This is a genomic window from Prochlorococcus marinus XMU1408, assembly GCF_003208055.1.
GTDB lineage: Bacteria > Cyanobacteriota > Cyanobacteriia > PCC-6307 > Cyanobiaceae > Prochlorococcus_B > Prochlorococcus_B marinus_A.
The window spans coordinates 1-57671 of record NZ_QJUE01000007.1; the positions used below are offsets into that span (position 1 = coordinate 1).

54 protein-coding genes and 2 tRNA genes (1 of these 56 running past the window's edge) are annotated in these 57671 nt (G+C 34.9%); 28 read left to right on the forward strand and 28 right to left on the reverse strand.

The features are described 5' to 3' along the window. The coding region (locus tag DNJ73_RS10095) for a tetratricopeptide repeat protein (RefSeq protein ID WP_187152643.1) at positions 1-1020 on the forward strand (1020 nt) is incomplete at its 5' end. A 41-nt stretch (positions 1021-1061) separates the two neighbouring features. Here the strand turns inward: DNJ73_RS10095 and DNJ73_RS09155 are convergent. The 8 genes from DNJ73_RS09155 to psbZ all read right to left on the reverse strand — a co-directional run bounded on the left by DNJ73_RS09155 (position 1062) and on the right by psbZ (position 7384). Further along, positions 1062-1907 (reverse strand): shikimate dehydrogenase family protein, encoded by an 846-nt coding sequence (locus tag DNJ73_RS09155; protein WP_158467412.1) that lies wholly within the window; start codon positions 1905-1907, stop codon positions 1062-1064. 14 nt (positions 1908-1921) lie between these two features. After that, complete coding sequence (gene aroF, locus DNJ73_RS09160; RefSeq protein ID WP_158467413.1) at positions 1922-2815, reverse strand: 3-deoxy-7-phosphoheptulonate synthase; 894 nt, start codon at positions 2813-2815, stop codon at positions 1922-1924. Next, the gene (locus DNJ73_RS09165; RefSeq protein ID WP_158467414.1) at positions 2815-3867 is read right to left on the reverse strand and encodes a Gfo/Idh/MocA family protein; all 1053 of its coding nucleotides are present in this window, start codon (positions 3865-3867) and stop codon (positions 2815-2817) included. Before DNJ73_RS09165 ends, aroF begins: the two co-directional genes overlap by 1 nt. A 24-nt stretch (positions 3868-3891) precedes the next feature. Beyond that, on the reverse strand, positions 3892-5238 hold the full coding sequence (locus DNJ73_RS09170) for a glycosyltransferase family 2 protein (RefSeq protein WP_158467415.1): 1347 nt from the start codon (positions 5236-5238) through the stop codon (positions 3892-3894). 158 nt (positions 5239-5396) lie between these two features. Continuing rightward, positions 5397-6185, reverse strand: coding sequence for an acylneuraminate cytidylyltransferase family protein (locus tag DNJ73_RS09175; RefSeq protein ID WP_158467416.1), 789 nt, complete (start codon positions 6183-6185; stop codon positions 5397-5399). Positions 6186-6405: 220 nt separating this feature from the next. Further along, positions 6406-6477, reverse strand: a tRNA-Gly gene (locus DNJ73_RS09180). 84 nt (positions 6478-6561) lie between these two features. Continuing rightward, positions 6562-7038, reverse strand: a complete 477-nt coding sequence (gene ribH / locus DNJ73_RS09185) for a 6,7-dimethyl-8-ribityllumazine synthase (protein WP_158467417.1) — start codon at positions 7036-7038, stop codon at positions 6562-6564. Between the two features lie 103 nt (positions 7039-7141). Then, positions 7142-7384, reverse strand: coding sequence for a photosystem II reaction center protein PsbZ (psbZ, locus tag DNJ73_RS09190; protein WP_257473447.1), 243 nt, complete (start codon positions 7382-7384; stop codon positions 7142-7144). Positions 7385-7507: 123 nt separating this feature from the next. Here psbZ and mutS point away from each other — a divergent pair, with 123 nt between their 5' ends. Next, entirely contained in the window at positions 7508-10288 is a 2781-nt protein-coding gene (gene mutS, locus DNJ73_RS09195) for a DNA mismatch repair protein MutS (RefSeq protein WP_158467418.1), read from the forward strand. 21 nt (positions 10289-10309) lie between these two features. Here the strand turns inward: mutS and DNJ73_RS09200 are convergent, their stop codons facing one another. Further along, positions 10310-10942 carry a precorrin-8X methylmutase gene (locus DNJ73_RS09200; RefSeq protein WP_158467419.1) on the reverse strand — a complete coding sequence of 211 codons (633 nt, stop codon included), beginning with the start codon at positions 10940-10942 and terminating at the stop codon, positions 10310-10312. A 58-nt stretch (positions 10943-11000) separates the two neighbouring features. On the opposite strand from DNJ73_RS09200, the gene holA reads away from it, so the two are divergent. Both holA and DNJ73_RS09210 read left to right on the forward strand, forming a co-directional pair. Then, positions 11001-12029, forward strand: a complete 1029-nt coding sequence (holA, locus tag DNJ73_RS09205; RefSeq protein ID WP_158467420.1) for a DNA polymerase III subunit delta — start codon at positions 11001-11003, stop codon at positions 12027-12029. Between the two features lie 27 nt (positions 12030-12056). Beyond that, a complete protein-coding gene (locus DNJ73_RS09210) occupies positions 12057-13823 on the forward strand; it encodes an aspartate kinase (RefSeq protein ID WP_158467421.1) in 1767 nt (588 codons plus the stop codon). Between the two features lie 7 nt (positions 13824-13830). Here the strand turns inward: DNJ73_RS09210 and uvrB are convergent, their stop codons facing one another. Together uvrB and DNJ73_RS09220 are read right to left on the reverse strand one after the other, a co-directional pair. Beyond that, positions 13831-15867: an excinuclease ABC subunit UvrB gene (uvrB, locus tag DNJ73_RS09215; protein WP_158467422.1), complete on the reverse strand. Its 2037-nt coding sequence runs from the start codon at positions 15865-15867 to the stop codon at positions 13831-13833. A gap of 90 nt (positions 15868-15957) precedes the next feature. Beyond that, on the reverse strand, positions 15958-16737 hold the full coding sequence (locus tag DNJ73_RS09220) for a DUF561 domain-containing protein (protein WP_158467423.1): 780 nt from the start codon (positions 16735-16737) through the stop codon (positions 15958-15960). Between the two features lie 130 nt (positions 16738-16867). On the opposite strand from DNJ73_RS09220, the gene tilS reads away from it, so the two are divergent. Beyond that, positions 16868-17848, forward strand: coding sequence for a tRNA lysidine(34) synthetase TilS (gene tilS, locus DNJ73_RS09225; RefSeq protein WP_158467496.1), 981 nt, complete (start codon positions 16868-16870; stop codon positions 17846-17848). A 15-nt stretch (positions 17849-17863) separates the two neighbouring features. Here tilS and DNJ73_RS09230 read toward each other — a convergent pair whose 3' ends face one another. The 3 genes from DNJ73_RS09230 to DNJ73_RS09240 all read right to left on the reverse strand — a co-directional run bounded on the left by DNJ73_RS09230 (position 17864) and on the right by DNJ73_RS09240 (position 21822). Then, positions 17864-19813, reverse strand: a complete 1950-nt coding sequence (locus DNJ73_RS09230; RefSeq protein ID WP_158467424.1) for a ribonuclease J — start codon at positions 19811-19813, stop codon at positions 17864-17866. A 70-nt stretch (positions 19814-19883) separates the two neighbouring features. Further along, a complete protein-coding gene (gene dapA / locus DNJ73_RS09235) occupies positions 19884-20792 on the reverse strand; it encodes a 4-hydroxy-tetrahydrodipicolinate synthase (RefSeq protein ID WP_158467425.1) in 909 nt (302 codons plus the stop codon). Continuing rightward, positions 20785-21822 carry an aspartate-semialdehyde dehydrogenase gene (locus DNJ73_RS09240; protein ID WP_158467426.1) on the reverse strand — a complete coding sequence of 346 codons (1038 nt, stop codon included), beginning with the start codon at positions 21820-21822 and terminating at the stop codon, positions 20785-20787. Before DNJ73_RS09240 ends, dapA begins: the two co-directional genes overlap by 8 nt. Before the next feature lie 153 nt (positions 21823-21975). Between DNJ73_RS09240 and tig the strand changes: the two genes are divergently transcribed. The 4 genes from tig to DNJ73_RS09260 all read left to right on the forward strand — a co-directional run bounded on the left by tig (position 21976) and on the right by DNJ73_RS09260 (position 27417). Then, positions 21976-23394, forward strand: coding sequence for a trigger factor (gene tig, locus DNJ73_RS09245; RefSeq protein ID WP_158467427.1), 1419 nt, complete (start codon positions 21976-21978; stop codon positions 23392-23394). A gap of 44 nt (positions 23395-23438) precedes the next feature. Then, positions 23439-24095: an ATP-dependent Clp endopeptidase proteolytic subunit ClpP gene (gene clpP, locus DNJ73_RS09250; protein ID WP_158467428.1), complete on the forward strand. Its 657-nt coding sequence runs from the start codon at positions 23439-23441 to the stop codon at positions 24093-24095. A gap of 107 nt (positions 24096-24202) precedes the next feature. Continuing rightward, positions 24203-25561 (forward strand): ATP-dependent Clp protease ATP-binding subunit ClpX, encoded by a 1359-nt coding sequence (clpX, locus tag DNJ73_RS09255; RefSeq protein WP_158467429.1) that lies wholly within the window; start codon positions 24203-24205, stop codon positions 25559-25561. Between the two features lie 152 nt (positions 25562-25713). Beyond that, on the forward strand, positions 25714-27417 hold the full coding sequence (locus tag DNJ73_RS09260) for a DNA polymerase III subunit gamma/tau (protein ID WP_158467430.1): 1704 nt from the start codon (positions 25714-25716) through the stop codon (positions 27415-27417). A gap of 13 nt (positions 27418-27430) precedes the next feature. Here DNJ73_RS09260 and DNJ73_RS09265 read toward each other — a convergent pair whose 3' ends face one another. Then, positions 27431-28747, reverse strand: a complete 1317-nt coding sequence (locus tag DNJ73_RS09265; protein WP_158467431.1) for a glycosyltransferase — start codon at positions 28745-28747, stop codon at positions 27431-27433. 45 nt (positions 28748-28792) lie between these two features. Continuing rightward, the gene (locus DNJ73_RS09270; RefSeq protein WP_158467432.1) at positions 28793-30346 is read right to left on the reverse strand and encodes a SpoIID/LytB domain-containing protein; all 1554 of its coding nucleotides are present in this window, start codon (positions 30344-30346) and stop codon (positions 28793-28795) included. A gap of 93 nt (positions 30347-30439) precedes the next feature. Between DNJ73_RS09270 and rpmI the strand changes: the two genes are divergently transcribed. The 7 genes from rpmI to DNJ73_RS09305 all read left to right on the forward strand — a co-directional run bounded on the left by rpmI (position 30440) and on the right by DNJ73_RS09305 (position 35240). After that, positions 30440-30637 (forward strand): 50S ribosomal protein L35, encoded by a 198-nt coding sequence (rpmI, locus tag DNJ73_RS09275; RefSeq protein ID WP_038654742.1) that lies wholly within the window; start codon positions 30440-30442, stop codon positions 30635-30637. A 55-nt stretch (positions 30638-30692) separates the two neighbouring features. After that, entirely contained in the window at positions 30693-31040 is a 348-nt protein-coding gene (gene rplT, locus DNJ73_RS09280) for a 50S ribosomal protein L20 (protein ID WP_158467433.1), read from the forward strand. Positions 31041-31185: 145 nt separating this feature from the next. After that, positions 31186-31743 (forward strand): tetratricopeptide repeat protein, encoded by a 558-nt coding sequence (locus DNJ73_RS09285; RefSeq protein WP_158467434.1) that lies wholly within the window; start codon positions 31186-31188, stop codon positions 31741-31743. 29 nt (positions 31744-31772) lie between these two features. Continuing rightward, the gene (locus DNJ73_RS09290; protein WP_158467435.1) at positions 31773-32579 is read left to right on the forward strand and encodes a thiazole synthase; all 807 of its coding nucleotides are present in this window, start codon (positions 31773-31775) and stop codon (positions 32577-32579) included. Between the two features lie 49 nt (positions 32580-32628). Further along, positions 32629-32796: a high light inducible protein gene (locus DNJ73_RS09295; RefSeq protein WP_158467436.1), complete on the forward strand. Its 168-nt coding sequence runs from the start codon at positions 32629-32631 to the stop codon at positions 32794-32796. A gap of 56 nt (positions 32797-32852) precedes the next feature. Continuing rightward, complete coding sequence (locus DNJ73_RS09300; RefSeq protein ID WP_158467437.1) at positions 32853-34046, forward strand: NAD-dependent epimerase/dehydratase family protein; 1194 nt, start codon at positions 32853-32855, stop codon at positions 34044-34046. 45 nt (positions 34047-34091) lie between these two features. Further along, entirely contained in the window at positions 34092-35240 is a 1149-nt protein-coding gene (locus DNJ73_RS09305; protein ID WP_158467438.1) for a glycosyltransferase family 4 protein, read from the forward strand. 3 nt (positions 35241-35243) lie between these two features. Here the strand turns inward: DNJ73_RS09305 and DNJ73_RS09310 are convergent, their stop codons facing one another. From DNJ73_RS09310 to DNJ73_RS09330, 5 genes are all read right to left on the reverse strand, one after another. Next, entirely contained in the window at positions 35244-35504 is a 261-nt protein-coding gene (locus DNJ73_RS09310) for a hypothetical protein (RefSeq protein WP_158467439.1), read from the reverse strand. A 126-nt stretch (positions 35505-35630) separates the two neighbouring features. After that, a complete protein-coding gene (gene gcvP / locus DNJ73_RS09315; protein ID WP_158467440.1) occupies positions 35631-38537 on the reverse strand; it encodes an aminomethyl-transferring glycine dehydrogenase in 2907 nt (968 codons plus the stop codon). Positions 38538-38637: 100 nt separating this feature from the next. Next, positions 38638-39024, reverse strand: coding sequence for a glycine cleavage system protein GcvH (gene gcvH, locus DNJ73_RS09320; RefSeq protein WP_158467441.1), 387 nt, complete (start codon positions 39022-39024; stop codon positions 38638-38640). A gap of 20 nt (positions 39025-39044) precedes the next feature. Then, complete coding sequence (locus DNJ73_RS09325; RefSeq protein ID WP_187152644.1) at positions 39045-40307, reverse strand: aminotransferase class I/II-fold pyridoxal phosphate-dependent enzyme; 1263 nt, start codon at positions 40305-40307, stop codon at positions 39045-39047. Positions 40308-40347: 40 nt separating this feature from the next. Next, positions 40348-41082 carry a hypothetical protein gene (locus DNJ73_RS09330; RefSeq protein ID WP_158467443.1) on the reverse strand — a complete coding sequence of 245 codons (735 nt, stop codon included), beginning with the start codon at positions 41080-41082 and terminating at the stop codon, positions 40348-40350. Between the two features lie 79 nt (positions 41083-41161). On the opposite strand from DNJ73_RS09330, the gene DNJ73_RS09335 reads away from it, so the two are divergent. Genes DNJ73_RS09335 through DNJ73_RS09355 form a run of 5 tightly spaced genes read left to right on the forward strand, consistent with a single transcriptional unit; the run spans position 41162 to position 46651 of the window. Continuing rightward, positions 41162-42091 carry an acyl-CoA desaturase gene (locus tag DNJ73_RS09335; protein WP_158467444.1) on the forward strand — a complete coding sequence of 310 codons (930 nt, stop codon included), beginning with the start codon at positions 41162-41164 and terminating at the stop codon, positions 42089-42091. 42 nt (positions 42092-42133) lie between these two features. Then, positions 42134-42592 carry a 50S ribosomal protein L9 gene (rplI, locus tag DNJ73_RS09340; protein ID WP_158467445.1) on the forward strand — a complete coding sequence of 153 codons (459 nt, stop codon included), beginning with the start codon at positions 42134-42136 and terminating at the stop codon, positions 42590-42592. Positions 42593-42649: 57 nt separating this feature from the next. Then, the gene (gene dnaB / locus DNJ73_RS09345) at positions 42650-44068 is read left to right on the forward strand and encodes a replicative DNA helicase (protein ID WP_158467446.1); all 1419 of its coding nucleotides are present in this window, start codon (positions 42650-42652) and stop codon (positions 44066-44068) included. A 19-nt stretch (positions 44069-44087) separates the two neighbouring features. Then, a complete protein-coding gene (mnmG, locus tag DNJ73_RS09350) occupies positions 44088-46058 on the forward strand; it encodes a tRNA uridine-5-carboxymethylaminomethyl(34) synthesis enzyme MnmG (protein ID WP_158467447.1) in 1971 nt (656 codons plus the stop codon). Positions 46059-46063: 5 nt separating this feature from the next. Further along, the gene (locus DNJ73_RS09355) at positions 46064-46651 is read left to right on the forward strand and encodes a chorismate lyase (RefSeq protein ID WP_158467448.1); all 588 of its coding nucleotides are present in this window, start codon (positions 46064-46066) and stop codon (positions 46649-46651) included. Positions 46652-46655: 4 nt separating this feature from the next. Here DNJ73_RS09355 and DNJ73_RS09360 read toward each other — a convergent pair whose 3' ends face one another. Both DNJ73_RS09360 and DNJ73_RS09365 read right to left on the reverse strand, forming a co-directional pair. Further along, positions 46656-47186: an RNA helicase gene (locus DNJ73_RS09360; RefSeq protein WP_158467449.1), complete on the reverse strand. Its 531-nt coding sequence runs from the start codon at positions 47184-47186 to the stop codon at positions 46656-46658. 95 nt (positions 47187-47281) lie between these two features. Next, complete coding sequence (locus tag DNJ73_RS09365; RefSeq protein WP_257473449.1) at positions 47282-47830, reverse strand: SprT family zinc-dependent metalloprotease; 549 nt, start codon at positions 47828-47830, stop codon at positions 47282-47284. 117 nt (positions 47831-47947) lie between these two features. Here DNJ73_RS09365 and DNJ73_RS09370 point away from each other — a divergent pair, with 117 nt between their 5' ends. The 3 genes from DNJ73_RS09370 to DNJ73_RS10100 are packed head-to-tail and all read left to right on the forward strand — an operon-like array spanning position 47948 to position 50637. Beyond that, on the forward strand, positions 47948-48370 hold the full coding sequence (locus DNJ73_RS09370) for a hypothetical protein (RefSeq protein WP_158467451.1): 423 nt from the start codon (positions 47948-47950) through the stop codon (positions 48368-48370). Between the two features lie 16 nt (positions 48371-48386). Then, the gene (gene ligA, locus DNJ73_RS09375) at positions 48387-50465 is read left to right on the forward strand and encodes an NAD-dependent DNA ligase LigA (RefSeq protein WP_158467452.1); all 2079 of its coding nucleotides are present in this window, start codon (positions 48387-48389) and stop codon (positions 50463-50465) included. Between the two features lie 13 nt (positions 50466-50478). Further along, the gene (locus DNJ73_RS10100; RefSeq protein WP_187152645.1) at positions 50479-50637 is read left to right on the forward strand and encodes a hypothetical protein; all 159 of its coding nucleotides are present in this window, start codon (positions 50479-50481) and stop codon (positions 50635-50637) included. 8 nt (positions 50638-50645) lie between these two features. Here DNJ73_RS10100 and DNJ73_RS09380 read toward each other — a convergent pair whose 3' ends face one another. The 3 genes from DNJ73_RS09380 to DNJ73_RS09390 all read right to left on the reverse strand — a co-directional run bounded on the left by DNJ73_RS09380 (position 50646) and on the right by DNJ73_RS09390 (position 54600). Beyond that, positions 50646-51257, reverse strand: coding sequence for a TVP38/TMEM64 family protein (locus DNJ73_RS09380; RefSeq protein ID WP_158467453.1), 612 nt, complete (start codon positions 51255-51257; stop codon positions 50646-50648). A gap of 12 nt (positions 51258-51269) precedes the next feature. Then, positions 51270-54071: a valine--tRNA ligase gene (locus DNJ73_RS09385; RefSeq protein WP_158467454.1), complete on the reverse strand. Its 2802-nt coding sequence runs from the start codon at positions 54069-54071 to the stop codon at positions 51270-51272. Between the two features lie 73 nt (positions 54072-54144). Then, the gene (locus tag DNJ73_RS09390; RefSeq protein WP_158467455.1) at positions 54145-54600 is read right to left on the reverse strand and encodes a protein phosphatase; all 456 of its coding nucleotides are present in this window, start codon (positions 54598-54600) and stop codon (positions 54145-54147) included. 63 nt (positions 54601-54663) lie between these two features. Between DNJ73_RS09390 and DNJ73_RS09395 the strand changes: the two genes are divergently transcribed. Next, a complete protein-coding gene (locus DNJ73_RS09395) occupies positions 54664-54915 on the forward strand; it encodes a hypothetical protein (RefSeq protein WP_158467456.1) in 252 nt (83 codons plus the stop codon). A 27-nt stretch (positions 54916-54942) separates the two neighbouring features. On the opposite strand, the gene DNJ73_RS09400 is transcribed toward DNJ73_RS09395, so the two are convergent. Further along, positions 54943-55293: an AIR synthase gene (locus DNJ73_RS09400; protein WP_158467457.1), complete on the reverse strand. Its 351-nt coding sequence runs from the start codon at positions 55291-55293 to the stop codon at positions 54943-54945. Positions 55294-55313: 20 nt separating this feature from the next. Further along, positions 55314-55385, reverse strand: a tRNA-Val gene (locus DNJ73_RS09405). A 141-nt stretch (positions 55386-55526) separates the two neighbouring features. Between DNJ73_RS09405 and mazG the strand changes: the two genes are divergently transcribed. The 3 genes in view from mazG to speB are tightly spaced (at most 10 nt apart) and all read left to right on the forward strand, a layout consistent with a single transcriptional unit that may run on beyond the window. After that, positions 55527-56339, forward strand: a complete 813-nt coding sequence (gene mazG, locus DNJ73_RS09410) for a nucleoside triphosphate pyrophosphohydrolase (protein WP_158467458.1) — start codon at positions 55527-55529, stop codon at positions 56337-56339. A 10-nt stretch (positions 56340-56349) separates the two neighbouring features. Beyond that, positions 56350-57216, forward strand: coding sequence for a polyamine aminopropyltransferase (gene speE / locus DNJ73_RS09415; protein WP_158467459.1), 867 nt, complete (start codon positions 56350-56352; stop codon positions 57214-57216). Further along, positions 57213-57671, forward strand: the 5' portion of a protein-coding gene (speB, locus tag DNJ73_RS09420; protein WP_158467460.1) for an agmatinase. 435 nt of this gene lie beyond the right edge of the window; only the first 459 of its 894 coding nucleotides appear in the window; it begins with the start codon at positions 57213-57215; the stop codon falls past the right edge of the window. The genes speE and speB overlap by 4 nt, the downstream gene beginning before the upstream one ends.

Consider the following 57671-nt stretch of genomic DNA (forward strand, 5'->3'; position numbering starts at 1 on the left):
GAAGGTAATGGAAATTTAAAAGAAGCAGAATTTTACACACGTAAAGCAATAGATATCGACCCTAGTTATCCAGATGCTCATTATAATTTGGCTCATATTCTGCTCAAAGGAAAAGAATTTAGTGAGGGCTGGAACGAACATGAGTGGCGATGGAAAATGACAAATAAAACCATAAATTGCGGTAGTCAACTACAAACGAGTAAGCCGAATTGGTCACCTGATCGTAGAGGTCGACTTTTGTTATGGCCAGAACAAGGTCTCGGTGATGAAATAATGTTTTTATCGCTTATTCCAGATTTAGTTGATTATGTAGATCAACTAATTATTCAAACTGATCCAAGATTAATCCCTCTTTTACGCAGATCACTGGATCAAGAAAAAATTAAATATATTCCCAAAAAAGAAATGATCGATGAAACAAAATATGATTTTCATATCGCTATGGGATCACTTCCTAAGTTCCTAAGAACTTCTTTGAATGATTTCAAAGTATCCAAGCAATTGATGCTTAAAGTTGATCAAGTCAGATCTAATCAATTACGCGAACAGTTAACTGATCATCGGTTTCAAAAAATTGTTGGTATTTCTTGGAAGTCAAAATCTATTAGTAAAAAAAATAAATCCTTATCTCTTGAACAATTTATACTTAGCATTTATTCACCAGATATTAGATTTGTTTGCCTTCAGTATGGCGAAGTAACAGAAGAAATTGAATATATCAAAAAGAAATATAATATTGAAATTTGTGAAGTAAAAGAAGTTGATAAATATAACGATATTGATGGTCTTTCCGCATTAATTAAGGCTTGTGACGAAGTTGTATCTATTCACAATGTCACGGTGCCCTTAGCCGGAGCTCTAGCTGTGAAAACAAAAGTATTGACTGTCTATAACAACGCTTGGTGGTGGGGAATAGATGATAAGGATAGTTACTGGTACCCTTCGATAAAGCTCTATAGACAAAATCAAAATGGAGAGTGGGAACAAGCCTTAAAGCAAATAAAAATTGAACTTCAATGATTTATTGAATATAAAATAATAAAATTATTTTGTATAAACTATTAACCGATCATGGATTGTTGTATATTTGCGATTGATTCATCTACATTGGTTGCATATTTAAAAGCAATTGCAGCTTGCATAAGATTCATATCTATACCATTACAGTAATTAATTTTTTTATCTTTAGCCCATAAAAGTAACTTAGTTAATGAAGGAGTATGTATCACATCAAAGATACCAATTGGTTTATTATGAGTATCAACTAAATCAAGAGAAATTGGAGAAAAATCTAAATTTTGATAATCACCAAGACTAGTACAATTAATTAATAATGTTTGATTAGTAAGATATTTATGTCGATCATTCCATTTAATATAATTAACATTTTTAAATCTAGAAAAAAATAAATTATCTTTATTTCTCGATGTTGCACATAACTCTATACCGGGATAATCAGTCAATAAAAATTCAGACAAAAAAGCAATGACAGCTTTTCCAACTCCACCAACCCCTAAAATTAAAATTTTTTGCGGTAATACTTCACGATTAAAAAATATGGAATTTACACTAGATACTGCTGCAAGACCATCTGTATTAGCACCACATAAGACACCAGATTTATTTCTATATAAACAATTAATAGCTCCTAATCTAGATGTGGCCTCATCTTTAAGAGAGTTTTGAAGTATTTCAGCGACTTTTTCTTTATAGGGAAAAGTCACACTTCCTCCTTGGAAATTATTATCAAATTTAAGTTTTTCAATTAAAGTATTTAATTCACTTTCGTTAGAAATATCACATGCTTTCATTTCACAATTAATTTTGTAATTTTTATATGCTTTATTCCATAAACTTGGAGATCTAGCTCCTTTACTTGGCGAAATACCAATTATTAGAGAAAACATTAATTCAGCGTAATTTATCTTCCACTTCCAACTGTAACCTCACAAGCATCTCCTAAACGTTTGAGTTGCATCATTAAATCATTAAATTCTAAATAATCTATAGCCTGCAAAGGATCAACAGCCGCCTGACTAGGATCAGGGTGAACCTCAATCATTAATCCATTAGCACCAACAGCTACTGATGCTTTTGCCAACTTTGGAACCCAAGGCCTCCAAAAACATGCATGAGATGGGTCAGTTACAACTGGAAGGTGAGTAACTTCTTGCGCTGCGGGTACTACCTGTAAATCCAACAAAAATCTTGAGGTTGAGCGATGCGTATGTGGAGCAACTATTCCTCTTTCACAAAGTATCACTCTCTTATTACCCTCTACTAAAATATATTCTGCAGCTCCAAGCCAATCTCTCAAAGAACAACCAAAACCACGCTTAAGCATTATTGGTTTCCCGGATTTTGCACATGCAGTAAGTAATGGATAATTTTGCATATTTCTGGCTCCAATCTGAAGAATATCTGCTACTCCTCCGATCATAGAAAGATATTTTTCTTCCATAATCTCAGTAATTACAGGCATTCCAGTAATAGACTTTGCTTCAGCAAGCCATTCCAAGCCAGATTCTCTTGTTTCAGTATATTTTTCTGAACGATAAGGGAAAGTCAAAGGCTTAAAAGCTCCACCTCTAAGAAAAGAAGCTCCGCTTTTCTGAATATTTAAAGCTACATCTATAATCAACTCTTTAGACTCAACCATATTTGGTCCAGCAAAAACTGGACATTTACCTGGACCAAATTCAACATTTGCAATCTCAAAGTTCGAATAGTGTGAGCTATCTTTTTTTGCAACTAAGGGGAACTTAGATTGAATATCCTCCAATGAAATATCCTTTCCAGGGTTGCTATTTTCCATCAATTACCTAAATAATCTGAAACTGATTTGCTGTCTACATTAACCCAAGTTCGAGACTCAGAGCTTTTGTAAAGAGAATGAATAGCGCGAACTGTATTAATAGTTGAAGAAGCGGAAATTATTGGATTTTTATCGAATTTTATAGAATCGATAAAATCATAAATAACATCCTTATGAGACTCACCATACCCTGAACTTACATTGACAGATGCCTTAAGCAAGCGATCTTTCAAATCTTTGTCGAGTGAAGGCAATTCATAATCAACTATCTTATTTAATGCAACACCGCCAACTTTTACAAAACCCTTAGTTCCTGCAATAAAGATAGAAGCCTCTTTATCTTTAGGTCTTATGGCTGTTGAGGCTTCGATAGTACCAACAGATCCAGACTCAAACTGCACTAAACCTGTCATGGTATCTTCTGCTTCTAAAAGGTTAATTTGGTTTGAAGCAAAAGCTGCAACCTGCTTAAAAGGACCATTTATCCATTGCATTGCATCTATATGATGAATGGCCTGCTGATTTATTACCCCACCATCTTGTCGCCACGTGCCATGCCAACCATCATTGTAATAGTTTTGATAACGACACCAATGCAACTTAATTGAGCAAATTTTGATATCTCCCAAATATTTCTTTTCGACTAATTCCTTAGCAATCTTCATAGACTTGTTTAATCTATTTTGAAAGATGACACCATATTTCAATGAAAGACTATTAGATAAATTGATCAATTCACATAGTTCAATCTCTTTCATAGTTGCAGGCTTCTCAGTTAAAACATTTACTCCAGCTTCTAACAGTTGCTTAGAAATATGATAATGTGTTCCAGAAATCGTAGCTACAATTGCAAAATCAATACCAAAATTAATTAATTGGTCAAATGAAATTGCAACTGATAAGTTGACATGCTGTGGATGTAATTTTCTATCACATTTTTTTTTATCAATATCATATAAATAAACAATATGACCATTTTCCAATAAAGAAGAAACAAAATTATTTTTATAATGCTCATACACTCTACCTAAACCAATAATAGCAATTTTCATAAACTCGTCTAGAGAAGATTGATATTATAACTTTAACAATAAGTTAGATAATTCATCATACTCATTTTGGTTACGACACACAAATGATGAGTTTCTATTCTTTAATGAATGAGTTTTAATTTGACCTTGAAATATATTTTTATTGCGAACATTGACTGGTCTTATAATTGTAAAATATCCAATTAATGATGTTATTATCTGTCCATGCCTTTCTGTTGACGGAATTACCCAGGAAGTACCTCCAAGCATAGTCAGGTCTCCTTCTTCCCCAAACCAAGTCGCCCTAGCTTCTCTCCAACTTGCAAAGATAGTGTCCAATGGTTCATCTATCATTGTTTGAATCATTGCATCAACGACTTCATTCTCTCTAAATGGATAAATGATTTCAGCTACAGAAATTGAATCACAATAATCACCTTTAGATTCGATAGATGCCAAAGTGTATTGGAGAACATCTTCTAGAGAGGACTGAGGAGAAGACAAATGACTTGGGCGTATTACAGTTTCCAAGCCAAGCAAATCAGAAAGATCAATTTGATTATTTATATCTGTAGATAAAATTATTTTATTTATCAACTTACATTTTCTTAAACAGTTGATAGTTTTTTTAATTAAAGGAAGGTTTTTATATGTGACATCAGTTCCTTTAATGGGAACAATACAATAAGAAGTATGCTTTAAATTTTTCAGATTATTATGAGTTCTAAGCCTAGGAATTGTATCTAAAATTCTTACAATATTCTTTGCACGTTCAGGATTTAATTGATGATGAATTCCATGCCAATGAAAAACACTTGATTCTGCAACATATGCCAACTTAAAACCATTACTTATTACTTCTTCGCCCCAAATCCTATCTTCAATATTTGTGGAGATATTGGAGAAAGGATATTTATTCCATATCTCCCTTCTAAAAGCACTATTCGCATTATGAAAGAAAGAGTCTTTTGATTGAATATAACTATCAAGGCCGAATACTAAAAGAAGATCTCTTTTATCTACATCACTACTATTGCTGGTAGGTTCCTGCCTACCATAGCAGCCTGCTATGGATTTATCCTCTAGAGGCTTTATTAAATTTTCAAGCCATAAATTATTAGTAGGAATGCAATGTGCACTTAAACAGCATATCAAATCTCCTTTTGAAGCCTCTATACCTAAATTGATAGCTTTACCAGGAAAAAATTCATTAATAGTGACTATTTTTACATTAAATTTCTTACATCTTGCAATCGTTGTATCAGTAGAGCAATTATCAACAATTATCACTTCAATATTTTTATATGTTTGCTCAAAAACAGCTTCTAAACATTTTGTTATCCATGCTTCCTCATTTTTTGTTCTAATTATTATTGAACAAAGTTTATCCATCACCACTGTTACGATTACTTTTCTACTATAGTAGAAAAGATAGTTTTTGTACTTTCAGTGTAAATAAAAAGTATTTTATATATATTGACTAAAACCATACTAAGAATTAATCCTCAAATCTATTTCCAGTTAGATTTCAATAGAAATAAATAGCGAATTCAATCATAAATATGATTGAATATTTTTTTATCCAAAACCTTTTCATTTGATTGAATAATTAATTTTGCAATCGCAAGATCTTCTAAAGTATCAATATCATATGCTTCAAAATTATTAATTATATATCCAGAAGAATTTTTAAAATTAAATGTTGGTCCGGAGGAATTTTCTGCACTGATTTTTTTATTTATATATTTTTCTATAAAATAATGAGTTTCAGTAATCTTACAAGCAGGCGAACTAGCAAAAGAGAGTGGTCTATCTTGGCTTCTTTCAATGTCATATAATTTACAACCATCAATATCATATATTTGTGTTTCAATTCTTCTATCTTTCTCAGAGTAAGAAAGAAAGCTTAAAGCACTCACCCTAGGAATATGTATACTCATTATTGAATCAATATCTCTATTTTCTTTCTTCAAATCAATCATCTTCCTTATAGATAGTGGTGTCAGGAACGGATTGGTAGGGGGCTTAAAAATAATAATTTCGGGTAAATCACAATTATTTTTAATCAATTCATACAAAACATGAACAATCACACTGATTGAGGTACTTTTAGCCGAAGATAAATTAGATGGTCTTAAGAAAGGGACTTCAACACCTAAAGATTCGCAATAATTTGCTATTTCAGTAGAATCAGTACTCACTATAATTCCAACATCATCTAATAACGATGCAGCCTTAATTGAATAATAGATAAGTGGCTTTCCATTTAATAATGAAAGATTTTTATTAGGTACTCTTGTCGATCCTCCTCGTGCAGGAATAATAATTAGTGACTTCATATTTTTTTAATTAACATTTTCATGAATTTTCTAAATTATATACTCACCAAAGTTAACATAGAAATTAATATTTGATTAGTATACTAGTCGATCTAAATAAAGGAAGTTTGATTGAAAAATTATCTTAAATCAAAACCAGAAACTAATTATTAAATATTAAAGAATTCTCTTATTAAAGAGTTAACAAACTTAATTATCTTAAGTCAAATTTATTCATTTAAGCGGATGAAGAGATTCGAACTCTCGACATTCTCCTTGGCAAGGAGATGCTCTACCACTGAGCTACATCCGCAAAAAGGCTTTTAGATCCTAGTGTATTAGCATGCCTCAAAAGAGGTGTTGTGGTCAAATTGTTTTTTTAATTAGACAAATTTATTTAATTTATAGCTTTCATCAAAGAACCCATTTCTAATGCTTGCAATGCATAACTCCATCCAAGATTATTCTTAATCCCAGCCCTCTCTAAAGCTTGCTGCATGCTATCTGTTGTTAAAACCCCGAAAACAATTGGAACTCCAGTTTCTCTTGAGACGGTTGCTATACCTTTACTAGCCTCGGATACCACAACATCAAAATGAGGAGTGTCTCCCCGGATAACCGCTCCCAGGGTAATTAAGACCTCATAATTACCAGTTCGAGCAAGTGTTTGAGAAATAATTGGTAATTCAAACGATCCAGGAACCCAAGCTATATCAAGTTGTTTGCTGGTCTCTGAGACATCTATGCCATGTCGAGATAAACAATCAAGGCATCCGCTTAAGAGCTTATTAGTAATTAGATCGTTAAATCTAGCAATAACAATAGCTACTCTTAAAGAAGATGATTTTTCAAAGGTACCCTCTATTGTCGCCATTTTTTCAAGGCTTTTAATACCTATTAACAGTAACCTCTAGTGAGTAAATTTAAAACATCAATTAAAAATTAGTCTTTATAAGCAATTCAAATTAAATATTTTCCTACACACTCATTTGATGAGTGATGTATTCACCTACTAAAGCTTGGAGAAGTACAAGATGGAACCAGACCCCTGCCAAAATTTCAATCTTTTTGATGTTTGGATTTCTATTGTCCTCAGGATTACTTTGGGTCATGTAGAAAACTGGAACACCAATTACCAAGAGCAATGAAGAGAATAAAAGTGCGTTCGCAACGATTGAATTAATAGCCAGCATGATTGAAGCTGCAGAAAAGTTTCTCAATGTTCAATAATTCTCCCATGTAAGTGTTTGTTTGACGTATTACTCTTCATATTTGTAGTGAGGCTTCACATGCAAAAAAAATAAATTCTTCTAATATAACTTGATTAAAGAGCGAGTAATTAAATGGCTGCCAGCCAAAACCCTATACAAGGCAGTCTTTTTGGAGGAAACGAGCAGAGCTGTATTAATGAATCTGAGCAAGCTAATACTTCAAAAATAGACAACGAAAGTCTTTCACATCAACAATTAAAAGATGACGCATCGCGAAGACCTCGCTTAAAAAAGGCATCTACTGAGCCAAATAAGATCACTGATATTGATGAATTTACAAATACTGAAATTGAAGAACCCAAATGGTCACACCACAATTTGCCAAATATTGATGATCTAACTCCTGCCTTGAGGCATTATGTAGAACTTAAGATAGAAAATCCTGAAAGAGTACTGCTTTATAGGCTTGGAGATTTTTTCGAGTGTTTTTTTGAAGATGCAATAAAAATCTCTCAAATTCTGGAAATAACACTCACAAGTAAAGAAGGAGGTAAAAAAATTGGAAAAGTCCCTATGGCGGGAATTCCTCACCATGCATCTGATCGTTATTGCACAGAGCTTATTAAAAAAGGTTTATCAATTGCTATTTGTGATCAACTTGAAGCTGCTCCAACAAAAGGCAATAAATTAATAAAGAGAGGAATTACTCGATTAATAACCCCTGGAACAATTTTAGAAGAAGGGATGCTAAGGGCTAAACACAATAATTGGCTAGCATCTGTTCTCATAAAATCTACTTCTAAGTCTGAGATAATTAGCTGGTCATTAGCAAAGATAGATGTAAGCACCGGTGAATTTATTGTTCAAGAAGGTAAAGAAGTTAATAACTTACGTCAAGAATTGATCAAATTAAAAGCAGCTGAAGTTATTTCAGAAAAAAATTCTATTTCTAATAAAAGATGGTACGAAGGAATAACAGCCATAACAGAATTTAATCAAACCGCATTCTCTAATTTAGAAGCTGAAACGACTATTAAAAATCATTATTGTTTAAATAATATTGACGGGTTAGGTATAAATCAAAATTCACTATTAATCAGAACAGTTGGGGGGTTAATAGCATATTTGAACAAAACTCATCCCAACCTTAGTGCTGAAACCGGAAATAAAATAAAAACAAATATATGCATTGACTACCCTCAAATAAAAAATAATCAAGTTGGTTTAATAATAGATAATCAAACAAGGAGAAATTTAGAAATAACTTCAACTCAAAAAAATGGACAATTTAACGGTTCATTACTCTGGGCAATTGATAAAACATTAACTGCAATGGGGGGTAGATGTATTAGGAGGTGGGTAGAAGAACCTTTAACAGATATTTACTCAATTGAAAATAGACAGAAAATCATTGGATTACTAGTCAAATCAACCACTTTAAGAAGAAATATCAGGAAAATACTAAGAGCTATGGGTGATTTAGAGCGTCTTTCAGGCAGGGCAGGAGCCCAACAATCTGGAGCAAGAGATTTAGTTGCTATCGCAGAAGGGATTAACCGTTTACCTGTAATTAAAAAATATCTTAATGATCCAATATTTGAAAATGCTAAGTATTTTGAACCAATTATAAATTTAGATAAGAGATTAATAGAAATTGCATCAAAAATAAATGACCAAATCATAGATAATCCTCCCCTTAGCCTAACAGAGGGTGGTATATTTTATGATGGTATAGATCCTATACTTGATGGACTTCGTAATCAACTTGATGATCATAATTCATGGCTAAAATCTCAGGAATTGCAAGAAAGAAAAAATAGTAATATAAATAATCTAAAACTTCAATATCATAGGTCGTTTGGATACTTTTTAGCAGTAAGTAAGGCAAAATCAATAAATGTTCCTGAACACTGGATCAGAAGGCAGACCTTAACTAATGAAGAACGTTTTGTGACACCAGGTCTCAAAGAAAGAGAAGGTAAAATCTTTCAAGTTAGAGCACGAATATCACAACTTGAATATGAAATTTTTTGTAATCTTAGAATACTTGTTGGTAAACAAGCAAATATTATCAGAAAAGCTGCAAAAGCAATTTCTTGCTTAGATGTTTTATCTGGACTAGCGGAATTAGCTGCTACAAATGATTATGTTCAGCCTAAAATAGTAGATAATCAAGATCAAAATAAATCGAGAAAGTTATCTATTATAGGTGGTCGTCATCCAGTCGTTGAGCAAATTCTAGTTGATACAGTTTTCGTACCTAATGACATAGAACTTGGCTGTAAGACTGATTTAATAATACTTTCAGGTCCAAATGCAAGTGGAAAAAGTTGTTACTTAAGACAAGTAGGTCTGTTGCAAATCATGGCTCAAATCGGTAGTTGGATACCAGCTAAATCTGGAACTTTGGGCATTGCTGATCAACTTTTCACACGCGTTGGAGCAGTAGATGATTTAGCAGCAGGTCAATCAACATTTATGGTTGAAATGATTGAAACAGCATTTATTCTGAATAAAGCCACCGAAAAATCATTAGTTTTATTAGATGAAATTGGACGAGGAACATCAACTTTTGATGGCTTATCTATTGCCTGGTCAGTAAGCGAATTTTTAGCAACTAAAATAAAAAGTCGTTCAATATTTGCAACTCATTATCATGAGTTGAATCAGATTTCTGAATATATTGATAATGTAGAAAATTACCAAGTTTTAGTAAAACATAATAATAATTCACTTTCTTTCCTTCACAAAGTTGAAAAAGGAGGAACAAATAAAAGCTATGGAATTGAAGCTGCTCGCCTTGCAGGAGTCCCAATAGAAGTCGTCAATAATGCAAAAAAGGTATTAAATAGTCTTGAAAAAAATAATACTAATACAATTCAAATCACCAATCCAATTAAAAGACAAATTTAGAATAAACCTTAGATTTTCTTTTTAATTATCAGCAACTCTTAATAATGAATTGATCGTTGCTGCTGCTAAAGAGGCTCCTCCTTTAGACCCCTCCAAGACAATATATGGACATTCACTTTTCAATAATCGGTTTTTACTTTCAGACACACCAATAAATCCTACTGGCATACCAATAATTAAACTAGGCTTTTTATAACCTTTCTCAACAAGATCTAATATAGAAATTAAAGCTGTTGGCGAACTCCCAATAACAACTATTGGAGAATGCAATAAGTGATCTTTCTCCTCAAAATCCAACCATATATTTCTCATGCCAATTGCACTTCTAGTTGTCCACGTTGAAGCAATAGACTCTGGAGCCATTCCTAATATGCATTGAATATCTGAGTTTATAGTTCTTTTAGCCATAGGAGATATAGCCGCCTTAGCCATATAAGTATCAGTCAAAATCATTGCACCATTCTGCAATGCATTAATAGCGTCATCACAAGCACTGGGACTAAACCTCAAACATGACTGCAAGCTAAAGTCACCACTAGAGTGAATAATTCGTTCTAAGATTGATTGCTGAGCATGATCTAGTCCTGTCAACCATAGTTTTGATCTTATGTATTTAACACTTTCTAGAAAAATCGGATGTTCTGGTGTTTTCACTGTTAAATTTCTTTGGCTAATTTAAGATCAAATCTTTTTAACAACATATATCTTCAAAATGCCAATACATTTAATATGGGGAGATGATTATGAAGGCAGTAATAGGGAAATCGAAGGAATAATTCAAACATTAATTGATCCAGCATGGAAAAGTTTTAACTATAGTCAAATCGATGGAAATGATCCAAAACAAAATTTCAGAGCACTTGAAGAAGTTCAAAGTGCTCCTCTAGGAAATGGAAACAGAATTGTACTTGTGAGAAGAAGTCCTTTTTGCAACGCTTGTTCTATCGAACTTGCAAATAAACTTGAACAAACTATTAAATTAATTCCAGATAATACATATCTAATTTTAAATAATTCCAATAAACCTGATAAAAGACTTAAAACTACTAAATTAATACAAAAAAGTATTCAATCTAATCCCCTCTCTACCGAAAAAAGTTTTGTTCTACCACTACCGTGGGATCTCAATGGACAAAGAAATTTAGTTAAAAATATTGCGCGCAACTTAAATTTAAAAATTAATCATGCAACAATTGATTTAATAGTAGAAAGTATAGGTAGTGACAGCTCTTTAATTAATACTGAACTTCAAAAACTTGCATTATTATCAGAAGCATCTAACGACAATTTGAATACAAATGGGGAACAAGAAATCACAAAAAATCTAGTTGAAAAACTAATTCAAAATAATTCAACTAATGCACTTGATATTGCAAGTCTTTTACTTCAAGGAGAAATAATTATTGCTTTAAATAAAATCAAATCATTGCTTGATAGTGGAGAGCCGTCTTTAAGGTTAATTACAACATTGACTGGTCAAGCAAGAGGATGGCTGTGGGTAAATTTATTAGATTCTGAAGGAAATCAAGACGTCAAAGAAATTGCCAAACTTATTGGTATTGCTAATCCTAAACGTATTTTTGTAATCCGCAAACAAATTCAAGGTAAATCATTCGAAAAACTCCTTGGATTAATGAAAAAACTGTTAATAATCGAAGCCTTAATAAAATCAGGGACAAATCCAATGGATGCTTTTAAAGATAATCTGCTAACAGAAAGTAAAATTATGACTAATAGCTGAAATAATTAATAAGTTAACTAGAGATCAATGACATTGCTGGTTCAAAAATTTGGCGGCACCTCTCTGGGAAGCATTGAGCGAATTAAAGCTGTCGCGCAAAAAATCAAATCAAGTAAAGAAAAGGGAAATGATCTTGTAGTTGTTGTTTCTGCAATGGGACATACAACTGATGAATTAACAAATTTAGCCTCGCAAATAACCATTCATCCACCTCATCGAGAAATGGATATGCTCCTGGCGACTGGAGAACAGGTTTCAATATCACTCTTAACAATGGCCCTTAATGAATTAGGCACACCAGCAATCTCATTAACTGGAACTCAGGCAGGAATCATCACAGAATCTGCCCATGGAAGAGCAAGAATACTTGAGATAAGAACAGATAGAATAAAAAATCTTTTAGAGCAAAGCAAAACAATTGTTATTGCAGGTTTCCAAGGAACCAGTCTTGGCATAGGAGGAATAGCTGAAATCACAACTTTAGGAAGAGGAGGTTCTGACACATCTGCAGTAGCTTTAGCAGCAGCTTTGGAAGCTGAAAAATGTGAAATTTATACTGATGTGCCTGGGGTATTAACAACTGATCCCAGAATTGTTAAAAATGCACAATTAATGAAAAGTATTAGTTGTGATGAAATGTTAGAACTAGCAAGCCTTGGAGCTGCTGTGTTACACCCTCGAGCAGTTGAAATAGCAAGAAATTTTGGAGTCACTCTTGTAGTGAAATCTAGTTGGGACAACCTTGATGGAACTACGCTAACTAGTAAAAAAAATCATATTATTTCTAAAGGTGGAATAGAGCATCGTAGTCCTGTAGATGGTTTAGAGCTTTTAGAGCATCAAGCAGTTATTGCACTTTCAAATATTCCAGATAGGCCAGGAATCGCAGCTGATCTATTTGAAACTCTTTCTGCAGGAGGAGTGAATGTAGATCTTATTATTCAAGCAACACACCAAATCAACTCAAATGATATTACGTTTACTGTTGCAGAAAATGAATTAGATAATGCACATGCTCAATGTAAAAAACTAATTAATACAATTGGAGGTGAAATATCTTCCCAAAAGAACCTTACTAAATTAAGTATTTATGGTGCAGGAATTATGGGAAGACCTGGAATAGCATCTTCTCTCTTCCAAACTCTTTCCGATTCAGGTATAAATATACGACTTATAGCAACAAGTGAAGTGAAAGTAAGTTGTGTTATTGATGCAGAGTCAGGAAAAAAAGCATTACGTAGTGTCGGAGATTTTTTTAAACTTAATGACAAACAAGTTACTCTTAATCCTATAAATGAAAATAACAAGGAGCCAGAAGTCAGAGGAATAGCTTTAGATAAAGATCAAATTCAAGTTAGTGTAAAGAATGTTCCAGATAAGCCGGGTACTGCGTCTTCAATATGTTCCACTTTAGCTGAGAAAAATATCAGCCTTGATACAATAGTTCAATCAGAAAGAAAGCATAAGGATAAGACTAAGGATATAAGTTTCACATTGAAGAAAAATGATAGAAGCGAGGCTAAATTTGCTCTAGAAGAACTAATATCTGATTGGAAAGGCTCAAAGATAGAGGAAGGAAATGCAATAGTTAGAATTAGTGCAGTAGGTTCTGGAATGCCTTTCACAAAAGGGACAGCAGGTAAAATATTTAGAGCTCTAGCAAATCAAAACATCAATATCGAAATGATTGCTACTAGCGAGATAAGAACAACTTGTATTATCTCAGAAAAATATGGTGAAATAGCTTTAAATGAAATACATTCATGTTTTCATTTAGGAAAGAATGATATCTAAAAATAGATTAATTACCTACTAATCTATGTCTTAATTTCTTAATACGATCTCTAAGAACTGCCGCCTTTTCAAAATCTAGATCTTTAGCAGTTGTTTTCATTTTAGATTCCAATTTTTCAATTAACTCAGGCAGAGCATCTAAAGATAAACCAGAATCCAAATCATTAGAACTATGATCAATTAACTTATCTGCAATATCAACAAAGTCATCGGAGTTTCCATCTTGATTTAATCTTCTAGATAGCTCTAAAAATGAAAGAATTGAATTATTGGCTTTCTTACCAGCTGGTTTAGGAGTTATGCCATTCTTGATATTATAAATTTCTTGTATTTCACGTCGCCTTTCCGTTTCACTTATGGCTTTAGACATAGAGTCTGTCATTTTATCAGCATAAAGCAAAGCTAAACCTTCCACATGCCTTGCTGCCCTACCAATAGTTTGAATCAAAGATCTTTCTGCTCTTAAAAATCCCTCTTTATCAGCATCAAGTATTACTACAAGTGAAACTTCGGGTAAATCTAAGCCTTCTCTTAACAAATTAACTCCTACCAAAACATCGTATTCTCCAAGTCTTAAATCTTGAATAATTTCAATTCTTTCTATTGAATGAATCTCTGAATGTAAATAGCGAACTCTTATTTTATTCTCAGACAAATAATCAGTGAGATCTTCCGCCATTCTTTTTGTTAAAGTTGTAACAAGTATTCTTTGATTTTTGGATGCCCTTTTTCTAATCTCAAAAAGTAAATCTTCAACCTGCCCATTGGTTGGTCTTACTTCAACTAGAGGATCTAAAACACCGGTTGGTCTGATCACTTGTTCAACTATATTTCCTGTACTTTGAGATAATTCCCAATCGCCAGGAGTAGCACTTATGAAAACTGTTTGTTGTGCTTTTTGCCAGAATTCAACATCTTTCAGAGGACGATTATCAGCCGCACTTGGTAATCTAAATCCATGGTCTATTAATACTTTTTTTCTTGACTGATCACCATTATACATAGCTCTTAATTGAGGACAAGTAACATGACTTTCATCAATAAGTAACAACCAATTTTTAGGGAAATAATCAATAAGACACTCTGGCGCAGAGCCTGGATCTCTCCCAGATAAATGACGGGCATAGTTTTCAACTCCATTACAATAACCAACTTCTTTTAACATTTCTAAGTCATATATTGTTCGTTGTTCTAACCTTTGTGCTTCAAGTAATTTACCTTCTTGATTAAGAAATTCTAATCTATCTTTTAATTCTTTTTTTATTTCTTTAATTGCAGATTCTAAGCGATCCTTTGGTGTTACAAAATGTTTTGCAGGATAAATATTAATCGACTCAAGTTTAGTCAGGATTTCTCCAGTAGTTGGATCAACATAACTAATACTTTCCACTTCATCTCCAAATAATTCAAGTCTAACTAATCTGTCATCATATGCTGGTCCTATTTCTAAAACATCTCCTCTAACTCTAAATCTACCTCTACTTATTTCTACATCATTACGAGTATATTGATTAGAAACTAATGATCTAAGGCACAATCGTAAATTAATACTTTGACCAACTTTAAACTTTACAGAAGCCTTTAAATATTCGCTTGGAATTCCTAAGCCATAAATACAACTAATTGAAGCTACCACTATTACATCATCTCGTTCAAACAAAGATCTAGTTGCGGAGTGGCGTAACATATCAATTTCTTCATTAATTGAAGATGTCTTAGCTATGTATGTATCACTAACTGGAACATAGGCTTCAGGCTGATAATAATCATAATAAGAAATAAAGTATTCAACCGCATTATCAGGAAAAAATTCTCTTAACTCATTACATAATTGAGCTGCAAGTGTTTTATTATGAGCTAAAACTAATGAAGGCCTCCCAGTTTGAGCAATTAAATTAGCTATCGTAAAGGTCTTACCAGTACCAGTTGCGCCTAAAAGTGTTTGAAACTTTTCACCATCATTTATACCTCTAACAAGACCTTTAATAGCATCAGGTTGATCACCTTTTGGTACATATGGAGCTTGGAGTTTATATTCAGGCATATTCTTAATAAATGATCAAAAAAGATAAATTTATTGATTTCATATTCGCGAAATTTGCAATCAAAAAAGTTCTAACTCACGTTATAAAATTCATTTATTAATCGTGGAAGCGAATTCAAAGGAATTTAAAGCCTGACGTAGACTTTTTACAGTAGCAATCATTGCTAATTGACTATTCAATTTATTAACAGCTGAGCCGATACCGACACCAGAAGCTCCTACTGATATAGCCATTGGGACAGTAACTTCAGAGAGTCCAGACGCACAAATCACAGGCACATCACTATGATTACTGTTCAAAGCAGCTGTGATAGCAAAAGTGGCTGCCAACGTAGGTGATGCTTTTTCTATTAAACCTAAAGTTCCAGGACTGATTGGATGAGAACTCGTCCCTCCCTCTGTCTGAACCAAGTCGACCCCTTTATCAACTAAATCTAACGCTAATTGAGCTTGACTATCTAAAGGCAAAACATGTGGAACAGTAACTGACAAAACAACTTCAGGTAAAAGTCGTCGAGATTCCACTGCTAAAGACAACACCTCTTCAGCCGAGAAAAAACGCCCATCTGGATAAAAAGAATCAAAATTCCCAATCTCAATAATTGATGCTCCTGCTTTAACAGCTTCAGGAAAAAGTTTTGGTTCCACCGAACTTACACAAACAGGAAGATTAGAAGCTTCCACTGCTAACTCTACTAATTCTGGCTCACAAGCAATATCTAATAAATCCGCACCTCCAAGACCTGCAGCTTTTGAAATTCGAAATACTGACTCTGGATTAAAATTACTCAAACCAGAAATTACTTTCAATAAAGATCTATGTTGAATACTCTTTTGAAGTGAAACGGGCAAAGTCTGCAAAAGTGTCATAAAAACATCAACTATTAATCTGATTGTGACACTGACTCAGCAAAAGAACTAACAAAATGCTAATAGAGCTCTGAAACCAAAGCAAATGTCACAATCTGACCCAAATCAAAGGTCTTGGAGCAAATGGCATATGCGTTTGCACAAAAGGCTCAAACAAAATAAATCTCTGCTTCCAAGTAACTCAACTCTTCTTTTAGCTGTATCTGGGGGACAAGATTCAATGGCCCTTCTGAAATTAATTACTGATTTAAAAAAGCTATATAACTGGCAAATCGAAATATGGCATGGCGATCACCAATGGCATAGAAAATCTGAAAAAATAGAAAACGAGCTAAAACTTTGGTGTCTTAATAAGCAAATATCATTTCACTCTAATCAAGCAAATAAAGAAGAAGCAAGTAATGAAGAGAAAGCTAGAAACTGGAGATATCAAAACCTAATAATGAAAGCCAAATTATTATCATCAGAAAATATAAATTTTCCTTGTCAAAGAATATTAACAGGGCATACCGCTACTGATCGTGCAGAAACAATCATTATGAATCTAGCTAGAGGAAGTGATCTGATTGGTCTAAGTACACTTAAAGAACAAAGAGTTTTAGATAAAAATCTCAATTTAGCTAGGCCTTTTCTAATATTTAACAGAAGAGAAACTCTCGAAATTTGTAAGGAGTTTAATTTACCAATTTGGATTGATCCTTCAAACACAAATATAAATTTAACAAGAAATAGAATTAGAAATGAAATTTTACCAATTTTAAATTCAATATATAAAGGCGCAGATTCAAGAATTGCATATGTAGCTAATAGACTTGAAAGTTATAGCGAAGACCAACAATCATTTGCAAAAATAGCAATAGAATTTTGCAAGGGAGAGCATATAAATTCGCTATCACGAAAAAAACTAATAGATTTCACAAACTCAATTAGAAAAATAATCCTTTCTAATTGGTTGAAAATGTTAGGAGTTAAAAGAATAACAGCTCTACAAATCGAAGAAATAAATAACAAGATATCTCGAAACAAGCCACCTGGAACTATCCATCTTCATGGAGACTTCCTTGTAAGTTGGGACAAAGAAAATATTAATGTATCAAACAAGACTAATTAATAATAATTGTGCCTATTAGCTAATTGCTGATCTACGTCGTCTTGTTCTTCCAGATGGCATTTCTTCAGAATTAGATTCGCTATTGGATTTTTGTTCCGTTGGTGAACTTGTCTCTTTATTTGCTACCGATGCATTTGTTGACTTAGAAGCTGTATCAGCAATTTTCTTAACTGCTGATCGTGACTCTGACTGTTGATCAAGTTGTGGTTTATATGCACGAGTTCCGCCAGGAGCAGGTTGAACAAGGCAAAGTATTAATGGCTCAGCTTGAACCTCTCTTCTCAATCTTCGAGATAGTCCTGATTCAACTTCTCTTTGCAAACCAATCCAATCGACCTCAACTGACTTGCCTCCTGTCTTAAGAACAAGCTGTTTCCATCGATTTTCTAAAACCCAATTAATTTCTCTTTCAGTCCAATTAACCATTGTTTTAGCATCAACATTAGTTATGACTCCACGAAGATTCACCCTTGGTGGTGCAACCATTACGCCATCAGTACTAATCGGAGTGAGAACCGTGATAACTCCATCATCAGCAAGTTGCTGCCGCTCTTTTAGTACACGAGTATCGACAACACCTGTTCTAGAAGAATCTAGTAATTCAACTCCTGATTTAACTGGCGAACCTTGAACGAGAGAATCAGGTCTTAATTCAGCAACGTCCCCATTTTCCATGACTAATACGTTTTCCGGATGAACTCCCATCGATACAGCCGTTTTTCCATGAAGAACTTGCATTCTGTACTCACCATGCACTGGAATAAAGAATTTAGGTCTAGTTAATCCAAGCATCCATTTTTGATCTTCTTGACAGCCATGACCTGAAACATGGATACCCTTATCTTTTCCATAGATAACTTTTGCACCCAGTTTTATTAATTTATCAATCGTATGCATTACAGAAATAGTATTTCCAGGAATAGGACTAGCGGAAAAAATGACTGTATCACTGGTTTTTAACTGAACATGTTGATGCTCACCTCTGGCGATACGACTCAATGCAGCCATTGATTCTCCCTGGCTGCCTGTCATCAATAAAAAAGTCTCTCTATCGGGCAAATCTCTTATCTGTTTAATTGGAAAAAATAAATCATCAGGGAAGCGCATATATCCAAGTTCTCTTGCTTTACCAACCACATTCAACATTGAACGACCTAGCAAGCCAACTTTTCTACCATTTTTCATGGCTAACTCTAAAAGCATTGCTACACGATGAGTAGAACTAGCAAAAGTAGTCACCATTACTCTTCCCTCAGCAGTAGCTATATATCTATCTAAATTTGGAAAAACAGAATATTCAGAAGGCGTGAATCCTGTAACTTCTGAGTTAGTTGAATCAGATAGAAGGCAAAGAACACCTTGATCACCATAGTGTGCCATCCTTGCTAGATCTGAAGGCTGACCATCAGGCGGCGTATGGTCAAACTTGAAATCTCCTGTAAAAAATACTACCCCCACTGGAGTAGTTACGGCAAAGGAATAACTATCTGAAATTGAATGTGTATTTCGTACAAATTCAACTGAGAAATGTTGCCCAACTTTGATAACTTCTCTAGGTCCACATACTTGTATGGTTGTTCTATCAGCAACACCTGCTTCCTCCATTTTCCCTCTAAGCATAGACATTGCTAAGGGAGGACCATAAATAATAGGAATATTAAAGTTCTTTAAATGATGAGAAATACCTCCAATATGATCTTCATGCCCATGAGTTACTACCAAGCCTCTTATTCGGCTTTGATTTTCACGTAAATAAGTAGTGTCAGGCATGACTACATTGACACCATGCATGCCATCAGTCGGGAAAGCCAGACCCGCATCAAGAATCATGATGTCGTCACCATATTCAAAAACGCAAGTATTTTTGCCAATTTCTCCTAGGCCGCCTAAAGGAATAATCCTCAAACAAGGAGATTTTGATTGAGCATTTTTTGAACTTTGAGAATTCATTGAACTTGATGTCATGGAAATTTATGTAAAAAACTTGGTTGTTACTTAAATGAAAGTAAGGTGGTCTCGAATACAAGAGAATCGATCAGATCAACCTCATAGAAGAAAGTATCTTCAAGAGTTCTTCTTTCATTTCGCTGTTTAAAGAGACTAGAGGACTTCGAGGAGGTCCAACAGACCAACCGATTAATTGAAGTGCCGTTTTAATAGGTATTGGATTAGTTGTTGCAAAAAGGGATTTGAAAAGAGGTTGTAATTTCTCGTGCAAATAAAGTGCCTCAGCGTATTTGCCCTCTAAAAAACTCTCTATAATTTTTTTCAAACTAGGACCAACTAAATGACTTGCAACACTAACAACACCTACTGCTCCTACTGAAAGCATTGGCAAAAGCAAAGCATCATCACCGCTATAAATAGCTAAACCTTCTCCACAATAGTTTCTTAATTGAGTCACTTCCTCTGTTGTTCCGCTTGCAGCTTTAAAACTGACTACATTACTGCAATCCATAAGCTTACTTACAATACTAGGCGATATCGAACACCCTGTCCTCCCAGGAATGTTATAGAGCATCAAAGGTAACTTTGGAGCTGCATTTGCAATTGAGCGAAAATGAACTTCTAATCCTTCTTGAGGTGGTTTGTTGTAGTAAGGAACAACCACTAAAGCACCATCAGCGCCTGAATTAGCTGCTTCCTTTGTAGCTTCGATTGCCTCAGAAGTCGAATTACTTCCTGTCCCAGCCAAAACTTTAGCTCTTGAGCCTAAAGAATTTCGCACTGTTTCAAGCATCTTTTGTTGTTCTTGCCAAGTTAAAGTCGGAGACTCTCCGGTAGTTCCGCATACAACGATGCCATCTGAACCTTGATCTACTAAATAATTAGCCAAATCAGCAGCCAGACCGTAATCTACCCGCCCCGTTTCATCAAAGGGAGTAACCATTGCAGTTAATATCCTTCCAAAAGGTGCAGGAGACAATAAAGCTGACTTACTCATGGTTTTTTGGTAATAGAAGTTCAGCAATTTGAACTGCATTGAGCGCTGCGCCTTTGCGGATTTGATCTCCACACAACCATAGTTCCAAAGCATTTGGGTTACTTATATCCTGCCTTATTCGACCTACAGATATAGGGTCCCTACCAGTTACATCTAGTGGCATAGGAAAACGATTGTTTTCAAAATCCTCAAGTATTTCAACTCCAGGTGCAGATTCCAAAATTTCATAAGCCTCTTTTATCGGAAAAGGCTGAGTAAATTCAATATTTACCGCTTCAGAATGGGCTCTAAAAACTGGAACTCTTACACATGTTGCAGTCAATGAAAGCGAAGGATCACCAAGGATTTTTCGAGTTTCATTAACCATTTTCATTTCTTCCTCGCAATAATTATTTGATTGCAAAGGTGAATTATGCAAAAAAAGATTATATGCCAAAGAATATGGAAGAACTTTACTTTTTGGAGTTAATCCATCTAAAACTTCTTGACTTAATTTTTTTAATTCTTCCATTGCCATTGCACCAGCCCCACTTGCAGATTGATAAGTTGAGACAACAATCCGCTTAATAGGAATTCGCCTTGTCAATGGAGCAAGAACCAAAGCTAATAAAATAGTTGTGCAATTAGGATTAGCAATTAACCCTTTATGCTTACTTAAATCGTCAGGGTTGACTTCAGGAACAATCAAAGGAACATCATTTTCCATTCGAAATGCACTTGAATTGTCAATCATCAAAGCTCCCGAGCTGAGAATTGCATCTTTCCACTTACGAGATATAGAACTGCCAGCTGAAGCTAAAATTAAATCTACATTCTTAAAACTCTCTTGAGTTGTTTCTTCAACTTTCAACTCAGTGCCACAAAAATTCTGAATCTCTCCTGCTGAACGATGCGATGCTAGTAAAGTTAATTTATCAATAGGAAAAGATCTCTCTTCAAGCAAAGCTAATAATTCTTTACCCACAGCTCCACTCGATCCAAGGATCGCAACTGTGAGAGGTCTCTCTGGTAGAAGAAATTGTGGGTCCAAACTTGATAAAGAAATTAAAAAGGGTTAACAAAAAAATTTTTCTTATTGGAAAAATCAACAAATAACAAATTTTTCGATGCTTTTTAGGCCACAATAGCTTTGGAAGTGAACTAACGCTTTCTTACGCTAACCAAATTTGAGAATTCCGTTTCAATGAGTGCTGCAAAATTAAAAGTAAAAACCAGTTCAAAACCTAATAGCAGAATTGCTGTAGAGGTAGAGGTTCCCGCAGATCGATGCCAAAATAGTTACAACGAAGCTTTAAGCAAACTCAGCAGATCCATCTCAATCCCTGGGTTTCGAAAAGGTAAAGTCCCAAAAGCAGTGGTGATTCAACAACTGGGAGTCAAAAGAATACAAGCATCCGCATTAGAATCACTTTTACAAACAATATGGACAGAAACATTAGATCAAGAGGGAATTGAACCTTTATGTGAACCAGAACTCGAAGAGGGTTTTGAAACTATGTTGGAAAACTTTAACCCAGAAAAAATTCTTACATTAAAACTTGAAACTGACATATCCCCTATTCCAACTTTAAAAAAATATTCAGGCCTAACTGCAGAAGTAGAGACATTAATATTTGACCCAAAGAAAGTTGATGAACTCATTGAGCAATCCCGCGCTCAACTAGCAACTAAGGTGCCAGTTAGTGATCGTGCCGCAAAAAAAGGAGATATTGCGCTAGTAAGCTTTAAAGGAAGATTCTCAGATGATGGAAGTGAAATTGAAGGTGGAAAAGCAAATTCAATTGAAATAGAACTTGAGGAAGGTCGCATGATCCCTGGATTTATAGAGGGAGTGATTGGAATGAATATCAACGATGAAAAAGTTTTAAAGTGCGAATTTCCTAAGGATTACCATCAAGAAGATGCAAAAGGAAGAAAAGCTGAATTTAATGTCACTCTGGAAGATTTAAAAATCAAAGAGTTACCTGAAGTAAATGATGAATTTGCAAAGCAAGCAAGTGATAAAGACAACTTGGCGGATCTTCGCTCAGATCTTGAAAAAAGGCTTAAAGAAGATAACGATAAAAAACAAGCACAAAATCGACAGGATTCACTTCTTAACGCTTTGGTAGAAGAGCTTGAAGTGGAATTACCAAAAAGTCTTATTGATCAAGAAGTGCGCATAATTGTTGAACAAACAGCTCAAACTTTTGCCCAACAGGGAATTGATGTCAAATCAATGTTTACTCCAGAGCTTGTGAAATCGCTAATGGAGTCTTCAAAAGGCGAAGCAGAGAAAAAACTTCGTCAAAAACTTGCTTTAAATGCTTTGGCGAAATCAGAAAAAATTGAAGTATCAGAAAACGAAATCAATTCAAAGCTTAAAGAAGTAGAGGCTGATATCAAATTTTCAAAGGAACAAAATATCGATGCGAATCGTATAAGAGAGGCTGTTGCTGATGATTTATTACAAGAAAAATTATTTATTTGGCTTGAGGACAATAATACTGTGTTAGAGAAAGCTCCAGACAAAAGTAAATATCAAACCAAGGAGAAAAGTTCTAAAAAGAAAACAACAAAAACAAATAAAGAAAAGAAAAGTTCTAAAACACCCAAATCCTAGATTCTCCGCATAGATTAAAAGTGTTAGCTAACTAAACTTTTAAGTTGATTGAAGCCAAACGTAATCATCCCATTAATAGTTTTTGGAATAACTCCTGTTTGCTTTCTGGACCAGGAGTGCTACCAACAGTAATTGAACAATCAGGTCAAGGAGATCGTGCATTTGATATTTATTCTCGATTACTTCGTGAAAGAATCATCTTTCTAGGAACCGATGTAAACGATCAAGTAGCTGATGCATTGGTAGCCCAAATGCTTTTTTTAGAAGCTGATGACCCAGAAAAAGATATTCAGTTATATATTAATTCCCCTGGAGGATCAGTTACGGCTGGGCTAGCTATTTATGACACCATGCACCAAATCAGTCCTGATGTCATAACAATTTGTTATGGACTTGCAGCAAGCATGGGCGCTTTTCTTCTTTCTGGAGGGACCAAAGGGAAAAGACTTGCATTGCCAAATTCCAGGATAATGATCCATCAACCTCTTGGTGGAGCTCAAGGTCAAGCTGTAGAAATTGAAATTCAAGCAAAAGAAATTCTATACTTAAAAGAGACTCTGAATTCGCTCTTGGCTGAGCATACTGGACAAAATATTGAAAAGATTTCAGAAGACACCGACCGAGACCACTTCCTTTCTCCCGCAGAAGCGGTTGAATATGGCCTGATCGACAAAGTAGTTTCCAATCTCAACTCCATATGAATCATTAAGGAAAGCTGACAAGTCACTAATCCTCAATGATCCTATTAATTGAGACTGAATAATATTCATGATCGGTCTATCAAACCCCTACTTTTTTAAAGAGCTCGATGGCAAAATTTGAGGCCCATCTTAAATGCTCCTTTTGTGGCAAAGCCCAAGACCAGGTGAGGAAACTCATCGCTGGTCCAGGAGTATACATATGCGATGAATGTATCGACTTATGCAACGAAATTTTAGATGAAGAACTAATTGATAATCCAAATCATCAATCAGGAGGACAGTCACAAAGTCGTAAAGCTAAAGCTGCACCAACCAATACCCCTAAACCTGCCCCAACTTTGGCCTCAATACCAAAGCCTATTGAAATTAAAAAGTTTTTAGATGATCAAGTCGTTGGACAAGAACCAGCAAAAAAAATCTTATCTGTCGCTGTCTATAATCACTATAAGAGACTTGCATGGAAAGGAGACGGGTCAGGCGAGACTGATATAACAGCAACAAAATTACAAAAATCTAATATTTTATTAATTGGACCAACCGGATGTGGAAAGACTTTACTGGCGCAAACATTAGCTGAAATGCTTGATGTTCCATTTGCCGTCGCTGATGCAACAACTCTCACTGAAGCCGGATATGTTGGAGAAGATGTAGAAAACATTCTTTTACGTCTGCTTCAAAAAGCAGATATGGATGTGGATTTAGCACAAAGAGGAATAATTTATATCGATGAAATTGACAAAATTGCTAGAAAAAGTGAAAACCCGTCCATCACACGAGATGTCTCAGGAGAAGGAGTCCAACAAGCACTCTTAAAAATGCTCGAGGGTACTGTAGCTAACGTTCCACCCCAAGGAGGAAGAAAGCATCCATATCATGACTCTATTCAAATTGATACAAGCCAAATACTCTTCATATGTGGTGGAGCATTTGTTGGTCTAGAAGATGTAGTTCAAAAAAGACTTGGAAAAAATTCAATAGGTTTCATACCAAATGAAAGTAGAGCTAGAACTAAATCCAATCGGGATCGTACAGGGGGAGACTTAATCAATGATTTAGAACCTGATGATCTTGTGAAATATGGTCTAATCCCAGAATTTATTGGAAGAATGCCTGTTAGTGCAATATTAGAACCATTAAATGCAAAAGCACTTGAATCTATTCTCACAGAGCCTCGAGATGCCCTAGTGAAACAATTTAGAACCTTATTAAGTATGGATGATGTAGAACTTTCATTTGACGAAGACGCTGTTGAAGCAATTGCACTAGAAGCTTATAAAAGAAAAACTGGTGCAAGAGCTTTAAGAGGAATTGTTGAGGAAATTATGCTAGATCTTATGTATAGTCTTCCATCTCAAACCAAGATTAAAAGTTTCAACATAACAAAAACAATGGTCGATGAAATTACAGGTGGAAAAGTTGTTCCTCTCTTATCAAATGAAAAAAGAATCGTTAAGGAATCTGCCTAAATTAAATAAAATTTTTAATAATTTTTTGAATTTTAACTAAAAAAATATAAAATTTTCAAAAATAAAATTCGTCAAGATTCTAATCAATGACTGATAACTTACATTATGATCAAATAAATAAAGATTAAATCCTTATATATGTTTCATTGCAAATGATAAAAGCTTATGAACCTTTACACCATAAATATAGGCCTTCACGCTTTGACGAGCTTGTTGGCCAAGACCCAATTACTTCTACATTAAAACAGGCTCTAACTAGTAATCGAATTGCCCCTGCTTATATATTTTCTGGACCTAGAGGCACAGGTAAAACCTCAAGTGCAAGAATTTTTGCAAAGTCTTTAAATTGCTTAAAAAGTGTAAAAGCCACAACAGTACCTTGCGGTGAATGTGAACTCTGTCAAGGCATTAACTCAGGCAATGCATTAGATATCATTGAAATTGATGCAGCTTCAAATACAGGTGTCGAAAATATTCGTGAATTAATAGAAAGAGCAAGATTTGCTCCTGTAAAAGCTAGGTGGAAAGTTTATGTGATAGATGAATGCCATATGCTTTCAACTGCAGCTTTTAATGCACTTCTTAAAACATTAGAAGAACCACCTCCACAAGTCGTATTTATTCTTGCCACAACTGATCCTCAACGCGTTCTACCTACAATTCTTAGTAGATGTATGCGTTTTGACTTTAGAAGAATAAGTCTAAATGATTTAAAAAATCATTTAAGCAAAATTGCTACCAAAGAAGGTATTCTGATCAACGAAGAAGCAATATTATTGATCGCTAAGCACTCACAAGGGGGACTAAGAGATGCAGAGAGTTTGCTTGATCAAGTCAGCTTATTTCCCCCACCAATAACTCAAGCAAACATCATAAATCTTATAGGGGCTGTTCCTGAAGAAGAATTAATTCAATTAGCCAAATCACTTATAAATAAAGATCCAAATTCTATTTTAGAAACTTGCAATAGCTTAATTAATAAAGGAAAAGAACCTAATGCTATCTTGCAAGGAATAGCATCTATATTAAGAGACCTAGTTATTAAAAAAGTTGCTAATAATAACAATGAATTATGCAATATATCTCAAGAAAATAGTGAAGGCTTAAAAGCCCTGGCTAATTCAACTGATCTTAATCAAATACTTAATCTTCAAGCAAAGTTAAAAGGATCTGAAAATTTTATCAGAAGTAGTAATCAACCAAAATTATGGCTAGAAATACAGTTACTTGGAATGATGTCATATGAAACTTCAAAAGAAAAAAATACAATTAAGCAATCATTTCTTGAACAAAAGAAATCAAAAGATTCAGAAGTAGTCAATTCAAACAAAATATCTGAAGAAATTAATTCAAATAGAAATCAACAAATGACTCAAGAAATATTTACTAAAAAAGAATCACAACTAAACGATGAAAAAAATAATCTTGATGATATTTGGGAAAAAGTAATAGCAATGCTAGAACTACCTTCAACAAAAATGCTACTTTCTCAACAAGCAAAATTAATCAATTTAAACTCAGAGTCTGCTGAAATAGCTATCTCTGGGAAATGGATAAATATGATTCAAAGTCGAAAAAATCTTATTGAAGATGCTTTTTTCAAAGCCAGAGGATCTTCAACAAAAATTATTTTAATACAGCAAAAAGATAAATCATCAACTACAAAAGTTGATAAAGATATTTCTAAAAAAATAGAAAAAAAAGATAGTTTAACAACTAATGCTGAAAGTAAAAAAATTGATTTGGACAAAAAAAGATCTATACAAGAAAAAGATACTTTAGATCAAGACTCTATCGATAAAAAAGCCAAACAATTTGCTGAATTTTTTAATGGGGAAATTGTAAATCTTGAATAATACAATTAGTAAATTAAGAGCCAGAATGATTGGTCTTCTCCCAAATTAAACTCTTAGGAAATAATGACATCTTAAAAACTATAAAAGGTATAACGATGAACCAATGCGAAAGATAAATTGTTGCTCCAAGTACATTTATAAAATTAGGTGATGGTAATTTCGGACCTTCACTTTTTGCAGAGCAACCTTTCCAATAGGCTAAACTAGAAATACCAAATGCGACTATAGATAAGGGCCAAAATAATGGCATTTCAAATAAAATAATAGAAAAAAGAAGGTCTATAAATGATACAACTGGTAAGACATATTGTAATAAGAAAAAGCAAGTCAAGTCTAATTTCTTTAAATTGGTAAGGCGATTAGAAATTAATAATGGCCAATAATCAAAAAATCTTTGAAGTCCTCCTTCAGCCCATCTTTTTCTCTGTCGAAAAAGAGCCGAAACTGAGTCAACTGCTTCCTCTTGAACAGGGGGATCCCACATTATTACAATAGGAGATCTAGTTAATAAAAAACGGAAGCTTAAATCTAAATCATCAGTGATAGTTTGTTCATTAAAACCTCCACAACTATCTAGAACTTTCCGATTTATTAATTGACCATTACCTCTTAATTCAGCAACCCCTCCGGTAGCAAGTCTACCTCTCTGAATAACAGCGTCCATTGCCATCTCCATTGCTTGATAAGAAGAAATTTGATTCAATTCACAATTGATAACTGCTTTTCTTAATTGAACGGCAGACCAACCACCATGCAAAGCAAGAGTTATAGCTCTAATTAATACATTGCTCTGTAGTTGTGCATCAGCATCTAGTATAAATAACCACTCTCCTTTGGTTTTTTTTAATACAGAGTTAAGCGCTCCTGATTTTCCACCACCACTCATTCTTGTTCGACTGAATATATTTATATTAGAAAATTTTTCACTTAATTGTTTTAATAAATTAGGTGTATTATCTTGACTTCCATCATCAATTATCCAAAGAGATATTTTCTCTTCAGGATATTCAATTGATAAAAGTCTGGTAACTAATCTCTCTATTACATTTTCTTCATCACGTGCAGCAACCAATACATCAACGGTTGGGAGGGATTCATAAAATTTTTCATCCTTAATTATCTGTTCATTTTGTAATTGATAATTGTCTCTCCGATCTCTTAAAACGACTTGCAACCCATATCCCCCCAAGATAAAAGCCAGAGTTATTGATGGGAATAAATTCTTGGCAGGTTCAAGCAAATGGGGAAAGATACCTACAAAAGCACAGCAAATCAGAAACAATATTGACTTAGTGCGTCGGTTTTCTCCACTAATTTTGGCTAAAGCCATGGAGTAATCCCTTTATCAACTAATAACTCTAAGTTGCTGTCATCACTAAGGCAAAAATCCATATTTTGTTTTTGGGTAATAATGGGAGAGAATTTGTTTAGTAGTCCACCCATTTTTTGCTAACTCTATAGCCCCAGACTGCGACATTCCGGCTCCATGTCCAAAACCGCCTCCGGAAAAAAGCCATTTACCTTCTTTAATTTCTTTAACAACAAATAACGTGCTTGGCAATTGTCTAAGAACACGTCGAATCTCATCAAGATTGAGCAAAATTTCTGAGCCAGAATTTCCTTCAAGTTTCAAAGCAGTAACTCTTCCACTCTTTCCTCGTCTTATAGCCTTAATTTTTGTTGGGTAAAAAGAACTAGAAACTTTTTGAGCTTTATTTAATTGTTTGGATATCTGCAAGGAATCTAAAGTTCTATTCCATCTGAATAGTGGGTGGCTAGAACCAAAGGCCTCAGAGTCAGAGAATAAAAAAGATTTCAAATGTTTTTCATTTGATAAAGGTAAATTAACTGAACTAGACCAAGATTTTGGTCCATCCAAACGCATTTTCAAATAAGGAACTGGATCAGTTGACCATGCTTCGTCAACAGATGCCATGACACCTCCATTTGTAGCATGATAAACAGTATTTATTGGCTGTTGATCCCAAGTAAGAATTTTACCAGCAGTTTTTTTAATAGCTGTTTTAATTTTGTTATTGGCTTTAGAAGGGTCCTTATAAACCTGACATTGTGTATCACTACAGAGATTGTATCCATCAACTTTGAATCGATGACTATTAGCTATTGCCCATGTTCTTGCTAGCACTGCTTGAGCTGCCAGAGCTGCTTCAGGAGACTTAGAGCCAATCTCATAAGGAACAACCCCTTTGAGATATCTTTCTAAAGGAACATGCTCAACTAAAGTCCAACTTCCGTAAGAATCTAATTGGATCGAAAATGGACCAGAGTATAGTCCATTTTCCCATAGCAAACCATCTGGGGCATACAAATAAATAGGCCCTTTGAGGGCAATCCTCCCATTGTTTCCATCTAAATAAGGAACAACAGACTTAGAAACCTTTATTTTTTGATAAGTCGATTTGATGGATTGAGGAATCTTAATATCTCCTGATACCCAAACCTCCCAATCTGATGGATGCGCAATAGTAGATTTAATACCTTTTTCTTTTAAATTATTTGCCACTCTCTCCGCAGATTCAAAACTTGCTAATGGACCAATTATTTGACGAATAAATATTTTTGGGTTTGTTAATAGTTTAACTTGCCAACCAATATTAATTTCTTGCGCCTTTCGAATAACTCCAGAAGAATCTTTCAAGATCAAGTTTCTTCCATTGCTTACAAGCGCTAGAGATGGTGAATTTTTATTATTAATGATTTCTTTCCCTAAATAGGGTTTTAACCCAACAAGCAAAACATTTTTTTCTGTGCTTGCTAAAACCGTCTTGGGAGGTGGCTGATGAGTTGGAAAACGCTTTGCTTGAGATGAATTAGCTAAATAATCTTGATTTGCATGTTGCATCCCAACCAAGAGAAGGAAGCTACAAGAAATGAAAGGCTTTTGAGCATGAAAATAACTCTTAATCACAACAAAAATCTCCTTCAAGGAAGAATTTAATAATTTTGGGTTGGCTTAAGTGAGCTTAAGGACGTATTCTTATAAACTAACTATGCTTCATCAATGCCAAAGCTCAAGACCCGCAAAGCTGCTGCAAAGCGGTTCAAAGCAACTGGTACTGGCAAGTTCATGAGACGTCGTGCATTTCACAATCACTTACTCGACCATAAGAGCCCTAAATTAAAAAGGCACCTTAAAACAAAAGCAGTCGTAGACGAACGTGATGCAGAAAATGTCAGTCTTATGCTGCCTTATGCATAACTCTTCTGTAGAAAATTATTTAATTCAATTGATTCTTGATTTCTGATTATTAATTATGGCACGCGTCAAAAGAGGCAATGTTGCTCGAAAACGTAGAAACAAAATCCTTCGTCTAGCTAAAGGCTTTAGAGGGGGCAATGGAACTCTGTTTAGAACTGCTAATCAAAGAGTAATGAAGGCTCTTTGTAATGCTTATAGAGATAGAAGAAGAAGAAAGCGTGATTTTAGAAGACTTTGGATAGCAAGAATAAATGCAGCAGCTAGGTTAAATGGATTGAGCTACAGCAAACTGATTGGTGGCTTAAAAAAAGCTGACATTAGAATCAATAGAAAAATGTTGGCTCAGCTAGCAGTTACAGATCCAAAAACTTTCACAAATATTTCAATTAATGCAAAAGGTTAAATATCCTTGAATCGTTTTATTTGTTTATAAACAATAAATGCATTGATTAAAATAACTAGTGTAAAAAGCTATTTCAAAATAAATAATATGATAAAAATAAATTTTTATCCTGCATCTAATCTTTTAATACCTGAGGATTAAATCAATGGAGATCAATCTTCCTCAAACTTATTTAATTGGACTATGTTTACTTTTATTAGTCATTGCTATTTTAGTAGGAAGACAACTTTATAAAGTCAGAACAGACGAACTCAAGCTCATAAAATTAGAGAAAGAAGATTCAAATACAAAAGAAGATTCAGCAAAAATGTATGAATTAGCATCTGTTCAATTGAAGAAAAGGCTATATCCCCAAGCAACATCAACTTTAAAACAAGCATTAAAAAAACTTAATGGTGAGCCAGAAGAAGCAAAAGCTCTAATAGAAAATGCATTAGGGTTCGCACTGGCTGCACAAAATGACTTTAAATCCGCAGTAATTCATTACAAAAAAGCATTGGCAGCAAAGTCTGAATATCCTGTAGCACTAAATAATCTTGGATTCGCTTATCAACGCTTACTGAACGAAAATGAAGCCTATAAAAATTATCAAAAGGTTTTAAAAATAGATCCTAAAAATAAAACTGCAATCTCACAAATTAAAAGGCTTGAACGTATAATAGGAAAAGGCAAAGATCAATTATTAGAAAGAAAAGGCTTCTAGTCTTATCTAAACTAATCATATTTCAAACCATGAAAAAAGACAGTGAATTACTAAAAATAGGAAGCAAAGAATTCAAAAGTCGACTTCTCGTTGGGACTGGTAAATACTCATCAATAGAAGTCATGCAAAAAAGTCTAATCAATACAAAATGTGAAATAGTTACTGTAGCAATTAGAAGAATTCAAGACCAAGAAAAAGGTCATAAAGGTTTACTTGAAACAATAGACTGGAAAAATATTTGGATGCTTCCAAATACTGCTGGTTGCACAAATGCAGAAGAAGCTATTCGAGTTGCAAGATTAGGAAGAGAGTTAGCCAAACTCGCTGGTCAAGAAAATAATAATTTTGTCAAATTAGAGGTTATTCCCGACAAAAAATATTTATTACCCGACCCTATTGGAACTTTAAAAGCAGCAGAGCAATTAATAAAAGAAGGTTTTACTGTTCTTCCTTACATTAATTCCGATCCATTAATTGCAAAAAGACTTGAAGAAATTGGATGCGCAACTGTTATGCCACTTGGTTCTCCCATTGGATCTGCTCAAGGCATAAAAAATTCTTCAAACATTGCCATGATTATCGAAGAAGCCAAAATCCCAATAATTGTTGACGCAGGTATCGGAGTTCCCAGTGAAGCAGCCCAAGCCTTGGAAATGGGTGCTGATGGGGTTCTAATAAATAGTGCTATTGCTTTAGCAAAAAATCCGGTCTTGATGGCTAGAGCCTTTTATAAAGCCACAGAGGCAGGAAGAGATGCTTATTCATCTGGAAGACTGCAAGAGAACACTCTTGCCAAAGCAAGTTCTCCGTCCGATGGAGTTATTTCAAATAATTAGATCATTACGTTAAAAATTAGTAACGTTATACTCTAATAAACAAAAAACCATGGCAGTCACTAAAGAAAGTCAAGGCAGGCTTAATGTTTTTGCTGATGAGCCAAAAATTGAAATACTTACAAAAGAAAGCAGTGGCAACAAAGGTTCTTGGCTTTTTACCCTTGCTGGAGTTATCCTTGTAATTGGGCTTATTGCATATTCATTAACAATCAAGTGAAACGCTTGTAGTAGCTTGAATAATATGAGCATTTGCTCTTTCTTTTGGAGTTTAGAGTGAAAGTTTTCGTTCTTGGTGGTGATGGCTTCTGCGGATGGCCTTGTGCAGTAAATCTTGCTGACAAGGGTCACGATGTTTTCATCGTTGATAATCTAAGTCGTCGAAAAATTGATATAGATCTTGAAGTTGAGTCCTTAACTCCAATTTCAAGTATTGGCGAAAGGATTAAAGCTTGGTCTGAGATAGGTGGAAAACCTATTCAGTTTATTCATTTAGACCTTGCTTCAGAATATCAAAAGCTTTTGGATCTTTTATTAGAAGAAAAGCCAGATTCAATCGTGCATTTTGCTGAACAACGTGCCGCTCCATATTCTATGAAAAGCAGTGCAACGAAGAGATATACAGTTGATAACAATGTAAATGGTACTCATAACCTTCTTGCGGCAATAGTTGAATCACAATTAGATATTCACATTGTTCATTTAGGAACAATGGGTGTTTATGGCTATGGCTCCCACAGAGGAGCAACGATACCTGAAGGTTACTTAAAAGTAGAAGTACCTCAACCAGATGGGAGTCGTTTTGAAGAAGAGATTTTGCATCCGGCTAGTCCTGGCAGCGTTTATCACATGACAAAAACGCTTGATCAATTGCTTTTTCTTTACTACAACAAAAATGACCAAATTAGAATCACTGATCTTCATCAAGGAATTGTTTGGGGAACAAATACAGAAGTTACAAGCCGTGACCCAAGACTAACTAATCGCTTTGACTATGACGGTGATTATGGAACGGTATTAAACAGATTTCTAATGCAAGCTGCTATTGGATATCCATTAACTGTTCATGGCACCGGTGGACAAACTAGAGCATTTATTCATATCCGAGACTCAGTCAAATGTGTACAACTAGCGCTAGAAAACCCTCCTGATAAAGGTGAAAGAGTGAAAATTTTCAATCAAATGACAGAGAGTCATCAAGTTGGAGAATTAGCTAAGAAAGTAGCCTCTCTAACTGGAGCAAAAATTAATTATCTTCCAAACCCAAGGAACGAAGCTGTAGAAAATGATTTAATAGTCGATAATAGATGTTTTATTGAACTCGGATTAGATCCGACAACTCTAGATAATGGACTTTTAGCAGAGGTTGTAGATGTTGCCAAAAAATACTCTGGTAGATGTGATTTAAAACGAATACCCTGTGTATCAGCTTGGACATCAACCCAAGCAAAAGCAATAAATAAAACTTAAATCTTAAACCATAAACAAATTCACAATCTTGAAAAGAATCGCTCAGTGAAAATAGCTTTTTTTACAGAAACTTTCCTACCCAAAGTGGACGGAATAGTAACGCGTTTAACCAAAACAATTCAAAATCTAGTTCAATTAGGTGATGAAGTTACTGTTTTTTGTCCAGAAGGCTGTCCATCAAGCTACATGGGTGCAAAGGTTGTCGGTGTGCCAGCAATGCCCTTACCTTTATATCCAGAGTTAAAATTAGGACTTCCTGGCCCTGGTGTATCAGATGAATTAGAGAACTTTAAACCAGACCTAATTCATGTAGTTAATCCTGCAGTACTTGGGTTGGGTGGAATTTGGCTAGCAAAAACAAACAATATTCCACTAGTAGCGAGTTACCACACTCACTTACCTAAATATTTAGAACACTATGGAATGGGGATGTTAGAGCCACTTTTATGGGAATTATTAAAAGCTGCTCATAATCAAGCAACTCTAAATCTCTGTACTTCAACTGCAATGGTGCAAGAACTCTCGGAGAAAGGCATTCAAAATACCGCTCTATGGCAAAGAGGAGTTGATACAGATATTTTCAAACCTGAATTAAGAGATGCACAAATGAGAAGTCGCCTATTAGGAAACTTTAGTGATGAAGGTTCTTTGTTGATTTACGTAGGAAGACTTTCAGCTGAAAAACAAATAGAAAGAATAAAACCTGTTCTTGAAGCATTGCCTACCACTCGACTAGCACTTGTTGGAGATGGTCCATACAGACAACAATTAGAAAAGATTTTTCAAGGGACCTCTACTACCTTTGTGGGATATTTAAGTGGAAATGAGTTAGCAAGTGCTTATGCCTCTGGTGATGCATTCTTGTTTCCATCAAGTACAGAGACATTGGGATTAGTACTTTTAGAAGCAATGGCTGCTGGATGTCCAGTTGTAGGAGCAAATAAAGGTGGAATACCAGATATCATCTCTGATGGCGCAAATGGATGTCTTTATAATCCAGATGGAGAAAATGATGGAGCAATAAGTTTAATTGAGGCTACAAAAAAATTATTAGGTAATGAAGTAGAGCGAACAGTAATGAGAAAAGCAGCTCGCAAAGAAGCTGAAAGGTGGGGATGGGCAGGAGCTACAAAACAGTTAAGAACTTATTACCAAGACGTGCTTGAAAAAAACCAATCAAATATTGCTGCTTAATTGTTAGGCAGCATGAGGAGGTGGAGTAGGAGAATCAAATGATTGCAAAGGTAATACTAAGGTCGCCCATCTAGAAGCTCTTGCTGGCCTTTGTTTCTTAGGCTGACGTACCCCAAAAGGAACTCGAACTACATTAGTTCCAGAAACTTGTAAAAGTTCGCCTTTGTTTAAAGCTGATTCAATGCAATTAGAAAAAGAAGGCAAGGACAAATCATCCTTTTTTTTTAATTGATCTGGAAAATCAAAAGATGTCTTTTTGTTCATATGGTCCCCATGTGATTTAAAGCTGCAGGAAAGATTAATCTCAAAAACCTGCAAAACATATAAAAAAAAACCAAAAAATCGGTTTTCGCTTGAAATTTAACTAATAAAACAAGTTTTAACCAGTCTTCACAGAGAATTAATTTCTTCTAAATCTTCAACTGAAGGGCAACTACATATCAAATTCCTGTCTCCATAAGCATTATTGATACGTGAAACTGATGGCCAAAATTTATATTTTTCCTGATTGGGTAAAGGATAAGCTGCATCTTTACGAGAATACGGTCTATCCCAATCATCAGAAGTAATTGTTTTTAAAGTATGTGGCGATTGTTTTAAAGGATTATTAATTGGATCAATTTTTCCTGATTTTATTTGCTCAATTTCTTCTCTTATGCCAATCATCGCATTACAAAAACGATCTAATTCAGATAAACTCTCGCTCTCTGTAGGTTCAACCATCAAGGTTCCGGCGACAGGCCAACTGATTGTTGGAGCATGAAATCCATAATCCATCAATCTCTTAGCAACATCTTCAACTTCAATGCCCAATTGAGTCTTTAAAGGGCGCAAATCCAATATGCATTCATGCGCAACTAGACCATTAGGATCTTTAAATAAAACTGGATAATAAGGATCAAGTCTTTTTGCCAAATAATTAGCAGAAAGAATTGCTATCGAACTAGCTTTGCGTAATCCATCACTACCCATCATTCGAATATACATCCAACTAATTGGCAATATTCCAGCACTTCCAAATGGAGCTGCTGAAACAGCAGAAATAGCATTCTTACCACCACAATTGACAATTGAATGACCAGGTAGATACGGAGTTAAATGAGAAGCAACAGCAATAGGACCAACTCCAGGTCCCCCTCCTCCGTGAGGAATTGAAAAAGTTTTGTGTAAATTTAAATGGCAAACATCAATACCGTAAGATCCAGGCCTGCAAATACCTACTTGTGCATTCAAATTTGCACCATCTAAATAAACCTGACCTCCCTCTTGATGGATTACTTGGCAAATTTCGCGAATATTTGGTTCAAAAACCCCATGAGTTGAAGGATATGTAACCATCAATGCAGCCAAATTAGTTGAATGAGTTTTTGATTTATTCCTTAAATCATCTAAATCAACATTTCCATAATCATCACATTTAACAGAAACCACCTTAAATCCAGACATAACCGCACTGGCGGGGTTAGTACCATGAGCACTTGTAGGAATCAAACAAATATTTCTATGCCCTTCTCCACGTGACATATGCCATGAACGTATTACAAGTAAGCCAGCAAATTCACCTTGAGAACCGGCATTTGGTTGAAGAGAAACTCCTTCAAAACCAGTTAAAGAAGATAGCCAACTCTCAAGATCATTAATAATTTCTTCAAATCCAGCTAATTGATTTTTAGGAGCAAAAGGATGAATAGAAGAAAACTCGTTCCACTCAATAGGTAAAAGTTCAGCTGCAGCATTCAATTTCATTGTGCAACTCCCAAGAGGAATCATCCCATGAACTAAAGAAAAATCTTTCGAGACTAAATGATGTATATATCTCATTAATTCAGTCTCACTTTGATATGTATTGAATACTGATTGCTGAAGCCAAGGCTTATCTCTAAGTGGAATTTGACTTAGTGATACATTGTGATCGAAAAAAGTAGAAATATCTTGAACTTTTTTTCCTTTAATCTCAGCCAAAATTTGATATAGTTTATATATTTCCTCATCACAAGTTAATTCATCAAAAGTCACCCCAAAACCTCTCGAATTTATAATATCTGATCCAATAGGTAATACTCTTAAGTTATATCCTTCATCAGAAGCTAATTGAATAATGTGAGCAGCTTCCTTACAATAAATATCAATACTATCAAATCTTGAATATGAATCAATCGGATATTCTAAATTACTTAAAATAGACTCAAAACATGCTCTATATTTAACAATCTTTTTTGCAATTGATGTAAGACCATCTGGGCCATGATGTACTGCATAAAAAGAAGAGAGAACGGCTAATAAAACTTGTGCAGTACAAATATTACTAGTTGCCTTATCTCTTCTAATATGTTGTTCTCTTGTTTGAAGAGCAAGTCTTAATGCGGGATTACCTTCTACATCAACTGAGCGTCCTACTATTCTTCCTGGTATTTGCCTTTTGTATATTTCTTTAGTTGCAAAAAAAGCAGCATGTGGTCCACCACAAGAGATAGGAACACCAAGTCTTTGGGCACTTCCAACTACAATATCAGCCCCAAATTCTCCCATAGGTTTAATTAAAACTTGAGCCAAAGGATCTATTGCAACAGTTACAAGAGCATCAAAATTATGTGCTTGATTAATTATTGAAGTTGGATCCCAAATACGACCATTTTTTCCCGGTAATTGCAGAAAAATTCCAAAAACATTATTGTCAATTTGAAAATTATTGTTATTAAATATCTCAAGTTCAATTTCTAAAGGTTCACATCTGGTCTTTAATACATCAAATGTTTGAGGTAATGTTTCTTTATCTATTAAAAATTTTCTAGCATTTTTATTTTTTCTAACAGCAAAACTCAAACTTATTGCCTCGGCTGCTGCAGTGGCTTCATCAAGTAAAGATGCATTTGATATTTGTAATCCTGTTAATTCACTTATTAAAGTCTGAAAGTTAAATAAAGCTTCTAATCTACCTTGAGATATTTCTGCCTGATATGGAGTATACGCAGTATACCAATTAGGGTTTTCCAAGACATTTCTTTGCACAACAGGTGGAATAACTGTAGAGAAATAACCAAGTCCAATTAGCGAACGATATTCAACATTTTTCTTTGAAATTGTATTTATTTCTTTTAAGGCATGATTTTGATCACACCCATCAGGAATTGAGAAGACTTGATGTTTTGAATCAAATATCTCATCTGGGATAACAGCAGATATAAATTCTTCTGAGTTTTTAAAACCAAGATATTGAAGCATAAATGCTTCATCTTCACTGCTTGGACCTATGTGGCGAGATTTAAAAGTGAAATCTTTTAATTCTGCGTATGTCATGAGCTTGTTCTCAAGCACAAGCAAATTAAGTTATTAGAGAGAAGGCAAGTGTAGAGAAAATTTTCCTAATTTGTTGCAAGAAAAATCATTCAGTAAACTTTTAAGCAGAGATTTTCTCTGAATAAGTTGCAGAATCCATAAGTTCTTGCAATTGTTCAAGATTATCGGGACGAATTATTAATAACCATCCTTCGCCATGAGGATCATTTTGAAGCTCCTCTGGACTTGCCAGAACTGAATTATTTCTATGAACAATTTCTCCACTAACTGGAGCATACATATCCTCAACAGCCTTTACGGATTCAACTGAACCAAAACTCTCTCCTTTAGCTATTGATGTTCCCTCTTCTGGAAGATCAACAAAAACAATATCTCCTAACTGATCTACGGCAAATGCACTGATGCCAATTCGAACTAAAGCATCATCAGCAAAAGCATATTCATGACTATCCGCAAAACGGAAATGATCTGGGAAGGAAAAAGGCATTGCGTCAAAACGAAAAACGCTTAACTATTCTGGGGTAATTTTATAAATCCTGCCTGAAATAAATTGGATAATGCATGAATCAAAGCAATTTTGACATGAGCCCGATGTGATCCACCTTGAATAAAAAGATCAAATGGAGGTTTCATAGGAGCATCGGCTGAAAATTCACTTGTACTACCATCTATGAACGTACCTCCAGCCATAACTAATGTATTTTCATACCCTGGCATTGGAGCAGGTATGGGATCAAGAAAAGATCCTATCGGTGATTTTTGCTGAAAAGATCTACAGATAATTTGCAAAATTTCCGGATCACCAATTCTTACTACTTGTATCAAATCAGCACGCGAAGAACCGGCAGATGGCAATACCTTAAAGCCCAAATCGCGAAAAGCAGTTGCAATAATGTCGGCACCTATTAGGGCCTCTGCAACCATTTGAGGAGCCAGAAAAAGTCCTTGTAAAATAGTCCTATTTAAATTAAAAGTAATCCCTGCTTCAGATCCAATACCTGGAGCAGTCAATCTGCAACATGCTTTATCAACTAAACTAGCTCTTCCAGCTATATACCCACCAGTTGGAGAAATCGTACCACCCAAATTTTTGATTAAAGAACCTGCAATTAAATCAGCCCCTACTGAAGTAGGTTCTTTATTCTCTACAAATTCTCCATAGCAATTATCAACAAAGCAAATACACTCAGGTTGGATTTTATGGCATAAATAACAAATCTTTTTAATAACTTCAATACTCAAAGATGGACGCCATGTATAACCACAACTTCGTTGTATAAAAATTAATTTTCTAGGAATGATTAAAGCTTTTTCTAAAGCAGAAAAATCTATTGTTCCATCATTCTGTAAAGATATTTCTTCATAAGAGATACCAAAATCAATTAATGAACCCTGACCATTACCCCTTAGGCCAATGACTTCTTCAAGTGATTCATAAGGTCTTCCAGTAATAGATAACAATTCATCTCCGGGCCTTAAAACACCAAACAAAGATGATGCAATAGCATGGGTTCCACTAACCAACTGAAGTCTAGCTACTGCTTTCTCAGCTTCTAAAACATTTGCAAAAATTTTGTCAATTGTATCTCTACCTAAATCTCCATGACCATATCCTGTCAAAGATGAAAAATGTTGTACTCCTAAATGAGCTTCAGAAAAAGCCTTTAAAACTTTTTCCAATTTAAAAGTTACACTATCGGTCTTTTCTTGAATAGATAAATATAATTTTTTTTCTATATTATCAACAAAATTTTTAGCTGCATTGTTCATAATATTAATTTTTCTATTTAGATTAATATGTTTTCTCAGATTAATCTGAGAAAATAATTTCTAATTTTTCCTGATCTTGAAGCAATAACCCTCTTTGACGCAGATTCTCCAAAAAATCATCCGCACCTTGCAAATTATTTGTGTTTAATAATTTATTAGTTGCATGTAAATCTAACAATTCACCATCAAGCTCTTCCGCTGTGTAGTCTTTTACACCAGCCATAACTGCTTCAAACCTTTCTCTTCGTTGTTTTTTAGTTACTGGATATGCAGCCATTACTTGTTCTCTACACATTCTCCAAGACCTCCCTTTACAAAGATAATCAGCTAAAGCAGCACTCAGAATTGCTGCCTCAGTTTCTTCAATAAACCAGTCAAAGGAGGAAGGTAAAGAAGCTAAACCAACAAAAATCTCAAAAAAATCTCCTGCAGAAAGTGGATTACCATTATTTGCTTCAACAGCGATAGCTGATTCTTGAAGAGATCTATAAAGCTCTGGATGAACACTCGATATTTGACATTCTATATTTTCCAACCCTCGCGAGAGGGCTTGATTTACTTTTCCTAAGGCAAAAAAAACTTCAGGGCTTGGAGATACAAGTTTTCCATTTCTTAAATTTGATATTTGAGAACTATGAACCCTTCCTAGATCCAAACATTCAGCCAAAGCAGGAAGCACTTTGTGAGACCATCCATTGCGCTCATGCCATACATGCACAAGATGAGCCATCGCTCTTCTACCTGCAGTTAGTTGGTCTCGAAAACTAGAGGTCACAAATCACATTCAAGATTGATAAATAGACCTGATTAGGATCCTTATCATATATTATATACGTTAAGTAGACGGATCACCAATGGTTTCAAGTTTAATCGAGGCTTCGGCTCCATTAAAAAAACCAGTTGCTGCAGATAAAGCAATGGCTGCGTCGAAGAAACTTCAGGGACATGTACCAAGAAGGGTTCAACTCCAAAGAGCTAGAAAAAGATGGGGAACAGTTATATTTATGTTCGCAATACATGCTTTAACAATATTTACCTTACAAGCTAAATTTTGGAGTTGGCTTGCATTTTCTGGATTTCTTTTCTTGTACTGGTTAACTGCATGCTTAGGTGTCACGACTGGATATCATCGCCTTCTTTCTCACCGTTCTTTTCAGGTTCCAAAATGGCTTGAAAGATTTTTTGCAACTTGTGGAGCTTTAAGTTGCCAACATGGGCCAATTGATTGGGTTGGTCTTCATAGGCATCATCATACTTTTTCTGATACCGAAGCTGATCATCATGACAGCAATAAAGGATTTTGGTGGAGCCACATGGGGTGGATGTTTGAAGATGTACCCGCTATGAAAGCAGTACCAAGACTGTCTGGAGATTTGATTAAAGATCCTTATTATCGTTTTTTAAATAAAAATTTCTTACTTCTACAAATCCCATTAGGCGCAACACTATTTTTAATTGGTCAATACGCTGGTGTTGGAGGATGGGCTATGGTTCTATGGGGAATTCCTTTACGACTAGTTTTTGTTTATCACATCACTTGGCTCGTAAATTCAGCAACGCACTGTTGGGGTACTACCGCATATGAAAGTGGAGACAATTCAAAAAATAACAAATGGGTAGCAGCACTAACATTTGGAGAGGGGTGGCACAATAATCATCATGCTTTCCCTAACTCAGCCAAGCATGGTCTTCAAAGAAACCAAATAGATATAACTTGGCAACACATACGTTTTTTAAAAGCAATTGGGTTAGCAAAAAAAATTAGACTCCCTATCGCATCGTAATATTATTAACAAGATTAAAAAGTATTAATTCATTTTCAATCCATGGCTAAGAGAGTACAAGTTGTTCTTAATGAAGACATCAAAAGTCTTGGTAAAGATGGCGACCTTGTTGAGGTCGCTCCTGGTTTTGCAAGAAACTTTTTATTACCCAACAAAAAAGCATTACCTGTTACTCCAAATGTTTTAAAACAAGTTGAACATCGAAAAGCTAAACAAGCCGAGCAAGAGGCAGCTAAAAAACAAGAAGCAATTGATTTCCAAACAGCTCTCACAACTATTGGAAGATTTACTGTCAAAAAACAAGTAGGAGAAGATGGAGTCTTATTTGGAACAGTTACAAACGGGGACGTAGCAGAAGTTGTAAAAGAAGCTACGAAAAAAGAAATAGATCGGAGAGATATATCTGTCCCTGAGATACATGGAATTGGCAAATATAAAGTACAGATAAAGCTTCATAGCGAAGTCAATGCTGAAATAAATCTTGAAGTCACAAGTTACTAATAGTTGCATCTTTTCCTGAACAAGCCAAAGTAGGTGTCCTTGTCAAAGAAGCAATAAATGATTGGAACCCCCTCTTCAAATAACGGGGAATTTTCAAAACAAACAAGAGATTTTGGAGCATTTAATAATTCCAAGATTGATAAACCTCGTTTTGAAGCTCAACCTGACCAAATACCACCTCAAAATTTGGAAGCAGAAGAATCTGTTCTTGGTGGTATTTTATTAGACCCTGATGCAATCGGACGAATAGCTGATTTACTACAGCCAGAGGCTTTTTACATCTCTTCCCATAGAGAAATATATAGAACTGCTTTAATGCTTCATAGCCAAGGCAAGCCAACAGATTTAACAGCGATGAGCGCTTGGCTTGCAGATACAAATTCTTTAGAAAAAGTTGGAGGTAATAATAGATTAGTTGAATTAGTTGAGAGGGTTTCATCAACAGCTTCTATTGAGCAAGTTGCAAAATTAATTAGCGATAAATTTCTGCGCAGACAATTAATCAAATCAGGAAATGATGTAATTAAATTAGGTTTTGATCAAACTCTCCCAATGGAAGAAGCTATTGATCAAGCGGAACAAAAGATCTTTGCCATTAGCCAAGAACAACCATCAAAAGGTTTAACACCAACTGCAGAAATTCTTACTAGCACTTTTAATGAAATAGAAAGTAGATCACTTGGCACGTCAGTAGCAGGTATACCAGTAAATTTTTATGATCTGGATGCCATGACACAAGGACTCCAAAGAAGCGATTTAATTATTGTCGCAGGAAGACCTGCAATGGGAAAAACTTCTATCGTTTTAAATCTTGCAAAAAATGTAGCTCAACTTCATGAACTTCCTGTTTGTGTTTTTAGCCTTGAAATGAGCAAAGAGCAACTTACTTACAGATTGCTTTCAAGCGAAGTAGGAATTGAAAGTAGCAGATTAAGAACTGGTAGATTGCAACAAGATGAATGGCCATTACTTGGTCAAGGTATTAATACACTCGGTCAGTTACCAATATTCATTGACGACAAACCAAATTCAAGTGTTCTTGAAATGAGGTCTTTATGCCGACGCCTAATTGCGGAGCAAGGTAAAGAACTTGGTTTGATAGTGATTGATTACCTGCAACTAATGGAAGGCACTTCACCTGATAATCGAGTCCAGGAAATTTCAAGAATTACTCGAGGTCTTAAAGGGATGGCAAGAGAACTAAAAGTACCTGTTATTGCTTTATCTCAATTAAGTAGAGGAGTTGAATCAAGAACCAATAAAAGGCCAATGCTTAGCGATCTTCGAGAATCAGGCTCAATTGAGCAAGACGCGGACCTAGTGTTAATGATTTATCGAGATGAGTATTACAATCCAGAAACTACCGACAGGGGCATTACAGAAGTAATAGTGACAAAACACCGAAATGGTCCTGTTGGAACAGTTAAATTACTTTTTGAACCACAATTCACTAGATTTAGAAATCTTGCTGCTTAATCTTTCAAATATTTAATTGATGATTTTTAAACAATCCTCAAATGAAAGTTTTGATGTAATCGTTGTAGGAGGAGGCCATGCAGGCTGTGAAGCTGCGCTGACTTCTGCAAGATTAGGTTTAAATACAGCTTTATTTACACTTAATTTAGATCGTATCGCTTGGCAACCATGCAACCCCGCGGTTGGAGGACCAGCGAAAAGTCAACTAGTGCACGAAGTTGATGCACTAGGAGGAATAATAGGAAAATTAGCAGATTTAACTGCTCTTCAAAAAAGAGTTCTTAATGCAAGTAGAGGGCCTGCAGTGAGAGCATTAAGAGCACAAACAGATAAGCGCGTATATGCAAATGAAATGCTCAAAGTCCTACAAAATACCCCAAATCTCAAAATTAGAGAGGCCATGGTTACAGGCCTAGAAATTGAACATTTTTCAGAAAAACCTGCAAAAAACCGATCAGAAATTACAGAGCAAATAGGGTATGTAAAAGGAATTAAAACCTATTTTGGAAGCATTTTTCATGCGAAAGCAGTTGTCCTTACAACTGGAACTTTTTTAGGAGGAAGAATTTGGATTGGTAATCAATCTATGAGTGCAGGTCGTGCAGGTGAGCAAGCCTCTGAAGGATTAACTGAAGAATTACAAAAATTAGGCTTTACTACTGGTCGTTTAAAAACAGGAACCCCCGCAAGAGTCGATAGACGAAGTATTGATTTTACTTCTCTTGAAGAGCAATTGAGCGATGCTGCAGACAAATTCTTTTCTTTTGATCCACTTTCATGGAAGAGTGGAGAACAAATAAGTTGTCACATAACTCGAACAACAAAAGAAACTCACCAACTTATTAAAAATAATCTTCATTTAACCCCTATTTATGGAGGGTTTATTGATAGTAAAGGTCCCAGATATTGCCCATCCATAGAAGATAAAATTGTACGTTTTGCTGACAAAGATTCCCACCAAATTTTCTTGGAACCAGAAGGGATAGATACCCCAGAAATTTATGTTCAAGGTTTCTCCACCGGACTTCCTGAAAACTTGCAATTAGAACTTTTAAGAACTCTTCCAGGCCTCGAAAAATGCGTTATGCTCAGACCTGCATATGCAGTCGAATATGACTACATTCCAGCTACACAACTGGAAGCAACATTAGAAACAAAAAAAATAAGTGGTCTTTTTAGTGCAGGACAACTAAACGGAACCACCGGATATGAAGAAGCCGCTGCCCAAGGTTTAGTAGCAGGCTTAAATGCTGCAAGATTAATAAATAATAAAGAGAGAATTATTTTTGAAAGGGAAAATAGTTATATAGGAACTATGATTGACGACTTAGTTACCAAAGACTTAAAAGAACCTTATAGAGTATTAACTAGTAGGAGTGAATATCGTTTAGTTCTTAGGGGTGATAATGCTGATAGAAGATTGACTCGATTAGGTTATAAATTAGGTTTAATTGATGAAAGAAGATGGAAAATTTATAATACTAAGCAACAACTAATTGATCAAGAAAAATTAAGACTAGAGAATGAAAGAATTAAAGAAAGTGATAAGTGTGCAAAAAAAATATATTCATCTACAGGAACACCAATCAAAGGTTCTATAACCTTGGCAAACTTTCTTAGAAGAACAAATGTTCATTTTAAAGACTTAATTGATTATGACTTAATCACTGAAAATATTCCTTTGGATGTGCAAGAAGGAGTTGAAATAGATATCAAATATAGTGGTTACTTAGAAAGACAAAAAGCTCAAATAAATCAATTAAAGCAACAAAGTAAAAAGTTGCTGCCAAAAAATTTAAACTATAATGATATAAAAACACTATCTAAAGAAGCTAGAGAAAAATTAAATATTTCTCAACCCAAAAGCCTTGGTCATGCTGCCCAAATACCAGGTGTGAGCAAAGCTGATCTCACGGCACTTCTTGTATGGTTAAAAATAGAGCAAATGAAGCAAACTGAATACACGGATTCAATTCAAATAAAAAGCTGATACTCGTGAATTCAAATCAATCTCAATTAGCATCTCCTGAAGTGATTTGGAAAGCATCAAAAGAAAATGTTATTTCAGGCAAAGGTAATAACAAACTCTCTGGACCATGGCAATTAATGCTCTTGGGCGATGGAAGTCCAACAAGACATCTTAAGTTATTAACAGGTCACGAAGTAGCTATAAAAGTTATATCTATGGCTATGGACAGTAATACTAAAAATGGAGTCCCAGAAGAAGTCAATGAACTAGAGCCACCTTTGTTAAGAAGACAAGTTTGGCTTACATGTGGAGGCATAACCTTGGCATGGGCTGAAAGTTGGTGGAATTATCAAGAAGCTGAAAAACATCTACAAAACAAGAGTCAGCCAATCTGGAAAAGTCTTACTCAAGGACGATCAGAGCTGTTTAGAGAGGTAGACGGATTGGCATTAGTAAATGCGAATTGGCTTCAATTGGAATTTCAAGAAGAAGGACCTTTCTGGAGCAGGCATTATCGATTTTTTCGTCAACAAAAAGAACTTACTGTTATACGAGAAGTTTTCAGCCCACAGCTAGAAAAATGGTTAGGGCCAATACCAAGAAAGGCTTTTTGAAAAACTAGTATTTTCTTCTACTAGACCTTGGAATATTCCTCCTTCTTGATGATCGTTCACTTTGAAATGACTGATTTGCATCCTGTTCATCTTGGTTCAGCACATTATCTTTTCTTTGCCACTTATTTAACCTAAAAGATTGATCATCAGGCCATTCATCAATTTCATATTGATTATTTCTTTTTTGATCAATATGAGGAGGCAAGGCTTTAGGCGCTCTTAGTGAAATAGCACCTAAAGGTCTTTTTGTATTAATTATACTTTCATTAGAAAGATCATCCTCTAAGTCTTCATTGTTCAACCATTCGTCATCATCCTCAAAAAACCAATCTATTTTTTCTTCCATCCAACGTCCAACTTTTTTGAAATTTGGAGCAGTCGTTTTATCTTGCCACCTTCCCCTATTTTGACCAGGACGATTACCTGCAACTCCATCAACAACTTGTTTCCCAGTTTCTATCCATTTATCCATTCTGCGATCAAGTTGATCTCGAGATCGCTGACGAATTTGATTACGATTTTTATAAGAGCTCATCTTTTAAATTTAACGCTTTCAAACCAAATAATGAAAAACATTAATAAGGAAAATTCCAAAACTTTAAAAAAACTCTAATGAAGAAAAAAAATTATTTATTTAACAACAGAAAAAGGTTGATATACCAGTAAGCATTTTGCATTCCATCGACCCCCAAACAAATTATTACAACAACTTCGACAAGCTGCTCCTTTCATCATGCGACGGTAACAAAAACTTTTTTTACATGAAGGACAAGTTGCTAGCCATTTAGGAGTTTTTTTGGATACTGGAAAAGAATGTCGAACTGTGACCTGGAAATCGGTTTGTGAGGAATTGATCTCAGACATGCGCCTATGGAAATTAGGCCCATGTACCTCTTCAACTTTTAACACAAGATCTATCCAAGCATGAATCATTTCGTGGCACAGAGTACTCATCAATGCCTTCTCGGGAAGATTCTCTAAGACTGGTTTAGATAAAATTATTTCACTATCTTTTACTCCAAAAAAATTAGTTTTACGTCGATAAATCCCTGCTGTTGTTCGCATCCGACCATCACTCCACCGAATAGAAACTCTAGGGACTCCTTCCTCAAAGAAAGAGTTCTGAAAATATTCTCTGTTTAATTTAAGAAATAATGGCAACAGAGGTATTAAAGACATTGATGCAAAGAACTCATTAGCTTTATTATTCCGATAACATTCTGTCTGACTATCGAAAACAAACAAGCTAATCTCATAGCTATAAGTCAGAATCTCTACTCAAAAGGAATTACAAACATGGATAGTGCTCTAATCAAAGCAATCGGATTAAAAGCTCTTTTGGTAGGGGTTGGTGCACTGCTCCTGTTTTGGACCTTTAATGCAATTAAACTTGTAATCAGTGCAAGAGGCATAAATCCTCTAGTAAAAAGATTTTTTGATCAAATTGCTGCCGGTCGCATTGATGGTGCATATAGACTTACCACTAAAGCTTATAAACAACATGTGAATAGACAAGATTTCATCAAATTTTTGGGTAGCTTACAGTTGAATAGATATAGAAATTTAAAGTCAGGACGTCCAAGAATAGAAGATAATCAAATAATGCTAACTCTGAACTTGAAATCAGAAGACAAGAAAAACGAAATGCCACTTGACTTTACTTTTATTAAAATTGAAGAAAATTGGCAAATCGATCGCATTGCTAAAGCCAATACTTAATGAAAAAATGTTATAAGTGAAATCAAAACTCAATCAATATTCTGAACGTGCTAAAGAGCTAAGAGCTTTACTCAACAAAGCAAATTACTCTTATTATATATTAGATTCACCAGAGATAGACGATGCTGTTTATGATCAATTATATCGAGAATTAATTGAAATTGAAAATATAAATCCTTCTTTAATTACAGCTGATAGTCCATCTCAAAGAGTAGGAGGTATTCCTTCTAAAGGATTCAAAAATGTTGAGCATAATATTCCTCTTTTAAGTCTAGATAATGCTTTTAATATAAATGAATTAGAAGCATGGTATGCAAGGATCAGCAAATTAATATGTTCAGGAAATAAAAATATCAAAGAGGTTAATAATCCAGAACTGATATGTGAATTAAAAATTGATGGAAATGCTATTTCATTAAGATATGAAAATGGAATTTTAACTAGAGCATCAACCCGTGGAGATGGAACAATTGGAGAAGATATCACTACTAATATCAGAACAATTTCTACAATTCCTTTACGTTTATTATTAAAAAATCCACCCTCTTGGATTGAAATTAGAGGCGAAGCTTTCATGCCCAATAATATATTTAACAAACTCAATAATGAGAGAAAAAGCACTGATCGACCACTCTTTGCAAATCCTAGAAACTCTTGTGCAGGAACATTAAGACAATTAGATCCCAAAATAGTTGCATCTAGAAAACTTGACTTCTTCGCATATAGTCTTTATTTACCAGAAAATTGGAAGCCAACCGATAGCAATTTTAAAAAACCAAATTCTCAATCTGAATCACTTAAGTTTTTAAAAAATATTGGTTTTAAAGTTAATACTACATATGCAACAAAAAAAAACTTAACTGAAGCAAATAGCTATTACAAGTATTGGGAAATCGAAAAAGATTCTTTAGCTTATGCAACTGATGGCATAGTAGTAAAAATAAATAAATTTGAGATACAAAATCTCCTAGGAGCAACAAATAAAGCTCCAAGATGGGCCATAGCTGTCAAATATCCAGCAGAAGAGAAAGCGACTAAGTTAAAAAAATTAATTTTCCAAGTAGGTCGTTCTGGTGCTATTACTCCTGTAGCAGAATTTGAATCGATAGAGCTTGCAGGAACATCAGTGAATCGTGCAACACTTCATAATGCAAACAGACTTGCATCTTTAGATCTTCATTATGATGACACCATAATTGTGCGAAAAGCTGGAGAAATTATTCCTGAAGTTATTAGAGTTATAAAAGAATTTAGAACAGTTGATGCAAAATTAGTAAAGTTTCCTCAAAACTGTCCAACATGTGATTCCAAGTTAATTCAAGAAGAGAACGAAGCAATAACGAAATGTGTTAATTCTAGATGCCCAGCAAAATTAAAAGGTCATTTGCGTCATTGGGTCAGTAAAGGATCGATGAAAATAGAAGGATTAGGTGAAAAGATTATTAATCAATTAGTCAATGAAGGATATGTACAGTCAATCGCAGATTTATACAAACTTGAAATCGATTCTCTTTTAAAACTTGAAAGATTTGGTGAAAAATCTGCAAAGAATTTACTAATAGAAATTAACGAATCTAAAAACACAAATTGGCACAAACAGCTCTACGGTTTAGGGATACCTCACATAGGAGAAGCGAATGCTAAATCTCTTGCAAAAAATTTTCATAGTATCGAGGAACTTAATACTATTGCTAAGGAGGCACCTGAAAATATATCCAATATTTATGGATTCGGAAATGAGATGAAAGATGCAATAATTAAGTGGTTTGATGATTCTAATAACCAAATCTTAATTAAAGAATTAAAAGCAATTGGATTTTCTCTAAAAGAAAATTTAGAATCAAACGACAATTCAAACCAATCCAATATTTTTCATGGCAAAGTTTTTGTCTTAACAGGAACTTTAGATTCCCTTACAAGAGAGGAAGCAAAAGAATTAATAGAAAGTGCTGGTGGAAAAGTCAGCTCTTCAATTAGTAAAAAAACTGATTTCTTATTATCAGGAGAAAAAGCGGGGGGTAAATTAAAAAAAGCAGAAGAGCTTGGAGTAAAAATAATTAACGAAACTGAATTTAAGCTATTATTGAAAAAATGAATAGAATTTAAAAATGGATAAGAATCCAATATTTTCTTTAATCAAAACAGAGTGTGGACGCGCAAAATATGAAATGCTTGCTTCTAAAAAAGGTATATTTAATCGCATAAGACTTTATTGGTTTGTCGTATTTGCAGCGATTGAAGATTGGAATTTAAAAGCTGATGAATAATCTAGTGATTAAGAATCCTGATTAAGTTTTCTTGTTGAACGTAAAACTAAAATAACAACTAAAATAGTCGATAAGATACTAATCAAGCTCCAAATAAATGAACTAGTTTCAGACCTTCCTGAGAGTACTTCACCAAAATTTGAAACTTTGAGTGCTAAGGAACCTAGGCTGCAATACAAAATTGTGCCAGGTAATATACCAATCATTCCAAGAGTAAAATCACGAACTTTTACCTCACTCAAGCCATATGTAAAATTAAGTAAGCCAAATGGAAAAAGAGGAGAAAGTCTTGTGAGAAGAATGACTTTGAGACCCTCACGTTTAACAGCTTTCTCCATTATTTGAACTTTTGGAGAATTGGAGACCTTTTTTCGAGCCCATTCTTTTAAAAAAGTTCTCCCTAAATAAAAAGTTAGATGAGCTCCAATAAAAGCTCCCACAAAAACCACCGAACTTCCAAGCCAGGTGCCATAAAGAAAGCCAGACAACATGGAAAGCCATGAGCCTGGCAATAAACAAGACACCCAAAAAACATACACCAAAGCAAAAATCAAAATTCCAAAAGAGCTACTTAAAAAAGGAATGAAATTATTAACCAGAGTTTCTAAGTTGTTAGACATAGTTTAGAGAGTTCAATCCAATCCCATTAGACGCTCTTTGACTAGACGGACTTGCGCTTCTGACTCCGTTAAGTTTGCTCTGCATTCCTCAACAACCTCTTTAGGAGCTTTATCAACAAAATTCTTATTTGCTAGACGTCCAGAGAGACTTTCTATTTCCTTTTGTGCTTTATTTAAATCTTTTTCAAGCCTTGATCGTAAAGAAGCTATATCTATCAATCCTTCAATAGGAAGAACCACTTCTAGCTCTCCACTTACACCGGCTAAAGCTTTCATAGAAGGTAATGATTTTGCTTCCTCTGGAGATAATATTTGGACTTCCTTAGCCTTAGTCAAAACAGCAATATCATTGATTGATGTTTTTAGAGTATTTTGCAAGACTTCCTTGCCAGAGACCAACATGACAGGAACTTTTTGAGAGGGTTTCAACCCAGCAACTGCTCGTAGATTGCGAATCAATCTGATAGATGCAAATAAATCAGAGAAAGAACTCTCTAAATCAATATCCAAGTCTTGTTCATTTAATTTTGGCCAAGGCTGCAAAGCTAGAAATTGATCCTCAGCCAAACCAGTTAATCCATGCCAAAGCTCCTCTGTTAAATGAGGCATTAGAGGATGAAGCATAATCATAAGATCACTTAAAACTTTGTACAAGATACTTTTCGCTATTTTTTGATCTAATAATTCATCAGGAGAAAAATTTTCTGAGGTATTCAATCGACGTTTGATTAGTTCTAAATACCAATCACACAAATCATTCCAAGCAAATTCATATAATCCCTTAGCTGCCTCTCCTAAAGCATAATTTTCATATCGATTAACAGTCTCACGATTGACTCGAGCAAGTCTTGATAAAATCCACTTATCTGATAATTGCAACTTCGATAAATCATATTTCTCCAAATTTTCAAAATCTTGACCCTCAAGATTGATAAGAGCAAATCTAGTTGCGTTCCAAAGCTTATTAGCAAAATTTCTAGAGGCCTCAACCGTTGCTGAAGTTTGATTTTTACGATCAAAGTCAAGACGTATATCTTGTCCAGCGCCGGCAACTTCACGAACAAGAGCAAACCTCAAAGCATCTGTTCCATATCTTTCTATTAGTAATAAAGGATCAATACCATTTCCTGCACTCTTACTCATCTTTCGATTCTGCTCATCTCTTACAAGTCCATGAATATAAACGTCAGAAAATGGCATCCTCTCCGTAAAGACTCCAGCCATCATTGTCATTCTTGCTACCCAAAAGAAAATAATGTCAAATCCAGTAACCAGTGTATTAGTGGGATACCAACGTTGAAAATCAGGATGAGTTTCATCAGGCCAACCTAATGTTGAGAAAGGCCATAATCCGCTAGAGAACCATGTATCTAAAACATCTTCATCTTGCTCAATTTTGACTGAATCTCCATATTGTTCACGTGCTAATTTCTTAGCTTCATCTTCTGTTCTAGCGACAATATACGGTGTTTCATTAACAACTTTATTATCTGTTTGACTAATCACAAACCAAGCCGGAATGCGATGTCCCCACCATAATTGTCTACTAATACACCAATCTCTGATATCAGTTAACCAATCTCGATAAACTTTTGACCATCTATTAGGAATAAATTTAGGTTGTCCTTTCTCAAAAAATTCAGAACAACTTTTTGCTAAAGGATCCATTTTGACAAACCACTGAGTTGACAACAATGGCTCTACTGGTACTTTCCCTCTGTCAGAGAAAGGGACACTATGTTTGTAAGCTTCTATTTTGGTTAAGAGACCAATCTCCTTTAGAGAATCAATAACAGCTTCACGAGCTTCAAAACGATCCAAGCCTTCAAATTGACCTGCATTGTGATTCATAGTTCCTTTTTTAGTCATGACTGTTATTTGAGGTAAGTCATGTCTCTGACCTATCTCAAAATCATTAGGATCATGAGCTGGCGTAACTTTGACACATCCAGTTCCAAAATCTTTATCTACATGAGGGTCTCCGATAATGGGAATAGTTCTGCCAACCAGAGGCAAAGTCAGTTGCTCCCCTATGAGATCTTTATACCTTACATCTGATGGATTCACAGCAACTGCGACATCACCAAGCATCGTCTCAGGGCGAGTAGTCGCTACTTCTAAGTAACTAATTTGTTTCTCACTTGATGCAGATGATGTGACTAACGGATATCGAAAATGCCATAGATGTCCATCTACTTCTTTCATTTCAACTTCTAAATCACTCACAGCCGAACCAGAGGCAGGGCACCAATTCACTAAATATTCTCCTCTATATATCAATCCTTTTTCATATAAACGAACAAATGCCTCGGAAACAGCTTTACTCAGGCCCTCATCCAATGTAAATCTCTCTCTACTCCAGTCTACGGAATATCCTAAACGCTTTAATTGATCAACAATTCTTCCACCACTTTTTTCTTTCCACTCCCAAGCTTTTTCCAAGAAGGAAGCTCTACCAAGATCACGACGATTTTTGCCTTCTTTCTTTAGTTGTCTCTCTAGAATAGTTTGAACTGCAATGGAAGCATGGTCTGTTCCTGGAAGACAAAGGACATTATTTCCTTTTAATCTCTTATACCTAACAACTGTATCGATTAAGGCAGTATTAAAAGCATGCCCCATATGCAGACTACCTGTGACATTTGGCGGAGGAATAACTACAGAGAATGGATCTCCAGGGGCTGATGGATCAGGTTTAAAAGCTCCTTTTTCTTCCCAAGCTTTCTGCCAGCGATTTTCAGTACCAACTGGATCATATGTTTTAGGAAGCCCTGAGGCTTCAGATAAATTTGTAGTTTTTGCCCGCTCGATCACAGAAAAAAAATGTGTTTAATTTAATTTACTCATTCCCGACAAAAGTTTTACATCATTCTTGCTTTTCATAAATTCAAATGTCATTTTTCACGTTCCAAGGAATCGAAACTATTGAGTCATGCCTTTCCCATGCAGCCGAAGATAAAAAAACCTTTTCACTTAAACCAATCGTTTGTAAGGCTTGAACTATATCGTTATCATCAATCTCCTTGTCTATAGTTATGGGCATTATCAAAACTTGCGCTTCTGCAGGGTCAGCCATCACATGTAATGACAAGTCTTCTAGAGCTCTTTCAAAAAATATTTTTCTCATTCGACTTGTTAAGGGAGAACCCATAGCTTGCGCAAACAATTCCAGGCTTTCTTTGTCTCCAGAAAGCCCACAATTTAAACTTAACCAGATTAAAAATTTAACCCAGCTATCCACACTCCACAGTGGATGAAAGCTATCTCGCTTACTATAAATTAATTCCATCAATGCAAATTCAAATGCTTTTGCTTGAATACAAGTGCGAGATATTTGTTCCATAGAAGACATTTTCTCCAACTACAGCCAAACTAGTGTTTATTGTTCATTATCTGTTTATTTGTCATGGATCTGAACGACCCTGAACTTGAGTTCTCCGATCTTGTCTACGCATATCAAAGCTGGGTAATTGCTGTAATCAACGATGAAAAATTAAATAGTAAGGAAAAGTTACTTACAGAAGAAATATCGGATGATGCTTTAAATGCTATGAGATTCTTACCGGGCGAAGTAACTAGCGCAATTGAGACAAGTTTAGCTCGCGTCTATGAAGTTGATTCTGATGAACTCTCTTCCATCTTGTTTCCAGAAGAATAAATTCAATTCTCTAATTGTTTTAAGAAGTTATTGAGCTTTTGAAAGTTTTCTAAAGCCTGATCCACATGGAGAAGCTTCTGCCCCTTTTGGCGTGCTAATTAGAAATCCACCTCCACTTAAATCACCAAAATAATTCAACTTTAGACCTTGAAAAAATAGAACTTGATCTTGGCGAGCATACAAAGTCATCCCATCAGCTCTAGCGAGGGGAACACCATCATTTTTTCCTGGCCTAATTCTTATAAATTTCCATCCTTCTCCACACTTATCATCCAGTAGATCAATATGCATAACTCCTGGTGTTCCAGTAAAAGCAGCTTGCCTATTTAACTCTGCTACTGCTGTTGCTGAAATTGTTAATCCAGGACCATTTTGCATAAATTAAAGAATAATCTAGATGGGCGATCCAGGGTTCGAACCAGGGACATCCTGCTTGTAAGGCAGGCGCTCTACCGCTGAGCTAATCGCCCATACAACTTTTAGTCCTTCGACTAATTCATGTACTTTATACCTCAGGCTGCTCTGTTGTTGAGAATTAATCATAATTAGATCAACGATTCAAAAAAAATCGGTTTATGAGCTTCGTTACAGCTCTATCAGGACAACTAAAAATGACAAACACAAACCAAATAAATTTAGACAAAAAAATCAATAAACTCCTTGAAGTAGTTTCAGACCTACGAGATCCAATCAAAGGTTGTCCTTGGGATCTCAAGCAAACTCATCTTTCGTTGATCCCATATGTTTTAGAGGAAGCCTATGAAGTTGCTCACGCAATACGAGAAGACAATCCTAACGAATTAAAAGAAGAGCTTGGAGATCTCTTATTACAAATAATTTTGCATGCTCAAATAGCAAAAGAAAAAAACTTATTTGATATGGGAGATATCATTGAAATAATCACTGAAAAGCTAATTCGCAGGCATCCACATGTATTTCAAAAAAAAGCAACAGTAAGTATAAAAGAAGTGGAATACTCATGGGAAAAAATCAAGAATCAAGAGAGACCATTAAATAACTCAAAAACTCCAATTAGTGACCGATTAAAATTAAAGATACGACCTCAACCCTCAACGAAAGCAGCACTAATTATCTCTAAAAAAGCTTCAAAGAACGGCTTCGAATGGGAAAAAAGTGATCAGATTTGGGAAAAATTGTATGAAGAATTAGAAGAATTAAAAGATGCATTAAAAGCGGATCAGTACTCCAAAGCAGAAGCTGAAATAGGAGATGTATTATTTACATTGATCAATATTGCAAGATGGCATAAAATATCGATAGAAGAAGGATTAGCAAAAACTAATAAAAGATTCCTAGAACGATTAAATTATATAGAAGAAAATATAGAGGGCGAATTACATTCCCAATCAAAAAAGAATTTAGAGAAATTCTGGGAATTAGCAAAGATTAATCTCAAGCATTAATATTATAATTATGAATCAAAGACTAAGGACAAGGTCAGATTGGCTTGACGAGTATCATCAAGGAGTTAGATATGGACTGCTTGGAAACTTAATACTAGAAGAGACTAGTCCTTTTCAAAAAATTACCATCTTTGAAAGCAAGAGATATGGAAAAGCACTATTACTTGATGATTGTTGGATGACGGCAGAAAAGTCTGAAAAATGTTATCACGAATGTCTTATTCATCCTGCCTTATCCTGTTCTACGCAAATAGATAATATTTTAATTATTGGAGGAGGTGATGGGGGTAGTGCAAGAGAATGTTTAAAATATAAAGAGGTTAAGTCTATCGATCTAGTTGAAATCGATCTAAGAGTGATTGAATTAAGTAAAAAGTATTTACCTACTATCGGAGGAAATGCATGGTCTGACTCAAGATTGCATTTACAAATCAAGAATGGAATTGATTGGGTAAAAAATGCAAAAGAAAATTCATATGATGTAATTATTATTGATGGCGCAGATCCTATTGGACCCTCCAAAGAATTATTCAGCAATTCGTTTCTTACAGATTGCAAGCGAATATTGAAACGAGGAGGAGTTTTAGCAACTCAAAGTGAATCACCAGAATCTTTCCGGCAAATTCATATAAATATTGTCAAAGTTCTGCGTGAAATTTTTGACTACGCAGATCCAATGTATGGATCTGTATCCATTTACCCAAGTGGTTTATGGAGCTGGACATTTGCATCTATGGGGAAGCCCAAATACATGAATCCAAAAAAAAGTCGCGTGAATGAAATCTCTAAAAATTGTCAGATTTGGAGTGAGCGATGGCAACAAGGTGCATTTAATATTATTCCTGCATTCATAGAAAGAGAGCTAGCAAAAACATGAGCAAATCCAACCTCAAGGATCTATCAATATTTAATAACGATGGTGCAATATTTATGGGAGGACAAAGAAGCATCGATCAATGCAAAGTATCGCTGTTAGGAGTTCCTTATGATGGAACTTGTTGCTTTAGACCTGGCGCGAGATTCGGTCCTTCTGCTGTTAGGGAAGATAGCTATGGAATTGAAACATATTGTCCGCAATTAAATTTAGATTTAGAAGATATAAAATTTGCTGATTTAGGTTCATTAGATATTCCCCTTGGAGATGCAAAATTAACAATTGATTACGTAAAAGACGCGATCGATATTTTACTTAAAAACAATTTAAAGCCTCTTATTATTGGTGGAGAACATTCAATAACAACTGGAATTCTTAAATCAATAATTACCAATTATCCTGAATTAATTATGATTCAATTAGATGCTCACGCAGACCTTAGAGATGAATGGTTAGGT

Excerpts from the sequence above, each read along its gene's own strand:
- DNJ73_RS09155 (WP_158467412.1), bottom strand. The coding sequence starts at position 1,907 with ATGTTTTCTCTAATAATTGGTATTTCGCCAAGTAAAGGAGCTAGATCT.
- aroF (WP_158467413.1), bottom strand. The coding sequence starts at position 2,815 with ATGGAAAATAGCAACCCTGGAAAGGATATTTCATTGGAGGATATTCAA.
- DNJ73_RS09165 (WP_158467414.1), bottom strand. The coding sequence starts at position 3,867 with ATGAAAATTGCTATTATTGGTTTAGGTAGAGTGTATGAGCATTATAAA.
- DNJ73_RS09170 (WP_158467415.1), bottom strand. The coding sequence starts at position 5,238 with ATGGATAAACTTTGTTCAATAATAATTAGAACAAAAAATGAGGAAGCA.
- DNJ73_RS09175 (WP_158467416.1), bottom strand. The coding sequence starts at position 6,185 with ATGAAGTCACTAATTATTATTCCTGCACGAGGAGGATCGACAAGAGTA.
- ribH (WP_158467417.1), bottom strand. The coding sequence starts at position 7,038 with ATGGCGACAATAGAGGGTACCTTTGAAAAATCATCTTCTTTAAGAGTA.
- mutS (WP_158467418.1), top strand. The coding sequence starts at position 7,508 with ATGGCTGCCAGCCAAAACCCTATACAAGGCAGTCTTTTTGGAGGAAAC.
- holA (WP_158467420.1), top strand. The coding sequence starts at position 11,001 with ATGCCAATACATTTAATATGGGGAGATGATTATGAAGGCAGTAATAGG.
- DNJ73_RS09210 (WP_158467421.1), top strand. The coding sequence starts at position 12,057 with ATGACATTGCTGGTTCAAAAATTTGGCGGCACCTCTCTGGGAAGCATT.
- uvrB (WP_158467422.1), bottom strand. The coding sequence starts at position 15,867 with ATGCCTGAATATAAACTCCAAGCTCCATATGTACCAAAAGGTGATCAA.
- DNJ73_RS09220 (WP_158467423.1), bottom strand. The coding sequence starts at position 16,737 with ATGACACTTTTGCAGACTTTGCCCGTTTCACTTCAAAAGAGTATTCAA.
- tilS (WP_158467496.1), top strand. The coding sequence starts at position 16,868 with ATGCGTTTGCACAAAAGGCTCAAACAAAATAAATCTCTGCTTCCAAGT.
- DNJ73_RS09230 (WP_158467424.1), bottom strand. The coding sequence starts at position 19,813 with ATGACATCAAGTTCAATGAATTCTCAAAGTTCAAAAAATGCTCAATCA.
- dapA (WP_158467425.1), bottom strand. The coding sequence starts at position 20,792 with ATGAGTAAGTCAGCTTTATTGTCTCCTGCACCTTTTGGAAGGATATTA.
- tig (WP_158467427.1), top strand. The coding sequence starts at position 21,976 with ATGAGTGCTGCAAAATTAAAAGTAAAAACCAGTTCAAAACCTAATAGC.
- clpX (WP_158467429.1), top strand. The coding sequence starts at position 24,203 with ATGGCAAAATTTGAGGCCCATCTTAAATGCTCCTTTTGTGGCAAAGCC.
- DNJ73_RS09260 (WP_158467430.1), top strand. The coding sequence starts at position 25,714 with ATGATAAAAGCTTATGAACCTTTACACCATAAATATAGGCCTTCACGC.
- DNJ73_RS09265 (WP_158467431.1), bottom strand. The coding sequence starts at position 28,747 with ATGGCTTTAGCCAAAATTAGTGGAGAAAACCGACGCACTAAGTCAATA.
- rpmI (WP_038654742.1), top strand. The coding sequence starts at position 30,440 with ATGCCAAAGCTCAAGACCCGCAAAGCTGCTGCAAAGCGGTTCAAAGCA.
- rplT (WP_158467433.1), top strand. The coding sequence starts at position 30,693 with ATGGCACGCGTCAAAAGAGGCAATGTTGCTCGAAAACGTAGAAACAAA.
- DNJ73_RS09285 (WP_158467434.1), top strand. The coding sequence starts at position 31,186 with ATGGAGATCAATCTTCCTCAAACTTATTTAATTGGACTATGTTTACTT.
- DNJ73_RS09290 (WP_158467435.1), top strand. The coding sequence starts at position 31,773 with ATGAAAAAAGACAGTGAATTACTAAAAATAGGAAGCAAAGAATTCAAA.
- DNJ73_RS09295 (WP_158467436.1), top strand. The coding sequence starts at position 32,629 with ATGGCAGTCACTAAAGAAAGTCAAGGCAGGCTTAATGTTTTTGCTGAT.
- DNJ73_RS09310 (WP_158467439.1), bottom strand. The coding sequence starts at position 35,504 with ATGAACAAAAAGACATCTTTTGATTTTCCAGATCAATTAAAAAAAAAG.
- gcvP (WP_158467440.1), bottom strand. The coding sequence starts at position 38,537 with ATGACATACGCAGAATTAAAAGATTTCACTTTTAAATCTCGCCACATA.
- gcvH (WP_158467441.1), bottom strand. The coding sequence starts at position 39,024 with ATGCCTTTTTCCTTCCCAGATCATTTCCGTTTTGCGGATAGTCATGAA.
- DNJ73_RS09325 (WP_187152644.1), bottom strand. The coding sequence starts at position 40,307 with ATGAACAATGCAGCTAAAAATTTTGTTGATAATATAGAAAAAAAATTA.
- DNJ73_RS09335 (WP_158467444.1), top strand. The coding sequence starts at position 41,162 with ATGGTTTCAAGTTTAATCGAGGCTTCGGCTCCATTAAAAAAACCAGTT.
- rplI (WP_158467445.1), top strand. The coding sequence starts at position 42,134 with ATGGCTAAGAGAGTACAAGTTGTTCTTAATGAAGACATCAAAAGTCTT.
- dnaB (WP_158467446.1), top strand. The coding sequence starts at position 42,650 with ATGATTGGAACCCCCTCTTCAAATAACGGGGAATTTTCAAAACAAACA.
- mnmG (WP_158467447.1), top strand. The coding sequence starts at position 44,088 with ATGATTTTTAAACAATCCTCAAATGAAAGTTTTGATGTAATCGTTGTA.
- DNJ73_RS09360 (WP_158467449.1), bottom strand. The coding sequence starts at position 47,186 with ATGAGCTCTTATAAAAATCGTAATCAAATTCGTCAGCGATCTCGAGAT.
- DNJ73_RS09365 (WP_257473449.1), bottom strand. The coding sequence starts at position 47,830 with ATGTCTTTAATACCTCTGTTGCCATTATTTCTTAAATTAAACAGAGAA.
- DNJ73_RS09370 (WP_158467451.1), top strand. The coding sequence starts at position 47,948 with ATGGATAGTGCTCTAATCAAAGCAATCGGATTAAAAGCTCTTTTGGTA.
- DNJ73_RS10100 (WP_187152645.1), top strand. The coding sequence starts at position 50,479 with ATGGATAAGAATCCAATATTTTCTTTAATCAAAACAGAGTGTGGACGC.
- DNJ73_RS09380 (WP_158467453.1), bottom strand. The coding sequence starts at position 51,257 with ATGTCTAACAACTTAGAAACTCTGGTTAATAATTTCATTCCTTTTTTA.
- DNJ73_RS09390 (WP_158467455.1), bottom strand. The coding sequence starts at position 54,600 with ATGGAACAAATATCTCGCACTTGTATTCAAGCAAAAGCATTTGAATTT.
- DNJ73_RS09395 (WP_158467456.1), top strand. The coding sequence starts at position 54,664 with ATGGATCTGAACGACCCTGAACTTGAGTTCTCCGATCTTGTCTACGCA.
- DNJ73_RS09400 (WP_158467457.1), bottom strand. The coding sequence starts at position 55,293 with ATGCAAAATGGTCCTGGATTAACAATTTCAGCAACAGCAGTAGCAGAG.
- mazG (WP_158467458.1), top strand. The coding sequence starts at position 55,527 with ATGACAAACACAAACCAAATAAATTTAGACAAAAAAATCAATAAACTC.
- speE (WP_158467459.1), top strand. The coding sequence starts at position 56,350 with ATGAATCAAAGACTAAGGACAAGGTCAGATTGGCTTGACGAGTATCAT.